This window comes from Streptomyces sp. NPDC051909 (assembly GCF_040681095.1).
Taxonomy (GTDB): Bacteria; Actinomycetota; Actinomycetes; order Streptomycetales; family Streptomycetaceae; genus Streptomyces.
In genome coordinates, this window is record NZ_JBFAYA010000025.1 from 1 (window position 1) to 54,927 (window position 54,927).

The 54,927-nt window shown below is 74.1% G+C and carries 55 protein-coding genes (1 of these 55 only partly in view); 21 read left to right on the forward strand and 34 right to left on the reverse strand.

Translation table 11 applies throughout. From position 1 onward, the window contains the following. Window positions 1-91 precede the first annotated feature (91 nt). The 4 genes from AB0M18_RS29825 to AB0M18_RS29840 all read right to left on the reverse strand — a co-directional run bounded on the left by AB0M18_RS29825 (window position 92) and on the right by AB0M18_RS29840 (window position 2,795). Entirely contained in the window at window positions 92-514 is a 423-nt protein-coding gene (locus AB0M18_RS29825) for a (2Fe-2S) ferredoxin domain-containing protein (protein ID WP_365763430.1), read from the reverse strand. Then, a complete protein-coding gene (locus tag AB0M18_RS29830; protein WP_365763431.1) occupies window positions 511-1,032 on the reverse strand; it encodes an isochorismatase family protein in 522 nt (173 codons plus the stop codon). The genes AB0M18_RS29825 and AB0M18_RS29830 overlap by 4 nt, the downstream gene beginning before the upstream one ends. 137 nt (window positions 1,033-1,169) lie before the next feature. Further along, window positions 1,170-1,739, reverse strand: coding sequence for a GNAT family N-acetyltransferase (locus AB0M18_RS29835; protein WP_365763433.1), 570 nt, complete (start codon window positions 1,737-1,739; stop codon window positions 1,170-1,172). 9 nt (window positions 1,740-1,748) lie between these two features. After that, window positions 1,749-2,795 (reverse strand): bile acid:sodium symporter family protein, encoded by a 1,047-nt coding sequence (locus AB0M18_RS29840; protein WP_365763435.1) that lies wholly within the window; start codon window positions 2,793-2,795, stop codon window positions 1,749-1,751. Window positions 2,796-2,898: 103 nt separating this feature from the next. Between AB0M18_RS29840 and AB0M18_RS29845 the strand changes: the two genes are divergently transcribed. The 3 genes from AB0M18_RS29845 (at window position 2,899) to AB0M18_RS29855 (ending at window position 6,958) form a co-directional block, all read left to right on the forward strand. Further along, on the forward strand, window positions 2,899-3,858 hold the full coding sequence (locus AB0M18_RS29845) for a LysR substrate-binding domain-containing protein (protein ID WP_365763437.1): 960 nt from the start codon (window positions 2,899-2,901) through the stop codon (window positions 3,856-3,858). 281 nt (window positions 3,859-4,139) lie between these two features. Next, window positions 4,140-5,963, forward strand: coding sequence for an AMP-binding protein (locus AB0M18_RS29850; protein WP_365763439.1), 1,824 nt, complete (start codon window positions 4,140-4,142; stop codon window positions 5,961-5,963). Window positions 5,964-6,163: 200 nt separating this feature from the next. Beyond that, entirely contained in the window at window positions 6,164-6,958 is a 795-nt protein-coding gene (locus AB0M18_RS29855; RefSeq protein ID WP_365763581.1) for an aldo/keto reductase, read from the forward strand. A gap of 84 nt (window positions 6,959-7,042) precedes the next feature. Here AB0M18_RS29855 and AB0M18_RS29860 read toward each other — a convergent pair whose 3' ends face one another. Further along, a complete protein-coding gene (locus AB0M18_RS29860; RefSeq protein WP_365763441.1) occupies window positions 7,043-7,972 on the reverse strand; it encodes a methyltransferase in 930 nt (309 codons plus the stop codon). Between the two features lie 80 nt (window positions 7,973-8,052). Continuing rightward, window positions 8,053-9,003 carry a WYL domain-containing protein gene (locus tag AB0M18_RS29865; protein WP_365763443.1) on the reverse strand — a complete coding sequence of 317 codons (951 nt, stop codon included), beginning with the start codon at window positions 9,001-9,003 and terminating at the stop codon, window positions 8,053-8,055. 39 nt (window positions 9,004-9,042) lie between these two features. Between AB0M18_RS29865 and AB0M18_RS29870 the strand changes: the two genes are divergently transcribed. Together AB0M18_RS29870 and AB0M18_RS29875 are read left to right on the forward strand one after the other, a co-directional pair. Further along, window positions 9,043-9,534, forward strand: coding sequence for a hypothetical protein (locus AB0M18_RS29870; protein ID WP_365763445.1), 492 nt, complete (start codon window positions 9,043-9,045; stop codon window positions 9,532-9,534). Further along, entirely contained in the window at window positions 9,531-9,998 is a 468-nt protein-coding gene (locus AB0M18_RS29875) for a hypothetical protein (protein ID WP_365763447.1), read from the forward strand. Before AB0M18_RS29870 ends, AB0M18_RS29875 begins: the two co-directional genes overlap by 4 nt. Here AB0M18_RS29875 and AB0M18_RS29880 read toward each other — a convergent pair. Both AB0M18_RS29880 and AB0M18_RS29885 read right to left on the reverse strand, forming a co-directional pair. Then, complete coding sequence (locus tag AB0M18_RS29880) at window positions 9,976-10,719, reverse strand: class I SAM-dependent methyltransferase (RefSeq protein WP_365763583.1); 744 nt, start codon at window positions 10,717-10,719, stop codon at window positions 9,976-9,978. The two genes, AB0M18_RS29875 and AB0M18_RS29880, sit on opposite strands and share 23 nt — an antisense overlap. A gap of 35 nt (window positions 10,720-10,754) precedes the next feature. Then, window positions 10,755-11,057: a 4a-hydroxytetrahydrobiopterin dehydratase gene (locus AB0M18_RS29885; RefSeq protein WP_365763449.1), complete on the reverse strand. Its 303-nt coding sequence runs from the start codon at window positions 11,055-11,057 to the stop codon at window positions 10,755-10,757. A gap of 90 nt (window positions 11,058-11,147) precedes the next feature. On the opposite strand from AB0M18_RS29885, the gene AB0M18_RS29890 reads away from it, so the two are divergent. Beyond that, window positions 11,148-11,957 carry a helix-turn-helix transcriptional regulator gene (locus AB0M18_RS29890; protein ID WP_365763451.1) on the forward strand — a complete coding sequence of 270 codons (810 nt, stop codon included), beginning with the start codon at window positions 11,148-11,150 and terminating at the stop codon, window positions 11,955-11,957. A 7-nt stretch (window positions 11,958-11,964) separates the two neighbouring features. On the opposite strand, the gene AB0M18_RS29895 is transcribed toward AB0M18_RS29890, so the two are convergent. Continuing rightward, a complete protein-coding gene (locus AB0M18_RS29895) occupies window positions 11,965-12,387 on the reverse strand; it encodes a hypothetical protein (RefSeq protein ID WP_365763453.1) in 423 nt (140 codons plus the stop codon). A gap of 247 nt (window positions 12,388-12,634) precedes the next feature. Here AB0M18_RS29895 and AB0M18_RS29900 point away from each other — a divergent pair, with 247 nt between their 5' ends. Then, window positions 12,635-13,828 (forward strand): low temperature requirement protein A, encoded by a 1,194-nt coding sequence (locus tag AB0M18_RS29900; RefSeq protein ID WP_365763455.1) that lies wholly within the window; start codon window positions 12,635-12,637, stop codon window positions 13,826-13,828. 40 nt (window positions 13,829-13,868) lie between these two features. Here AB0M18_RS29900 and AB0M18_RS29905 read toward each other — a convergent pair whose 3' ends face one another. From AB0M18_RS29905 to AB0M18_RS29915, 3 genes are all read right to left on the reverse strand, one after another. Further along, window positions 13,869-15,296, reverse strand: a complete 1,428-nt coding sequence (locus tag AB0M18_RS29905; protein WP_365763457.1) for an amino acid permease — start codon at window positions 15,294-15,296, stop codon at window positions 13,869-13,871. 65 nt (window positions 15,297-15,361) lie between these two features. Further along, window positions 15,362-17,452, reverse strand: coding sequence for a phage holin family protein (locus AB0M18_RS29910; protein WP_365763585.1), 2,091 nt, complete (start codon window positions 17,450-17,452; stop codon window positions 15,362-15,364). Between the two features lie 197 nt (window positions 17,453-17,649). Then, complete coding sequence (locus AB0M18_RS29915; RefSeq protein ID WP_365763459.1) at window positions 17,650-18,054, reverse strand: hypothetical protein; 405 nt, start codon at window positions 18,052-18,054, stop codon at window positions 17,650-17,652. 165 nt (window positions 18,055-18,219) lie between these two features. Here AB0M18_RS29915 and AB0M18_RS29920 point away from each other — a divergent pair, with 165 nt between their 5' ends. Together AB0M18_RS29920 and AB0M18_RS29925 are read left to right on the forward strand one after the other, a co-directional pair. Next, window positions 18,220-18,993, forward strand: a complete 774-nt coding sequence (locus AB0M18_RS29920; RefSeq protein ID WP_365763461.1) for an MBL fold metallo-hydrolase — start codon at window positions 18,220-18,222, stop codon at window positions 18,991-18,993. Between the two features lie 11 nt (window positions 18,994-19,004). Next, the gene (locus AB0M18_RS29925) at window positions 19,005-19,691 is read left to right on the forward strand and encodes a DedA family protein (protein ID WP_365763587.1); all 687 of its coding nucleotides are present in this window, start codon (window positions 19,005-19,007) and stop codon (window positions 19,689-19,691) included. Here AB0M18_RS29925 and AB0M18_RS29930 read toward each other — a convergent pair. The 3 genes from AB0M18_RS29930 to AB0M18_RS29940 all read right to left on the reverse strand — a co-directional run bounded on the left by AB0M18_RS29930 (window position 19,671) and on the right by AB0M18_RS29940 (window position 23,393). Then, window positions 19,671-20,708 carry an MBL fold metallo-hydrolase gene (locus AB0M18_RS29930; protein ID WP_365763463.1) on the reverse strand — a complete coding sequence of 346 codons (1,038 nt, stop codon included), beginning with the start codon at window positions 20,706-20,708 and terminating at the stop codon, window positions 19,671-19,673. The two genes, AB0M18_RS29925 and AB0M18_RS29930, sit on opposite strands and share 21 nt — an antisense overlap. A gap of 114 nt (window positions 20,709-20,822) precedes the next feature. Beyond that, window positions 20,823-22,055, reverse strand: a complete 1,233-nt coding sequence (locus AB0M18_RS29935) for an aminotransferase class I/II-fold pyridoxal phosphate-dependent enzyme (RefSeq protein ID WP_365763465.1) — start codon at window positions 22,053-22,055, stop codon at window positions 20,823-20,825. Between the two features lie 138 nt (window positions 22,056-22,193). Beyond that, window positions 22,194-23,393, reverse strand: coding sequence for a sulfite oxidase (locus AB0M18_RS29940; RefSeq protein ID WP_365763467.1), 1,200 nt, complete (start codon window positions 23,391-23,393; stop codon window positions 22,194-22,196). Between the two features lie 320 nt (window positions 23,394-23,713). Between AB0M18_RS29940 and AB0M18_RS29945 the strand changes: the two genes are divergently transcribed. After that, window positions 23,714-24,304 carry a GNAT family N-acetyltransferase gene (locus AB0M18_RS29945; RefSeq protein ID WP_365763469.1) on the forward strand — a complete coding sequence of 197 codons (591 nt, stop codon included), beginning with the start codon at window positions 23,714-23,716 and terminating at the stop codon, window positions 24,302-24,304. Window positions 24,305-24,353: 49 nt separating this feature from the next. Then, window positions 24,354-25,178, forward strand: coding sequence for a methyltransferase domain-containing protein (locus tag AB0M18_RS29950; protein WP_365763471.1), 825 nt, complete (start codon window positions 24,354-24,356; stop codon window positions 25,176-25,178). 59 nt (window positions 25,179-25,237) lie between these two features. Here AB0M18_RS29950 and AB0M18_RS29955 read toward each other — a convergent pair whose 3' ends face one another. Beyond that, window positions 25,238-27,235, reverse strand: coding sequence for a DUF5107 domain-containing protein (locus AB0M18_RS29955; RefSeq protein WP_365763473.1), 1,998 nt, complete (start codon window positions 27,233-27,235; stop codon window positions 25,238-25,240). A 149-nt stretch (window positions 27,236-27,384) separates the two neighbouring features. Between AB0M18_RS29955 and AB0M18_RS29960 the strand changes: the two genes are divergently transcribed. Next, window positions 27,385-27,717, forward strand: coding sequence for a DUF6204 family protein (locus AB0M18_RS29960; protein ID WP_365763475.1), 333 nt, complete (start codon window positions 27,385-27,387; stop codon window positions 27,715-27,717). Here AB0M18_RS29960 and AB0M18_RS29965 read toward each other — a convergent pair. The 3 genes from AB0M18_RS29965 to AB0M18_RS29975 form a co-directional block, all read right to left on the reverse strand. Then, entirely contained in the window at window positions 27,705-28,277 is a 573-nt protein-coding gene (locus AB0M18_RS29965) for a GNAT family N-acetyltransferase (protein WP_365763477.1), read from the reverse strand. The genes AB0M18_RS29960 and AB0M18_RS29965 overlap by 13 nt on opposite strands. A gap of 429 nt (window positions 28,278-28,706) precedes the next feature. Further along, the gene (locus tag AB0M18_RS29970) at window positions 28,707-29,066 is read right to left on the reverse strand and encodes a hypothetical protein (protein ID WP_365763479.1); all 360 of its coding nucleotides are present in this window, start codon (window positions 29,064-29,066) and stop codon (window positions 28,707-28,709) included. Continuing rightward, window positions 29,063-29,305, reverse strand: coding sequence for a lipopolysaccharide assembly protein LapA domain-containing protein (locus AB0M18_RS29975; RefSeq protein WP_365763481.1), 243 nt, complete (start codon window positions 29,303-29,305; stop codon window positions 29,063-29,065). The genes AB0M18_RS29970 and AB0M18_RS29975 overlap by 4 nt, the downstream gene beginning before the upstream one ends. 164 nt (window positions 29,306-29,469) lie before the next feature. On the opposite strand from AB0M18_RS29975, the gene AB0M18_RS29980 reads away from it, so the two are divergent. The 3 genes from AB0M18_RS29980 (at window position 29,470) to AB0M18_RS29990 (ending at window position 32,216) form a co-directional block, all read left to right on the forward strand. After that, window positions 29,470-30,222, forward strand: coding sequence for a GntR family transcriptional regulator (locus AB0M18_RS29980; protein ID WP_365763483.1), 753 nt, complete (start codon window positions 29,470-29,472; stop codon window positions 30,220-30,222). Window positions 30,223-30,400: 178 nt separating this feature from the next. Further along, window positions 30,401-31,492 (forward strand): adenosine deaminase, encoded by a 1,092-nt coding sequence (locus AB0M18_RS29985; RefSeq protein WP_365763485.1) that lies wholly within the window; start codon window positions 30,401-30,403, stop codon window positions 31,490-31,492. 70 nt (window positions 31,493-31,562) lie between these two features. Next, window positions 31,563-32,216 carry a GntR family transcriptional regulator gene (locus AB0M18_RS29990; protein WP_365763487.1) on the forward strand — a complete coding sequence of 218 codons (654 nt, stop codon included), beginning with the start codon at window positions 31,563-31,565 and terminating at the stop codon, window positions 32,214-32,216. A gap of 66 nt (window positions 32,217-32,282) precedes the next feature. Here AB0M18_RS29990 and AB0M18_RS29995 read toward each other — a convergent pair whose 3' ends face one another. The 4 genes from AB0M18_RS29995 to AB0M18_RS30010 form a co-directional block, all read right to left on the reverse strand. Further along, on the reverse strand, window positions 32,283-33,212 hold the full coding sequence (locus tag AB0M18_RS29995; protein WP_365763489.1) for an LD-carboxypeptidase: 930 nt from the start codon (window positions 33,210-33,212) through the stop codon (window positions 32,283-32,285). Further along, window positions 33,209-35,203, reverse strand: a complete 1,995-nt coding sequence (locus AB0M18_RS30000) for a prolyl oligopeptidase family serine peptidase (RefSeq protein ID WP_365763491.1) — start codon at window positions 35,201-35,203, stop codon at window positions 33,209-33,211. The genes AB0M18_RS29995 and AB0M18_RS30000 overlap by 4 nt, the downstream gene beginning before the upstream one ends. Before the next feature lie 71 nt (window positions 35,204-35,274). Further along, the gene (locus AB0M18_RS30005; RefSeq protein ID WP_365763493.1) at window positions 35,275-36,609 is read right to left on the reverse strand and encodes a M20/M25/M40 family metallo-hydrolase; all 1,335 of its coding nucleotides are present in this window, start codon (window positions 36,607-36,609) and stop codon (window positions 35,275-35,277) included. Further along, window positions 36,602-37,435: a M55 family metallopeptidase gene (locus AB0M18_RS30010; RefSeq protein WP_365763495.1), complete on the reverse strand. Its 834-nt coding sequence runs from the start codon at window positions 37,433-37,435 to the stop codon at window positions 36,602-36,604. The genes AB0M18_RS30005 and AB0M18_RS30010 overlap by 8 nt, the downstream gene beginning before the upstream one ends. Window positions 37,436-37,764: 329 nt before the next feature. Between AB0M18_RS30010 and AB0M18_RS30015 the strand changes: the two genes are divergently transcribed. After that, on the forward strand, window positions 37,765-38,811 hold the full coding sequence (locus AB0M18_RS30015; RefSeq protein WP_365763589.1) for a hypothetical protein: 1,047 nt from the start codon (window positions 37,765-37,767) through the stop codon (window positions 38,809-38,811). A 329-nt stretch (window positions 38,812-39,140) separates the two neighbouring features. Here the strand turns inward: AB0M18_RS30015 and AB0M18_RS30020 are convergent, their stop codons facing one another. Together AB0M18_RS30020 and AB0M18_RS30025 are read right to left on the reverse strand one after the other, a co-directional pair. After that, the gene (locus AB0M18_RS30020) at window positions 39,141-41,651 is read right to left on the reverse strand and encodes an MFS transporter (RefSeq protein ID WP_365763497.1); all 2,511 of its coding nucleotides are present in this window, start codon (window positions 41,649-41,651) and stop codon (window positions 39,141-39,143) included. A gap of 312 nt (window positions 41,652-41,963) precedes the next feature. After that, complete coding sequence (locus AB0M18_RS30025; RefSeq protein WP_365763499.1) at window positions 41,964-42,407, reverse strand: SRPBCC family protein; 444 nt, start codon at window positions 42,405-42,407, stop codon at window positions 41,964-41,966. Between the two features lie 149 nt (window positions 42,408-42,556). On the opposite strand from AB0M18_RS30025, the gene AB0M18_RS30030 reads away from it, so the two are divergent. From AB0M18_RS30030 to AB0M18_RS30040, 3 genes are all read left to right on the forward strand, one after another. Then, window positions 42,557-43,624 (forward strand): Rv2578c family radical SAM protein, encoded by a 1,068-nt coding sequence (locus tag AB0M18_RS30030; RefSeq protein ID WP_365763501.1) that lies wholly within the window; start codon window positions 42,557-42,559, stop codon window positions 43,622-43,624. A 95-nt stretch (window positions 43,625-43,719) separates the two neighbouring features. Continuing rightward, window positions 43,720-45,321 carry an alpha/beta hydrolase gene (locus AB0M18_RS30035; RefSeq protein WP_365763503.1) on the forward strand — a complete coding sequence of 534 codons (1,602 nt, stop codon included), beginning with the start codon at window positions 43,720-43,722 and terminating at the stop codon, window positions 45,319-45,321. A gap of 110 nt (window positions 45,322-45,431) precedes the next feature. After that, window positions 45,432-45,866: a RidA family protein gene (locus AB0M18_RS30040; protein WP_365763505.1), complete on the forward strand. Its 435-nt coding sequence runs from the start codon at window positions 45,432-45,434 to the stop codon at window positions 45,864-45,866. Between the two features lie 10 nt (window positions 45,867-45,876). On the opposite strand, the gene AB0M18_RS30045 is transcribed toward AB0M18_RS30040, so the two are convergent. From AB0M18_RS30045 to AB0M18_RS30070, 6 genes are all read right to left on the reverse strand, one after another. Next, window positions 45,877-46,578, reverse strand: coding sequence for a DUF6230 family protein (locus AB0M18_RS30045; protein WP_365763507.1), 702 nt, complete (start codon window positions 46,576-46,578; stop codon window positions 45,877-45,879). Further along, entirely contained in the window at window positions 46,575-47,171 is a 597-nt protein-coding gene (locus tag AB0M18_RS30050) for a hypothetical protein (RefSeq protein ID WP_365763509.1), read from the reverse strand. The genes AB0M18_RS30045 and AB0M18_RS30050 overlap by 4 nt, the downstream gene beginning before the upstream one ends. After that, window positions 47,171-47,605, reverse strand: a complete 435-nt coding sequence (locus tag AB0M18_RS30055) for a DUF6114 domain-containing protein (protein WP_365763511.1) — start codon at window positions 47,603-47,605, stop codon at window positions 47,171-47,173. Before AB0M18_RS30055 ends, AB0M18_RS30050 begins: the two co-directional genes overlap by 1 nt. Next, complete coding sequence (locus AB0M18_RS30060; protein WP_365763513.1) at window positions 47,599-48,372, reverse strand: DUF6230 family protein; 774 nt, start codon at window positions 48,370-48,372, stop codon at window positions 47,599-47,601. The genes AB0M18_RS30055 and AB0M18_RS30060 overlap by 7 nt, the downstream gene beginning before the upstream one ends. Then, a complete protein-coding gene (locus AB0M18_RS30065; RefSeq protein ID WP_365763515.1) occupies window positions 48,369-48,920 on the reverse strand; it encodes a DUF6114 domain-containing protein in 552 nt (183 codons plus the stop codon). The genes AB0M18_RS30060 and AB0M18_RS30065 overlap by 4 nt, the downstream gene beginning before the upstream one ends. Window positions 48,921-49,020: 100 nt before the next feature. Beyond that, on the reverse strand, window positions 49,021-49,728 hold the full coding sequence (locus tag AB0M18_RS30070) for a DUF6230 family protein (protein ID WP_365763517.1): 708 nt from the start codon (window positions 49,726-49,728) through the stop codon (window positions 49,021-49,023). A gap of 189 nt (window positions 49,729-49,917) precedes the next feature. Here AB0M18_RS30070 and AB0M18_RS30075 point away from each other — a divergent pair, with 189 nt between their 5' ends. Further along, window positions 49,918-50,535, forward strand: a complete 618-nt coding sequence (locus AB0M18_RS30075; RefSeq protein WP_365763519.1) for a TetR family transcriptional regulator — start codon at window positions 49,918-49,920, stop codon at window positions 50,533-50,535. Window positions 50,536-50,542: 7 nt separating this feature from the next. Here AB0M18_RS30075 and lepB read toward each other — a convergent pair whose 3' ends face one another. The 3 genes from lepB to AB0M18_RS30090 form a co-directional block, all read right to left on the reverse strand. After that, window positions 50,543-51,148, reverse strand: coding sequence for a signal peptidase I (lepB, locus tag AB0M18_RS30080; protein ID WP_365763521.1), 606 nt, complete (start codon window positions 51,146-51,148; stop codon window positions 50,543-50,545). A 166-nt stretch (window positions 51,149-51,314) separates the two neighbouring features. Next, entirely contained in the window at window positions 51,315-52,394 is a 1,080-nt protein-coding gene (locus AB0M18_RS30085; protein ID WP_365763523.1) for an AraC family transcriptional regulator, read from the reverse strand. 105 nt (window positions 52,395-52,499) lie between these two features. Continuing rightward, on the reverse strand, window positions 52,500-53,099 hold the full coding sequence (locus AB0M18_RS30090; protein ID WP_365763525.1) for an adenylosuccinate lyase: 600 nt from the start codon (window positions 53,097-53,099) through the stop codon (window positions 52,500-52,502). 298 nt (window positions 53,100-53,397) lie between these two features. On the opposite strand from AB0M18_RS30090, the gene AB0M18_RS30095 reads away from it, so the two are divergent. Further along, window positions 53,398-54,927: the 5' portion of a 3-hydroxybutyryl-CoA dehydrogenase gene (locus AB0M18_RS30095; protein ID WP_365763527.1), read on the forward strand. 252 nt of this gene lie beyond the right edge of the window; the window shows 1,530 of its 1,782 coding nt (coding positions 1-1,530); it begins with the start codon at window positions 53,398-53,400; the stop codon falls past the right edge of the window.

Below are 54,927 nucleotides of genomic sequence, written 5' to 3' on the forward strand. Positions count from 1 at the left end.
GTACGAGGATGATCCTCCGCCTTGCGCCTGCACGCACCGGACGCCGCGCGCCCCGCCCTGCGGGCGGACGACGCTATTTGTCAGACACGGCCTAGGGCGGGACAGGCCCTGGGGGTGTCTTGCCCGGTCCCTGGTTCTTCGGCGGGTCGATCATCTGGAGTTCCAGGGTGGGCGGCGGCGGTACGAGGCCGGGGCCGCCGGCCTCCGTCCAGGCGAGGACCTCGTCGAGGCAGTCCTGGTCGGCGCTCCAGCCGAGCCACGCCGCCCGGCCGCCGCGCCGCCGCCCTTCGGTGGACGGCTGCACGACGAGCACATCGGCCTGGGCGCACGGGCCGAGGCAGTCGCTGGTACGGACGACCAGACGGCCGCCGGAGGCCACGGCGGCCTCCCGGAGCCGGGCGAGCTGGCCGTCGTGGTCCTGGCCGGGGTTCTTGCGGGCGTCGCCGCAGCAGCAGCCGCGGCACACGACGAGGGAGCAGGGGCGGGCCCCGTACCGTATCGGCACCCGGGTCACCGGGCCCCGTCCAGGGTGACGGCGTCGGCCGGGGCGACGGTGCCGAGGCGCGGGAAGTCGAGCTGGACGGAGGCGCGGTGCTCGTCGGCGGTGAGGGCGGTCATGGCGTCCTCGGCGAAGACGAGGTCGTAGCCGAGGTCACCGGCGGCGCGGGCGGTGGACTCGACGCCGAGGTTGGTGGCGATGCCGCCGAACACGAGGGTGGTGACGCCGTGCTTCTGGAGCAGCTCGTGCAGTCCGGTGGCGTGGAAACCGCCGATGGTGCGCTTGACGACGATCTCGTCTCCGGGGCGCACGAGTTCGGCGACGAGGTCGCTGCCGGGCGGCTGGGTGTCCACGCCGGGGCGTTCGACGCGGACGTGGACGACGGGCGCGTCGGCGGCCCGGAAGGTCTCGGCGAGCCGGCCGGCCGTGACGAGCACGTCGCTGCCCGGGCGGGGGGCGAGGGGAAGCGCGACGATGCGTTCCATCAGGTCGACGAGGACGAGCGCGGTGCGGCCGGGATCGAGTGCGGGCATGGGAGCACCGTATCGGGCCCGATGATCATCCCGGGGCGGGCGGGGGCGTGATCCCGCCAACGGGGGCGCCCACGCCTCCGCGCCCCTGCGTCCCTGCGCCCCGGCGCCCCGGCGCCCCGGCGCCCTGTCGGGAGTGCTCACGCCCCGTACGCGCGGACGTGCACATGCCCGTCCCGGGGATACGCGGGAGGCGCCGCCGGCAGGACCGAGTCCAGCTCGTAGCCGGCCTTCCGCGCGACGCTGCACGACGCCGTGTTGTCCTCCTGGTGCAGGAGCTTCAGGAGGGTGAGTCCGTCACCGGCGAACGTGGCGAAGGCCCAGTCCGTCAGGGCCCGCAGGGCCCGGGGCGCCACGCCGCGGCCGCGCGCGTGCGCGGCGGTCCAGTAGCCGACCTCGGCGGACGAGGCGCCGGGCGCGACGCCGTTGAGGACCGCGTGCCCCACCATCCGCGCCGCCCCGCCCGGCTCCTCGGGCTCCAGGACGGCGAACGCGAAACGCGTGCCCGCCGCCCAGCCCCGCTGCTGCTCGCGCACCCAGTCCGCCGCCCCGGCCGCGTCGTCCACGGCCATGCTCGTCCAGCGGCGCAGGTCGGCGTCCCGCGCCGGCTCGACCAGGCCGGGGGCGTCGGACGACTGCCAGGGGCGCAGGACGAGTGCGGGGGCCGTGGGTGTGGCCTCCGTCGTGATGAGTGTGATGATCTTGTCCATCCGTGGAGCCTACGGGGCCGGCACCGCGACCCGCCCGTCGTTCGCCTTCGCCGGCTCCACCGCCTCCGGGTCGCGGGCCCGGCGGCGGGCGATGACCGCGCAGACCATCAGCTGCATCTGGTGGAAGAGCATCAGCGGCAGCACGGCGAGCGAGGCCTGCGCGCCGAACAGGACGCTGGCCATGGGCAGTCCGGCGGCCAGGCTCTTCTTGGAGCCGGCGAACTGGATGGCGATCCGGTCCCCCCGGCCGAAGCCGAGCCGCTTCGCGCCGTACCAGGTCAGCCCCAGCATCATGGCCAGCAGCACCGCCTCGACGACGAGCAGCAGCCCGAGCCGGGCGGGGGTCACCAGGTGCCAGACGCCGCGGGTCATGCCCTCGCTGAAGGCGGTGTAGACGACGAGCAGGATCGAGCCCCGGTCGACGTAGCCCAGCGTCCTCTTGTGCCGGACCAGGAATCCGCCCACCCAGCGGCGCAGGAACTGTCCCGCGAGGAACGGTACGAGCAGCTGGAGCACGATCTCGACGACCGAGTCCGCCGAGAAGCCGCCCGCGCTGTGACCGAGCAGCAGCGCCGCGAGCAGCGGGGTGATCAGGATGCCGGCCAGCGAGGAGAAGGAGCCCGCGCAGATCGCGGCGGGCACGTTGCCGCGTGCGATCGAGGTGAAGGCGATCGAGGACTGGATGGTCGACGGCACGAGGCAGAGGAAGAGGAGGCCGCTGTAGAGGTCGGGGGTGAGGACCGTCGGGACCAGGCCCCGGGCCGCCAGGCCGAGCAGCGGGAAGACCACGAAGGTGCAGGCCAGAACGGTGCCGTGGAGCCGCCAGTGCTTCAGGCCGTCCAGCGCCTCGCGGGTCGAGAGCCGCGCCCCGTAGAGGAAGAAGAGCAGCGCGACCGCCCCGGTCGCCGCCCCGTCCGCGACCGTCGCCGCCGCACCGGAGGCGGGCAGCAGCGCGGCGAGCCCGACCGTCGCGAGCAGCGCCAGGATGTACGGGTCGATCGGCAGCCAGGTCGGCAGGAGGGGTCGGCGGGGCGTACGGGGTGTGCGGGGGCTCATGGGTCCATCCTGGTGGACGGGCCGGCGATCGGGAACGCCGCACAGCGCACTGACTGTCATCGCGAATCGTGATAAGCGCCGCTCGCGGCGCTATCGTCGGGGTGTGTACGAGCCGACCCAGCTGCGCACCTTCCTCGCGGTCGCCCAGACGCTGAGTTTCACCCAGGCCGCCCGGCGTCTCGGGCTGCGCCAGTCGACGGTCAGCCAGCATGTGCGGCGCCTGGAGGAGGCGACCGGCCGGCCCCTCTTCGTCCGCGACACGCACGGTGTGGAGCTGACCGAGGACGGCGAGGCGATGCTCGGCTTCGCCCGCGCGATCCTCGCGGCGCACGAGCGGGCGGCGGCCTTCTTCACCGGGACGCGGCTGCGGGGGCGGCTGCGGTTCGGCGCGTCGGAGGACTTCGTGACGACCCGGCTGCCGGAGATCCTGGAGACCTTCCGGCGCGAGCACCCCGAGGTCGACCTGGAGCTGACGGTCGAGCTGTCCGGCACGCTCCAGGCGCGTCTTGAGGCGGGGCGGCTCGACCTGATCCTGGCCAAGCGGCGCGGCGGCCGGGCGGATCAGGGCGGCGGCCCGGTCGAGCCGGACGGTGGCCGGGGCGAGCCGGACGGCGGCCGGGCGGAACAGGGCGGCGGCCGGGCGGAACAGGGCGGCGAGGAGCTGGTCTGGCAGGACGTGCTGGTGTGGATCGGCGCGCCGCGGCTGCGGCTCGACCCGGAGCGTCCGGTGCCGCTGATCGTCTTCCCGCCGCCCGGGATCACCCGGGCACGCGCTCTGGAGGCGCTGCAGGCGCAGGGCCGGCCGTGGCGGATCGCCTGCACCAGCAGCAGTCTGAGCGCGAACGTGGCGGCGGCGCGGGCGGGGCTCGGGGTGATGGCGCACACCCGCGGTCTGCTGCCGGCGGGGCTTGTCGAGCTCCCGGCGCGGGCCGGGCTGCCGGAGCTCGGTCCGGTGGACTTCGTGCTGCGCAAGGGCCGGCGACGGGGGCCGACCCAGGAGGCGGCGGACGCGCTGGCCGCGGCGATCCTGGCGGGCGGGGACCGGCTGCACCGGCCGCGGTGACGTCGCCGGGAACAGGCGGGGCCGGGTACGGGACCTGCGCCCGGCCGTCGGGTGTCGCAGTGATCGCTCCGTACAGATTCGGTGGAGATTCGGGCCCCCGGGGCTCGCCCGCGATCGGGCAACCGGGTCCGGGGAACTCTTCCTTGCCCGCTCACCGGTCGCTGACCTGTGCGAATGCGTTATGTCGCGGCTTGGTGAAGGCCCTCCCGCCCGGCTGCGGGGTGGGGTAGTTTCACCCGCGCCGTACGGAGTGCCACATCGAGCGGGTGAGGAGCAGGTCAGTGCGCGAGTTCACCGTTCCGCCCGTCGAGGCGGCGCCTCAGGTCGGCGGTCTGGCGGACGCCGTGTTCGACCACGCCGACAACGATCCGCACCGGGTGGCCCTCGGCCGCAAGGACGCCGACGGACAGTGGCAGGACGTGACGGCCGCGGCCTTCCGGGACGAGGTCCTGGCGCTCGCGAAGGGGCTGATCGCGCAGGGGGTGCGGTTCGGCGACCGGGTCGCCATCATGGCGCGCACCCGCTACGAGTGGACGCTGTTCGACTTCGCGCTGTGGACCCTCGGCGCCCAGTCGGTGCCGATCTATCCGACCTCCTCCGCCGACCAGGTGCTGTGGATGCTGCACGACGCCGAGGTCACGGCCTGCGTGGTGGAGCACGAGGACCACGCGATGACGATCGGATCGGTGGTCGACCGGCTGCCGCGGCTCCAGCGCCTGTGGCAGCTGGACGCGGGCGCGGTCGAGGAGCTGACGGCGGCGGGCGCGGAGATCGACGAGGACGTCGTGCAGCGGCACCGCAGGGCGGTGACGCCGGACTCGGTGGCGACGGTGATCTACACCTCGGGCACCACGGGCCGTCCCAAGGGCTGTGTGATCACGCATGCCAACTTCATGTTCGAGACGGAGATGCTGACCGGGCGCTGGGAGTCGGTGTTCCACTCCAAACCGGGCGACGAGGCGTCCACGCTGCTGTTCCTGCCGCTGGCGCATGTCTTCGGGCGGATGGTGGAGGTCGCCGCGATCCGCAGCGGGGTGAAGCTGGGCCACCAGCCGGTGCTCGCCGCCGCCGAGCTGCTGCCCGACCTGCAGGCCTTCCGGCCGAGCTTCGTGCTCGCGGTGCCGTACGTCTTCGAGAAGGTCTTCCACGCCGCCCGGCGGCGCGCCGAGCAGGAGCGGAAGCGCGGCCCCTTCGACAAGGCGGTGGACGTGGCCGTGAAGTACGCGGAGGCGCTGGAGCACAAGGCCTTCGGCATCGGCCCCGGGCCGTCGGCGGCGCTGCGGATGCAGCACCAGTTCTTCGAGAAGACGGTGTACGGGAAGGTGCGGGACGCGCTCGGCGGCCGGGTGCGGCACGCGATGTCGGGCGGCTCGGGGATGGACCGGCGGCTCGGGCTCTTCTTCGAGGGCGCGGGTGTGACGATCTTCGAGGGGTACGGGCTGACGGAGTCCTCGGCGGCGGCGACGGCGAACCCGCCGGAGCGCACCCGGTACGGCACGGTGGGGCAGCCGGTGCCGGGCACCACGGTGCACATCGCGGAGGACGGCGAGGTGTGGCTGCACGGCGGGCATGTCTTCTCCGGTTATCTGAACGATCCGCAGGCCACGGACGCCGTCCTGAACGACGGCTGGCTGGCCACCGGCGATCTGGGCATGCTCGACGAGGACGGCTATCTGACGATCACCGGGCGGAAGAAGGAGATCCTGGTGACCTCGGGCGGCAAGAGCGTGTCGCCGGCCGGTCTCGAGGAGCGGGTGCGGGCGCATCCGCTGGTCTCCCAGTGCATCGTGGTCGGCAACGACCGGCCGTATGTCGCGGCGTTGGTCACCCTGGACCAGGAGGCCGTGGAGCACTGGCTGGCGATGCAGAACCGGCCCCCGCTGCCGCCCGCGGAACTGGTGCACGACGCGGCCCTGGAGACGGAGATCCGGCGGGCGGTGGTCGCGGCGAACACCAAGGTCTCGCAGGCGGAGTCCATCCGCACCTTCCGGATCCTGGCGCATCCGTTCAGCGAGGAGCACGGGCTGCTGACCCCGTCGCTGAAGCTGAAGCGGAAGGCGATCGAGCAGGCGTACGCGGCCGAGGTGGAGGCGCTGTACCGCTGACCGCGCGGTCAGCGGGCGCGCGGTCAGCGGGCGGGTGCTCTGCGGGCGGGTGCTCTGCGGGCGGGTGGGCGGAATGCGATCACCGTCGTGATCGTTGAGGCTGTGAGGACTACCCCGAAGCCCCCCGACGACGTAAGGATCCATCCCTCGTGAGCACGGACAACAAGGTCCCCTTCCTCACCCTGAACAACGGCGTGCCCATGCCGCAGCTCGGCTTCGGTGTCTGGCAGGTGCCGGACGACGAGGCCGAGACGGCCGTCGCCACCGCCCTGGAGGCGGGTTACCGCTCGATCGACACCGCCGCGATCTACGCGAACGAGGCCGGCACCGGCAAGGCGCTCGCCGCCTCGGGGCTCCCGCGCGAGGAGCTGTTCGTCACGACGAAGCTGTGGAACAGCGAGCAGGGCTACGACTCGACGCTGCGCGCCTTCGACGCCTCGCTGGAGAAGCTGGGCCTCGACTTCGTCGACCTGTACCTGATCCACTGGCCGGTGCCGGCGAAGGACGCGTACGTCGACACCTACCGGGCCTTCGAGAAGATCCTGGCCGACGGCCGGGCGCGCGCCATCGGCGTGTCGAACTTCCTGCCCGAGCACCTGGAGCGGCTGATCGGCGAGACCTCGGTCGTGCCCGCCGTCAACCAGATCGAGCTGCACCCGCAGCTCCAGCAGACGGCGTCCCGCGAGGCGCACGCGAAGCACGGCATCGCGACCGAGGCCTGGTCGCCGCTCGGCTCGGGCAGGGGCCTGCTGGCGGTCCCGGCGATCGTGGCGATCGGGCAGAAGCACGGCCGCACCCCGGCCCAGGTGGTGCTGCGCTGGCACCTCCAGGTCGGCAACGTGGTGATCCCGAAGTCGGTCACCCCGTCCCGTATCCGCGAGAACATCGATGTGTTCGACTTCGAGCTGGACGCCGAGGACCTGGCCGCCATCGCCGTCCTCGACGAGGGCCGCCGTCTCGGCCCGAACCCGGGCGAGTTCAACGTCGGCGCCTGATCGCGGACGGGTGTACGGGGCCGGGGGCCCGGCGGATCTCCTTCCGCCGGGCCCCCGCCCTGTCCCTGTCCCTGTCCGGGTCGGTCAGGGCTTGCGGGCCGTGTGGACGGTACGGGCGAGCAGCAGGAACACGTCCGGGCGCCGGTGCAGCGACAGCGGCTCCGCCGGGTCGAGCAGCCGCTCGACGGCGGCGCGGTCCTCCTCGGGCAGCCGGTCGCCGAAGCCGTCGCGCAGGCGCTCGTAGTGCGCGACGACCTGGCCGCGCACCGCGTCCGACAGCGGTGCGGGGACGTCGGCGAGGAAGCTGCGGGTGCCGCTCGGGTCGAGCCCGGCGCCGGTGAGCAGTGCGGCCCAGTCGTCGATCTCCTCCTTGCTGTCGGGCAGCGAGGCCCGCATCTCGCCGAACCACTCGGCGTGCGCCGCGTCGAGGCGCGCCTCAAGGCCGGGCCGGCCGACGCCCTGGTTCCACGGCAGATGACGCTCCGGAAGGCCGCCCTCCGCGAGGGCGAGCACACCGCCCGGGTTGAGCAGCCCGGCGAAGGAGGCGATCGCGGCCCGCTGGTCGCCGATGTGGTGGAGGGAGTTGCTGGCGAAGATCAGGTCGGCGGTGCCCAGGGAGCCGAAGTCGCCGGGGAGTTCGGCCCGCAGCGTGCCGACCCGGTCGCCGAGACCGCGGGCCTCGGCCCGCTCCCGGGCGAGCGCGAGGAGTTCCGGGGTGGCGTCGACGGCGACCACCTCGGCCTCCGGGAAGGCCTCCGCGAGCAGCGCGGTGACGACGCCCGGCCCGCTGCCGACGTCGAGCACCCGGCGGACCGGACCGGCCGGGAGGAGGGAGGCGAGCCAGGCCGCGGCCGCCGCGTAGAGGGGGCTCTGGGTCTCCGCCTGCACGGTGAGCAGCGGGGCGAGCTCGGCCCAGTCGAGGTGGGTGTGGTCGTGTCCGTGGCCGTGGCCGGAACCGTGGGAGCCGTGGTCGTGGGAGCCGTGGTCGTGCCCGGCGTGGTGGTCAGCGCTCATGGGGACAGCGTGCGCGCCCGCTGCCGCACACGCGAGAGAACTTGCCGGTTCGGCAAAGCCCGTTTTCCGGACCGCGCCGGTCAGGCGTAGCGCGCGGCGAGGGTGCGCACGGTGGCGGCGATCCGGGCGCGGAGGTCCTCGGGGGCGAGGACCTCCACCTCCGCGCCGAGCGCGAGCAGGGTGTCGTGCGCGTGGTCGGGGCCCTCGACGGGGAGGGTGGCCCGGGTCCAGCCGTCGGGTTCGGGGGTGCCGTTCTCGGCGAGGGCGCGGGCGGCGGCGCCGGTGAGCCGGGCGGCGCCGCGCGGGGAGATCCGTACGACGGCCTCGCCGTGGTGGAGCCGGGCGTGGAAGTCGGCCTGGGCGGCGCGCCAGTGGGCGGCGAGTTCGAAGTCCTCGGGGATCTCGGCGTCCTCGTCGGTGACGGTGAGGTCGAGGATCTGGTCGACCCGGTAGGTGCGGGGTCCCGGCCCGGCGACCAGGTACCAGCGCCCGGCCTTGAGCACCAGGCCGTACGGGGCGAGCCGCCGGTCGACGTCGGTGGGTTCCTTCCAGCGCCGGTAGCGCACGGCGAGCACCCGCCCGTCCCGTACGGCGTCGGCGACCTGTGGCAGGAACGGCGTGCCGGTGTCCTCCGCGTACCAGCCGGGGGCGTCGATGTGGAAGCGGCCGCGCAGGCGGTCGACGTGCTCGCGCAGCGGCGCGGGGAGGGCGGCGCGCAGTTTGAGCTGGGCGTCGGCGAAGTGTCCGCCGAGCCCGAGTTCATCGGCGGCGGCCGGGAGCCCGGCGAGGACGAGGGCCTCGGCCTCCCGCGCGTACAGGCCGGTGAGCCGGGAGCGGTGGCCGGCGAGCAGCCGGTAGCCGCCGCGGTGCCCGGCGTCCCCGTAGAGCGGGACGCCGGCGGTGTGCAGGGCCTCGACGTCGCGGTAGACGGTGCGGACGGAGACCTCCAGCTCCTCCGCGAGCTGGGCGGCGGTCATCCGGCCGCGGGTCTGGAGCAGCAGCAGGATCGTCAGGAGTCGGCTGGACTTCACTGACAGAAGATGTCAGTGAACCGCTCCTACAGTCCAGCCATGGCTTTCACGGAGAAGAACCTGTTCGTCCTGCCGCCGGTCGTGGTCGCCGGCCGGCAGCTGAAGCGCTACCACGTCACCGCCGACCCGGCGGGCATCGAGCCGGAGGTGGAGAAGGCGGCGTACGCGCTGCTGCCCGAGCTCCTTCCGGAGCCGGACGGCGCCACCCCGGCGGCCGGTTTCGTGGTGCTGCACCGGGGCGGCGACACCGGCGCGTATCTGAACGTCTACAGCTGGGTGTGGGACAACGTGCTGCACTTCGCGGGCGCGGCGGCCGGGCAGCCGGCCCTCGACTGCCCGGACCTGGACCCGACCCGTTTCGTACGGATCGATCCGGCCACCCGCAACTGGATCGGCTGTGTATGGGAGTTGGCGCCGCTCGGGCACGAACGGGAGGCCTGGGTACGGCACATGCTCGCGCCCGACGCCCCGGACCTGTCCGGCTATCTGGCGGACGCGCTGACCACGGGCACCACGGGGGTGTGCGCGTGAGCGGCGGGGACTTCGACTTCCTGGACGGCCGGTGGACCGTGCGCAATCGCCGGCTGGCCGACTTCCTCGATCCGGACAGCGGATGGGAGGAGTTCGACGGGCACACCACCGGGCGTCTCTTCTGGGGTGGCCGGGCGCACGCCGACGAGATCGTGTTCCCGTCGAAGGGCTTCAGCGGTCTGACGCTGCGGTTGTACGAGCCGGAGACCGACGAGTGGACGCTGAACTGGTCCAACAGCCGGACCGGCCGGCTCGAACCGCCGGTGCGGGGCCGGTTCGGCGCGGACGGCACGGGCCTGTTCCTCGGGGACGACCACTACGAGGGGCGGCCGGTGCGGGTGCGGTTCCGCTGGACCGGGATCGGTCCGGACACCGCCCGCTGGGAGCAGTCCTTCGCGCCCGCCGGATCGGAGGAGTGGGTGGTGAACTGGGTGATGGCGTTCAGCCGCGAGGAGCCGTCCTGACGTAGTGGGCGAGCCGGTAGGCAGGGTCGGGGCGCGGCCGGTCCTGGTCGGGCAGGGCGGCGAGCGCCACGCACAGGGCGTCGGTGTCGGCGGGCGTGCCGCGGTACCAGGAGGCGTAGTAGCCGCGGCGCAGCTTCGCCGCCGTCCCGCGCGGGGTGGCGCCCTGGCCGTGGCCGGTGAACTCGGTGCCGGACGCCGGTTCGAGGCCGTGGGCGGCGGCGTACGCGGTGATCCGCGCGGCGCGGTCGGAGCCGGCGTCCGGCGCCCGGTGGGGGCGGAGCAGCGCGTCGATGTCGCTGCCGACGTCGTGGCAGGCGTCCTTGTCGACGGTGGTGAGGAGCACCCCGCCGGGGCGGAGCACCCGGGCGGCCTCGGCGACGATCTCCTCGGCGAAGGGCACGAGGTGAAGCAGCCAGACCGCGCTGACGGCGTCGACCGCCCCGTCCGGCAGGGGCAGCCGGCGGGCGTCGGCGCGCACCGCCCGCCCGGGGAGCCGGGTGGCGGCGGCGCGCAGCATCGCGTGGGCGGCGTCGGCGCCGTACACGGTGAGGCCGGGGCGGGCGACCCGTTCGGTGACGAGACCGGTGCCGCAGGCGATGTCGAGGAGGGTGCGGGTGCCGGGCGGCAGCAGCCGGAGGACGGCCTCGGCCGCCGCCTCGGCCCTCGGCACGCCGCCGCGGGTCTCGTCGTAGCGCGCGGCCTCGGCCTCGTAGTCGAGAATCGTCTCCCCCATGCGGGGATGGTACGGCGAGGGCGTCAGCGCGCCCCGTGGCCGGGGGCCAACGCCTCGACACGTTCGGCGAGTTCGAAGTCCTTCTCGGTGATCCCGCCGGCGGAGTGGGTGTTCACGGACACGGAGACCGTGTTGTAACCGAGCGTCAGATCACTGTGGTGGTTCAGCTCCTGCTGGATCTGCGCGACATGGACGACGAGCGCGGTGGCGGCGAAGTGGTCGGCGAGCTCGTAGCCGCGGGTGATGCGGTCGCCGTCGAGGGTCCAGCCGGGGAGCTCCCGCAGGCGGTCCTCGATCTCCTTCTGCGACAGGGGCTCAGTGGGCACGTGGTGCTCCCTCCGGTAGGTGTGCGGGGTGGTGACGGAGCGGTCCCGGGGAGAAGGTACCCGGGTCCCCCTCTGGGATACCGTCTGCCCATGACGACTGTCGCGACCGACACGGGTGTGGGGCCCCTGCTGCGCGGATGGCGCGAGCAGCGGCGGCTGAGCCAGCTGGAGCTGGCGCTGCGGGCGGAGTCGTCCGCGCGGCACATCTCCTTCGTCGAGACGGGCCGCTCGCGGCCGTCCGAGGAGATGATCCTGCGGCTCGCGGAGCACCTGGACGTGCCGGTGCGCGACCGCAACGCCCTGTTGCTCGCGGCGGGTTACGCGCCCCGCTACGCCGAGTCGGCGCTCGACGCGCCCGAGCTGGAGACGCTGCGCGAGGGGATCGAGCGGCTGCTGCGGGGGTACGAGCCGTTCCCGGCGCTCGTGGTCGACGGCTCGTACACGGTGGTGGCGGCCAACCGGGGCGTCCAGCTCCTGCTCGCGGGCCTTCCGGAGCATCTGCTGACGCCGCCGCTGAACGCGATGCGGATCACGCTGCACCCGGAGGGTCTGGCGCCGCGGATCCGCAATCTGCGCGAGTGGCGGGGGCATCTGCTCGCGCAGATGGAGCGGCAGATCGGGCTCGCCCGCTCGGAGCCGCTGCGCGCGCTGTACGAGGAGGTGGCGGCCTATCCGCTGCCGGAGGGGACGGCGGACCCGGACGACCGGGAGGACCCGGAGCCGTACCCGTACTTCGCGCTGCCGCTGCGGATCGAGCACGACGGGCACGTGCTGTCCTTCGTGTCGTCGATCTCGACCTTCAACACGCCGATGGACGTGACGGTCGCCGAGCTGGCCATCGAGACGATGCTGCCGGCCGACCCGGCGACCGCCGCCTATCTCCAGTCGCAGACCGGATAGCCCCCTCTTACGGCGTGGCCTCGGAGGCGCGCAGCGCGGACCACTGCAGGCCGGCGAAACCGGCGACGGTGCCGGCCTGGAGCAGGGTCCACACGGTGCCGGCGGTGGTGGGCTCCAGCCAGGCCACGAGCGCGACCACGCTCAGCACGGTCCACAGCAGGTTGATGTCGACAACGGCCTTCACCGCGCCGGCGGCGGGCCGCGCCCGGCTCGCCGCCCAGGCCACCCCGGCGGCGTACGCGCCGAGGAGGAGCCCGAGCTCGAAGAGCAACCCCCGGTCCACTCCGAGGAGTTCACCGAGCGGTCCGGGGGCGACGGCGTAGGCGAGCCCGTTGGCGCCGGTGACGACGGCGTCGAGGGCGAGGAACCGGCGCACCATGGAGCGCGGCCGGGTGGTGCGGGAGAGACCGGCGAGCAGGGCCTGGGACATGGGAGATCACCTTCCTGGCAGGGCGGTTCACGGCGTGCGGGTCCGGTGCCCGGACGGAGTGCGCCGCCCGGGAACCGGTGCCTTGAGCTTGCCGGGGCGGGCCGATGGCGTCGATTACGTCAGAGGTAAGGGGAGGTGAGGCGATCCGGTAGGCGGCCCGGGCCGGTAGGGTGCGCGCCGGGACGGCCGGCGGGGGCGCGGCCGGGTGACGAGGGGGGGCGGCATGGCGGCCGGATATCGGTCACGGATGGTGGCGACAGAGGGCGATCACAAGGTGACGCCCGCCGAGTTGTTCTTCGATCTGGTCTTCGTCTACGCGATCACGCAGGTCACGGCGCTGATGGCGGCCGCGCCGTCGCCGACCCGGGTGGTCGCGGCGATGGTGGTGCTCGCGCTGCTGTGGTGGTGCTGGTGCTGCTTCGCCTGGCTGGGCAATGTCGTACGGGCCGACGCGGGCGCGCTGTTCGGGGTCCTCGTCACCGTGATGGCGGTGGTGTTCGTGGTGTCGCTCGCGGTGCCGGAGCTGTTCGCCGACCCCGCCGACGGGCTGCCGTTGCCGCTGGTCTTCGTCATCTCGTACGGACTGGTGCGGGTGCTGCACCTGGTCTCGTACCGGATCTCCAGCCCCGGCGACACGGCCCTGCACCGCACGCTGCGCCGCACGGCGCTGCTCTCGGTCGCGCCGCCGCTGGTCCTGCTGCTCGCGGGCTGCGCGTACGAGGGGACACCGCGGCTGCTGCTCTGGCTGGGCGCGGTCCTGGTGGACTACGGCGGCATCTACGTCACCGGCGCGTCCGGCTGGCGGGTCAACTCCCCCGGCCACTTCGCCGAACGGCACGGTCTCATCGTGATCATCGCGCTCGGCGAGTCGATCGTGGCGATGGGCGTCGGCGTGGCCGACTTCCCGCTGACCGCGGCGGTGATCGGCGCGTGCGCGGCGGGGCTGCTGCTCTCGGCCGGGCTGTGGGCGCTGTACTTCCGGCGTTTCGGCGAGCCGGCCGAGCACCGGCTCGGCGCGCTCGACGGCGACGAGCGCACCCGCTTCGCCCGCGACGTCTACACCTTCCTGCACCTGCCGCTGGTCGCGGGCGTGGTGCTGTGCGCGCTCGGCATGAAGAAGGTGCTTACCCAGGTCGCCGACACCGGCCACTACGGACTGGCCGAGCCGCTGCACGGCACGGTGGCCTGGTCGCTGACCGGCGGTGTCGGGGTGTTCCTCCTCGGCGCGGCGGCCATCACGCTGCGCTCCTCCGGCCGCCGGCCGACCGCCCTGCTCGTCGGCGGCGCGGCCGGGCTCGCGGCCGGCCCGCTGGTGCAGCGGGTACCGGCCCTCGTGGCCCTCGCCCTGCTCGCGGCGGCGGTACTCGCACTGGTCCTCGCGCACGGGCGCGGGGCGCGGACGGAGGGACGCTCCGGACACGAGCTCGGGGCCTCACGGTGATCCGTACCGCCCCGCCCGGCCGACGCCCCCGGCCCGCGTCTCACTCCGCGGGGGTGTCCGCCCCGGGGGCCGTGGTCTCGCCGGCCGCGGCGCCCGCGCGGCTCTTGCGGGCCGACATCGCCGCGTACACCAGGACGCCGGCGAAGAGGAACAGCACGCCCTGGTAGACGGCCGCGTAGCCGGAGCCCGCGACCAACCAGATCGAGAAGCCGAAGGCGGCGAGGGCGAGGACGCCGTCCCGGACGAGGCGGGCCTTGGAGACCTTCTCCGGCCGGCCGGAGAGGAGGAAGTGGATCTGGGCGGCGGTGGAGAGCAGGTAGGGCACGGTGGCGGTGAAGGTGGTGACGAGCACCAGGATCTCGAAGACGCCCTCGGTGCCGGCCGTGTAGTTGTAGACGGTCAGGAGCGAGGCGAGGGCGACGGTGACGACGACGCCGACGGTCGGGACGCCGCGCCGCTTGACCGTGAAGGCCTTCGGGAACAGGCCGTCGCGGGCGGCGGCGTAGGGCGCCTGGGCGCTGAGCAGGGTCCAGCCGTTGAGCGCGCCGAGGATGCTGATCATGGCCATCACGGCGACGGCGGCGCCGCCCCAGGAGCCGCCGAACATGATGTTCGTGGCGTCGGAGAAGGGCGCCGTGGAGTCGACCAGCCTGTCGTGGGCGACCGTGCCGAAGACGGCGAGGGTGCCGAGCAGATAGACGGCGGCTGCGCCGAGGGTGCCGAGGACGGTGGCGCGGCCGACGTTGCGGCGCGGGTCGCGGACCTCGCCGGCGCTGACGGCGGCGGACTCGACGCCCAGGTAGCTGAAGAGCAGGATCGCGGCGGAGGCGGAGACCGCGCCGAGCGCGCTGCCGCCGCTCGCCTGGAAGGGCCCGAGGTTGTCCGGGTCGAAGAAGAACAGCCCGCCGACGGCGACGAGGATCAGCGGTACGAACTTCAGCACGGTCGCGACGATCTGCACGGCGCCGACATAGCGGGTGCCGGCCAGGTTGGCGAGGCCGGGCAGCCACTGGAAGGCGAGGGCCGCGGCGATGGTGGCGAGCGTGGACTCGTGGACCGGGACGATCACGTCGAGGTAGCCGACGGCGGCCACGGCGAGGGCCGCGTTCGACACCCAGGCGGTGATCCAGTACGACCAGGCGGCCAGGAAGCCTGCGAAGTCGCCGAAGGCGGCGCGGGCGTAGACGTACGGGCCGCCGGTCTGCGGGAGGCGTCGGGCCAGCTTGCCGAAGACCAGCGCGAGGGCGATCGCGCCGAGGGTGAGGACGCCGAAGGCGAGCAGGCTGATGGTGCCGAAGGGGGCGACGGAGGCGGGGAGCAGGAAGATGCCGCCGCCGATGATGTTGCCCATGACCAGGGCGGTCGCGACGGGGAGCCCGAAGCGCCGGGCGTGCTTGCTGCCCTTGCCGTCCTGCTGCGGGTCGTGCGTGGGGGCCGGGGCGTCGGGTGCGATGGTGGCCGTGCTCATGGGGGTGGTGCGCCTCTCGTCGTACAAACGCCACCATGGTCCGGATGGCGGGACGACGTTCCAAATCACCCGTTTTTGTCCCGTGCGGCGGGCCCCTCGACCGGAAGAACCACTTCCGCATCGGCGCCCGACGAGGAAATCTCCAGCGGCACCTGCGGGCCCTCGCCCTCCCGCAGCCAGGCGCGCAGCACCTCGTGCACCCGCTCGGCGCCGACCAGGTCGGCGGGCGGCGGGGTCAGCTCGCGCGGCCACAGCAGGAACGGACGGGACTGGTCACCGCCGAGGCCGCCGTGCGAGCCGATCTGCTCCTCGAAGGCGTGCACGGTGCCGGCGGCGGGGTCGTACATCGAGTTGACCATGATGTCGGCGACGTGCGGGAAGCCGTCGGTGCGGCGCACCGCGGCGGCCGCGCCCGGCCCGAACACCGCCAGCGGGCCCTCGTCCGCCAGCGAACCGACCGGCACCTCGGCCCCGTCCCGGGCGAGCACCACCGAGCCGTGCGCCTCGCTCGCGACCAGCAGGAAGCCGATCCCGGGGTGGTGGGCGAGGGTGCGCAGCAGGGCCGGGTGGAGGCGGTCGATCTCCTCGCGGGTCATCCGGTGCGGCACGCCGGGGAAGGACACCAGGCCGAGGTTGCCGGAGGCGAGCACGACCGGTTCGGGGGCGCGGGCCGCCGCCACGGCCGCCGCCTCCGCGCCGTCCTTCCCCGCCTCCCCCGCCTCGTCCACCGGCCGGTGCAGGGCGCTGCGCAGCGCGTCGCGGGCCGCGTCGCGGGCCTCCGACCCACTGCGCGTACGCCGCACCCGGCGCGACACGGGCAGCCCGCACCCGGCCCGTACGAGCTCCTTCAGCGTCAGCCCGTAGGCGGACTCGAAGGTCTCCCCCGTGCTCTGCCCGTGGTCGGAGAGCAGCACGATCCGGTACGGGCGGGGCGCGTGCTCGGCGACCTTGGCGATCAGCGCGACCGCCCGGTCGAGCCGTGCGAGCACCTGGTCGGTGTCGCGGCCCCGCGGCCCCGAGTGGTGGGCCACCTCGTCGTAGGCGACCAGGTCGGCGTAGACGGCGGTGCGCCCGGCGAGCATGTCGCCCATGACGGCGGCGACCACGACGTCCCGCTCGACGACGGTGGCGAAGGCCCGGACGAAGGGGTAGAGGCCGCCGCGCGAGACCCGGGGGGTCTCGCGGCGCAGCCGGGCGCGGAGCGACTGGGCGATCTCCCGGACGACCTCGTTGACGAGGGAGCCGGCGGTGCGGACGGCGTTGGCGGGGTCGGAGAAGTACGCGAAGTAGCCGGCCCGGGAGCGGTTGCGGCGGCCGCGGCGGGCGGCCATCGAGAGCACCAGGGCGAGCTGGTCGGCGCCGCCGCTGAACAGGTTGCCGCGCGAGGCGCCGTCGAGGGCGAGCAGTCCGCCGTCGCCGGTGCGCTCGACGGCGCGGCGCTGGAGCTCCACCGCGCTCGCGGGCCGGTTGGAGACCATCAGCCGGCCGGTGTCCTTCTCGTACCAGCGGAAGGCGGGCACGTCCTCGTTGGAGCCGTGCAGGATGCCGAGCTGGCTGGCGCCGGTCTGGCTGGACCAGTCGGTGCGCCAGGAGGTGAGGGTGTGGGTGGTGGCCAGCCACTCGGCCACCGTCGGCATCCGGCCGGCGGCGACCGCGTCGGACAGCACCTGGTGGCCGACGCCGTCGAGTTGGAGGAAGACCGTGCCGGGCACCGGCTCGGCGCCCGCGCGGACGGCCCGGGGTCGTTTGCGGTCGGCGAGCCGGTAGAGGCGGCGCCGGTAGGCCTCGTCGTCCCGGACGGCGAGCGCGGTGGAGGTGGCGGAGGCGACGGCCGACATCACGGCGGCCACGACCACGGCGGTCTCGGGCGCGGCGGCGGCCCGCCCGTCCGTGCTGAGCCGGAGCGCGAGGAGCAGCAGCGAGCCGTTCAGGAAGAACACCAACAGGCCGAGCACCAGGGCCGGTACGAGCAGCAGCGCGCGCACGATCAGCGGCCAGACGAGGGCGCTGAGCAGGCCGAAGGCGCCCGCGCACCAGGCGGCGGTGAAGGCGACGGTGGTGAGGCTCTCGCCGTCGGCGGACTGCAGCTGGAAGTCGGGGAGGAGGGCGGCGAGCAGGAGCAGGGTGAGCGTGGAGACCGCCCACACCGTGATCACCCGCAGGAGGGCGCGGCTCGCGCTCCGCCAGCGGATCCGGTGCGGGCCCGCGGCCCGTCCTCGCCGTTCGCCCACGCCTCGTCACCTTTCGCCCGTTTCCTGCCCCCAGCGTGGCACAACGGCGGCGGGGCGGGGCGGGGCCGCCGGCGTGCGACCGGCGTGCGACGACGGCTTCCGCCCGGCTCCCCGGGCACTGGTCAGGAGCCGTCGTACCCGGCGGTGGGCATGGAGAGCCTGCGGTGCACCCCGGCCTTCTTCGGAGCGTCGTACGCCGGCTCGGCGAGGCCCGCGGTCTCCAGGCGCACCCCGCGCCGCCCGCACTCGGCGCGGAAGCCGGGGACGTCGGTCAACGCCCGGGCCAGGACGCGTTCGTTCGGGGCGACGAAGACGTCCACGGCCCCTTCGTCGACATCGGCCCACAGGGCGTCGTGGTCGGGCCGGATGCCGTAGAAGAGCAGCTCTCTCGTCACCACGTAGCCGTGCTCCCGGGCCCACCGGCAGCACATGGCGTGCTGGCTGCGGGTGTCGACCAGGAAGGGGTCGTCGTCGAGCTCTTCGAGCGGGGTGAGGCTGGCGATCGCCGCCACCCGAACGTCGTCCATGGGGCGACCCTACTGCGTCGGAGGGCACCACAGGAGGGGCGCGGTATACCAAGAAGGGGCATTCCGGTGGCGTCCCGCCCCGCCCGCGCCCCCGGACATCTACCCTCGATACGGACGGCCGGGCCCGGACACGGGCCGGCGGCGACGGGAGAGGGCGGCGGACCGGTGGAAGTCACCTGGTGGGGCCACGCGACCTGCACGGTCGAGGACTCCGGCGTGCGTCTGCTCACCGACCCGCTCTTCGCGCGCCGGCTCGCCCATCTGCGGCGCCGGCGCGGCGCGCTGCCGCCGCCCGAGGCGGCCCGCGCCGAGGTCGTCCTCGTCTCGCACCTGCACGCCGACCATCTGCATCCGCCCTCGCTGGCCCGGCTCGCCCCCGGCACCCGGCTCGTCGTCCCGGCCGGTGCCCCCGAGGCCGTTCCCGCGCTGCGCCGGCTCGCCCGGCAGGGCCTGCGGATCACCGAGCTCGCGGCCGGCGAGGAGCTGTCCGTGGAGGGCGTGACGGTACGGGCGGTGCCTGCGCGGCACGACGGGCGCCGCCTGCCGTACGGGCCGCACCGCTCCCCCGCGCTCGGTTACGTGGTGGAGGGCGAGGCCCGCACCTACTTCGCGGGCGACACCGGCCTCTTCGACGAGATGGCGGAGGCGGTCGGGCCGGTCGACGTGGCCCTGCTCCCGGTCGGCGGCTGGGGCCCATACCTTGGCCACGGCCATCTGGACGCGCGCCGCGCCGCCGAGGCGCTCGCCGCGCTGTCCCCGGCGGCCGCGGTGCCGGTCCACTACGGCACGTACTGGCCGATCGGCCTGGACGCGGTCCGCCCGCACGAGTTCCACGCCCCCGGCGACGACTTCGTCCGCCATGCCGCGCGGCTCGCCCCGAAGGTGACGGTCCACCTCCTCGGCCACGGCGAGCGGGTCCGGCCCGAGGTCGCCCGGTGATCGACCGGGTCATGGCGGTGGTGCGCGAGCTGCCGCCGGAGTCGACTCAGCAGGCGGTCGGCTATCCCTCCCTCTTCCTCCTGGTGGCGTTCGGCGCGCTGGTGCCGGTGGTACCGACGGGGGCCATCGTGAGTTCGGCGGCGGTGGTGGCCTTCCACCAGACGGCGCCGCTCTCCCTCCTCTACGTCTTCCTGGTCGCGGCCTCCGCGGCCTTTCTCGGCGACCTGGCGCTCTACTGGCTCGGGCAGCGCGGCATCAGGTCCCGCAACGGCTCGCGCTGGCTCGCGGCGCTGCGCTCCCGGGTCACCCCGGACCGTCTCGCGCACGCCCAGGAACGCCTGGAGAGCCACCAGGTGCCGGTCCTGGTGCTGTCCCGGCTCGTACCGGCCGGGCGGATCCCGGTGATGCTGGCCTGCCTGCTCGCCGGGATGCCGCTGCGCCGGTTCGCCCGGGGCGATCTGCCGGCGTGTCTGGCGTGGGCGGCGACGTACCAGCTGATCGGGATCCTGGGCGGCTCGCTGTTCCCCGAGCCCTGGCAGGGCGTGCTGGCGGCGGTGGGTCTGACGGTGCTGATCAGCGCGGTGCCGGCGCTGTGGCGCCGGCTGCGCGGGCCGCGCCGGGACACGCCGGAGCACTCAGGGGGCGAGCAGTCGGGGAGCGAACAGTCGGGCGGCCGGTCAGGGGGCGAGCACGCCTGAGGCGCCGACCGGCAGGTCCCACAGGTCCTCGCGGGGCAGTCCGGCCTTGGTCCAGGCGTCGCGGACGCGGGTGAGGGGTTCGAGCACGGGCTCGGAGGAGAGCACGAAGGTGGCCCAGTGCATGGGGGCCATCCGGCGCGCGCCGAGGTCCTGGAAGGCGCGGACCGCCTCCTCGGGGTCGGTGTGGACGTCGCTGAGCCACCAGCGCGGGTCGTAGGCGCCGATCGGCAGCAGGGCGAGGTCGATGTCCGGGTGGCGGCGGCCGATCTCGGCGAACCAGTGTCCGTAGCCGGTGTCGCCGGCGAAGTAGATCTTCCGGCCGGCCCGGTCGGTGAGCACCCAGCCGCCCCACAGGGAGCGGCAGGTGTCGAGCAGGGTGCGCTTGGACCAGTGGTGGGCGGGGACGAAGTCGAAGCGCAGGCCGTCGAGTTCGGCCGCCTCCCACCAGTCGAGCTCGGTGACCCGGGTGAAGCGGCGGCGGGTGAACCAGCGGCCGAGTCCGGCGGGCACGAAGAGCGGGGTGCGGCGGGGCAGCCGCTTGAGGGTGGGCGCGTCGAGGTGGTCGAAGTGGTTGTGGCTGATGACGACGGCGTCGACCGGCGGCAGGTCCTCCCAGCGGACGCCCACGGGGGTGAGACGGGCCGGGGTGCCGAGGATGCGGCGGGACCAGACGGGATCGGTGAGGACGGTGAGTCCGCCGGCCCGGACCACCCAGCTGGCGTGCCCCGCCCAGGTGACGGCGAGGGTGTCGGGCCCGGCCTCGGGCAGCGGTCCGGGGGCGAACGGCAGCAGCGGGATGTCGCGGAGCCCGTCGGGCCCGGGGCGCACGGCACCCTCGCGGGCGAGGCGTGCCATGGCGCGGACGCCGGGCAGCGGGGCGGTGAGCCGGTCGGCGAAGCTGCGCGGCCAGTCGTGCCGGACCCGCCCGAGGGGCTGGGGCGCGGGCACCGGGTGCGGGGCGTGGGGGGTGCGGGCGGACTGCGGGGCCCGGGGCGGGCGTGCCGTCTGTTCCGTCATCTCTGCGGCCTCCGTGTGTTCCGTCAACCGTCTCGTTCTCGACCGGCTCGTTCGTCGGGTCAGCCGGCTTGGTCGTCAGGTCGATCCGTCAGGTCGATCCGTCAGGCCGGTCTGTCAGGCCAGTTCGTCGAGGGCGGCTCCGAAGGAGCCCAACGCGCGGGCCACGTGCGGCAGTTCCTCGGGGCGGGCGGCGGTGAGGGTCTGAGTCCGTTCCTCCTCGGTGGTGCCGAGGAAGGCGGCGGTGTCGAACCGGACGCGCAGCGCGCCGAGTTCGTCGCCGAAGCGGTGACCGCCCGGGACGGGGGTGCCGAGCCGGGCGGTGAGGTGGTTCTCGAGTTCGAGGGAGTCGGTGACCCCGCGGGCGGCGAGTCCGGCGCGCAGCGGTCCGAGGTCGGCGTAGAGGTGGCGGCCGGCCTGCGGGGGCCGGGCGAGGGCGCCGGCGGCGAGCACGGCGTGGTGGGCGGCGGCCGCGACCCGGCCGTGCACATGGGCGGTGAGCCGGGCCCGTACGGTGACGTCCTCGGGTTCGTCGAGGGCGTGCGCGGCGGCGGGGGCGAACGGGCCGGGGACCAGGGCGCCGAGCGCGGTGAGGATGTCGAGGGTCCGGGCCCGGTGGTCGCCGTAACGGTCGGAACGCGAGACGGCGGCGGGCGGGAAGCGGGCGGCGGCGCAGGGCCAGGCGGCGGGCGCGAGGGCGCCGGCCAGGTCGGTGAGCACGGTGACGTCGTCGGGGCACATCTCGGCGGGGCTGAGCAGCACGGTGTCCTGCGGGCGGTGCAGGGTGTCGCGCCAGGTCTCGTCGCTGATGATGTGCAGCCCCTCGGCGACGGCGGCCTCGCAGGCCTCGCGGAGGATCTCGGGCGGGGCGACGGTGGCGGTGGGGTCGTCGGCGACGGAGAGCAGCAGCAGCCGGGGGTGGCCGCCCTCGGCGCGGACCCGGCGGACGGTCTCCAGGAGGGCGTACGGGTCGGGGACGCCGCCGCACTCGGCGGGCGTGGGCACGTGGTAGGCGGGGCGGCCGAGGAGCCGGGCCTGCGGGGTCCACCAGGCGGGGCAGGGGCGGGGCAGCAGCAGGTCGCCGCCGTGCGCGGCGATCAGGGCGAGCAGCAGGGGCGGGGCGCCGGGGGCGGCGGCGACGTCCTCGGCATGGGTGCGCAGTCCGCGGCGCCACCAGTAGCCGGCGGCGGCCTCGCGGAGCACGGGTCCGCCGCCGGGCGGTTCGGGTCCGGTGCGGTCGACGGCGGCGGCGAGCAGGGCCGCGAGGCCGGGCAGCACCGGGAGGCCGGGCTCCGGTGCGGGCGGCCCGTAGCGCACGGGACCGCGGCTTTCCGGGGCCGTCTGCCGCATCTCCCGAACCTCCTCGTGCCCACGGCTGCGCCGGGGCGCCCGCGAGCGGCGCGCCCCAGTGCCCTTTATACGGAGGTTTGCCGGGTTCCGCCGCTCGCACCGCGCCCGCAACGGGCCCGCGACGGGCCCGCGCCGCGCTCATTCCACGGTGAGGGGGTGCCGGACGACGGCGTTGAAGAGATAGCCCTGGGTGTTGTGGACGGCCCGCTCGGGCTGGACGTTCCCGGCGGCGTCGGTGACCCGGGAGAGCAGGGTCGCGGGGCCCGCGGCGGTGGGCCGCCAGGAGGCGGTCCACCGCACCCACTGGCCGGAGCGCGGGCGATCGACGATCCGGGCCGGGCGCCAGGTGCCGCCGCCGTCGGTGGACACCTCCACCGCACGCACGGGCGCGAGCGCGGACCAGGCACGGCCGGTGAGGTGGTGGGTGCGGCCCGCGGCGAGGGAGGCGCCGAAGGGGAGCTCGTAGGCGCTCTTGAGGGTCTGCGGCCCGAGGGGCGCGCTGCCGCCGGCCGGGTGAGCCTCGCCGAAGAACCGGTAGAAGTCGGTGGACCAGGGCGAGGAGAGCGGCCCGCGGGACACCTCGATGTCGCCGAGCCACTTGACGGAGGCGACACCGACCCAGTCGGGCACGACGAGCCGGGCCGGGAACCCGTGGTCGTACGGGAGCGGCTCGCCGTTCATCTTGTACGCGACGATCACGTCGTCCAGCGCCTTGGCGACGGGCAGCGGTCGGCGCACCCGCCCGAGGTCGGCCCCGCCGGTGACGTACGGATCGTCGAGGCCGCGTGGTTGCACGGCGACGGCGTCCGAGGCGATCCCGGCCAGCCGCAGCACGTCCGAGAGCCGGGCGCCGCGCCAGTGGGCGGCGCCGACCGCGCCGAGGGTCCAGGGCGTGCCGCTGACGGGCTCGCCCTGCTGGGTGGCGTAGAGGCTGCGCCCGTTTCCGGCGCACTCGATCAGGGCCGTCCGGGTGACGGGCGGCAGGTCGCGCAGCTGTCCGTATCCGATCTCCACGGACGTCCGCCGCCCGTGCAGACCGTCGCCCCAGACGGTGAGCCGCCAGTCGGCGGCGTCGAGGACGGGGGTGGAGGTGTGGTTGCGGACGAAGAAGCGGTCGGCGGGCGTGACCCGCCCGGTGTCGCGGAAGGTCTCGAAACGCGACTCGGCGTTGGTCCCGCGGACGGTGAAATACGCGGGCGGGAGCGGCTTGACGATGCCGGGGGCCCGGTCGGGCGACGGGCCGGCGGCGGGGTCGGCGGCGCCCGCCGGGGGCGCGCCGAGGGCGGAGAGGACGGGGGCGGCGGCGAGCGCCTTCAGGAGGCTGCGGCGGGCGGGCACGGGCTCTTCTCCTCGACGCGTCGGGGACGGACGGGCACACCTTGGCACCGGACGGGGCCGGCGCGGGGGCCCGCGGCGGTTCCTTCACGGACCTGCAATGACGGGCCTGCGGCAGCGGGTCCGGAATTACGGGTCTGCCATGAGGGACCAGTCGTGACGGGCTGTCGTGACGGACCTGTCGTCACGGGCCTGTCGTGACGGGCCTGTCATGACGGGCTGGTGTGACGGGCCTGTCATGACGGGCTGGCGTGACGGGCCTGCACTTCCAGGATCCGCCAGGTGGGCGCCGTGCGCGTTGCCGACCCCGCGACACTGGGCGGATGAGCGCCTACGACCCGAAGCACTTCGCCGCCGTCCCGCTGTGCGGCGCCCGTCTGGACCTGGAGCCGCTGCGGCTCGACCATGCCGCCGAGACGGCCCCGGCCCTGGCCGATCCCGCCCTGCACGCCTTCATCGGCGGCGCCCCGCTCGGCGGGACCGAGCTGCGCGCCCGCTACGCGCGGCTGCTCGCGGGCCCGCCGGACCCGGCGACGACGATGTGGTGCAACTGGGTGCTGCGGCTGCGGGAGACGGGGGAAGCGATCGGCACCGTGCAGGCCACGGTGGTGGCCGGGGGCGCCGAGCTCGCGTGGGTGCTCGGCACGCCCTGGCAGGGCCGGGGGCTCGCCCGGGAGGCGGCGGTGGTGCTTGCGGACTGGCTGCGGGAGCGCGGCGCGCCCGCCCTGGTGGCGCATGTGCATCCCGAGCACCGCGCGTCGGAGGGGGTGGCCGCGGCGGCGGGCCTGGCGCCGACGCAGGTGGTCGAGGACGGGGAGCGGCGCTGGGAATGGCACGCCCCAACCAGCCGGCGAGAGGGCGCTGTTCAGACCCTGCGTCCACATCATGAGAATGGGATCTCAGGATACGAATGATCGGCGTACGGTGAGCGCACAGCAACCGCCCGTCCGAAGGAGCCCGGTCATGCCGTCGTCCACGCCTCCGCACGAGACCGCCACCTACACCCACGGCCACCACGAGTCCGTGCTGCGGTCGCACAGTTGGCGCACCGTCGAGAACTCCGCCGCCTATCTGATCCCCGAACTGGCCGCCGGTCTGGACGTCCTGGACGTGGGGTGCGGGCCGGGCACCATCAGCGCCGATCTGGCGGAGCGGGTCGCGCCGGGACGGGTGACCGCCGTGGACGCGGCCGAGGACGTACTGGTGAAGGCGCGCGCCGCCGCGGCCGAACGGGGCGTGGGCAACGTGGAGTTCGCGGTCGCCGACGTCCACGCCCTGGACTTCCCCGACGACTCCTTCGACATCGTCCACGCCCACCAGGTGCTGCAACACGTCGGCGACCCGGTGCAGGCGCTGCGCGAGATGCGGCGGGTGTGCCGGCCGGGCGGGGTGGTGGCCGCCCGGGACAGCGACTACGGGGCCTTCACCTGGTTCCCGCGCCCGCCCGGCCTGGACGCCTGGCAGGACCTGTACCAGCGGGTGGCCCGCGCGAACGGCGGCGAGCCCGACGCCGGCCGCCGACTGCTGTCCTGGGCCCACCGGGCCGGCTTCACCGACGTCACGGCCTCCGCCGGGGTGTGGTGTTTCGCGTCCCCGGAGGAGCGCGCCTGGTGGAGCGGCCTGTGGGCCGACCGCACCACCGAGTCGGTGTACGCGCGCCTGGCGGTGGACGGCGGCCACGCCACGCCCGAGGAGCTGACCGCCGTCGCCGAGGCGTGGCGCGCCTGGGGCAAGGACGAGGACGCCTGGTTCCTGGTGCCGCACGGCCAGATCCTGTGCCGGGTCTGACCCTGTGGCGGGACTGACCCTGTGCCGGGACTGATCCGCCCGGCACCACGCCCCCTTCGTCAGCTCGGGCGCATGCGGAACTCGTAGGCGTCCGGCAGGGGTTCGTCGGTGAGCCGGGACCACAGCTCGCCCAGCTCCTCCGCACCCTCCCTCAGGTCGGCGACCTCGAAGCCTTCGTCGAAGACCGCGCGGGCCGCGTCCGGGCGGCCCTCCGCGAGCAGCAGCCGGGCCTCCAGGTAGCGGAAGGCGCCGCGGGCCCGCACCCCCTCGGGGAGCCGGGAGAGCACGGCGCGGGCCTCGGCGGGCCGGTTCGCGCCGAGCAGGACGGTGACCGTCTCGCGCCCGAGGGCGGCGGTGACCACGGGGTCGCCGCCGTACTGCGCCTCGAAGGCCTCGGCGTACCGGTCCGCCGCCCGCTCCCGGTGCCCCTCCTCCCGGTCGGCCACGGCCAGACAGTAGAGCAGCGGCCAGCGCTCGGCGGCGTTCTTCAGGCCGCGCTCCCAGCTCCGTACCGCCTGGGCGAGATCGCCGGCCGCCCACTGGGCGACGCCGAGGTGGTATTCGGTGACCGGCTCGGCGGGGGCGGTCTCCAGCATGTCCCGCCAGGCGGCGGAGACGGGCGTCGGCCCCGGCGCGGCGCCCGGCTCGGCATCCGGGCCGGGCACGGGCAGGGCGCCGGTGCGCAACAGCTCGACCCACGGGCGCTGCTCGTCCCCGAGCAGCGCCGGGTCGAACGGGGTCCCGGGCAGCACATGGCCCGCGCGCAGCACTTCGAGCGCGCCCCAGCCCGAGCCGAGCGCGAGCAGCGGCCCCGGCTCGGTGTCGGCGACGGTCCGCCACCGCTCGTACGCCGCGTCGACCTCGGCGCGCGGCAGCGCCTCGGCGAGCGCGGTCTCGACGCCCGCGCGGGCCGCCGCCCAGTCCGCGCCGTGCACCACGGCCGGGTCGGCGCCCAGCGGCCCGTACACCTCCAGCCAGGAGACCTCCTCGCCCGCCTCCAGGACGGGGTGCTCCAGCTGGGTGCGGGCCAGGCCGGCCTGGATCTCGGCGTAGCCGGGGGTGCCCGGCTCGGTCAGCCACTCCTGCCAGCGGCGCCCGCCGCGCCCGGTGCCCCACACGAAGAGCTTGCGGCCGAGCAGCCCGTCCGTGGAGGTCTGCACCAGGCCCTCGCCGTGCTCGTCGAGCGCGGCGACCCAGCGCCGCTGCCCGTCCGGCAGCGCGTAGAACCAGTCGCCCGCGTGGGCGCTCTCCAGCGGGTACGTGCGGTCGGTGCCGTCCTCGGAGCGCGGCACCGGCACCCGGCGCAGGGCGCGCGTGTAGCCGAAGTGCCAGGCGGTGTCGGCGGGGGCGAGGATCCGGCGGTCCTCGGGGACGGCCGTGTTGGACCACCAGTAGCAGGGCACGGCCCGCTCGTGCGGGTTGCGGACGCGGATGCCGACGCGCAGGTGCGCGGAGTCCTCGGGCAGCCACAGGTCGACCTGGAACGGCAGGTCGCGCAGCCGCTCCCACTCCCACAGACGCAGCATCTCGCCGCCGTCGGGCGCCGGGACGACCGCGGCGTGCAGCGGGGCGCAGGACAGGGTGGTGTGGCCGCGGGCGCCGATGTTCCACTCGATGCCGCCGGAGAACCAGGCGCCGTTGAGCGCGAAGGCGGCGGGCTGCAACACCGGGTTGCGGTAGAGGAGTTCGCGACCGGCAGGCTTGTGCAGGAGGGAGTGGATCCGGCCGCCGAGTCCGGGGAGCACGGTGACCTTGAGGTGGTCGTTCTCGATCTCGATCGTGTCGACGGCGGTGGGCGTGCGCTCGCGCCCGTAGCCGTCGCGCATCCGCGTGGGCAGCAGGGTGCGCAGCGGGGCGTGCCCGAGTTGGCGGGCCATGTCCCGGGGCAGCCCGGCCCGGTCCCGCTCGTCGACCAGGGGGGCGGCGGCTCCGTCTGTGCCTCCGACTCCGACTCCGCCGCCGCCGAGGAGGTGGAGCGCGGGAAGCGGGTTGTCCGGGCCCAACGGCGCTGCGGGCAGGGTGAGTACGGCACGTCGTACGGTCGTCATGCCGACCATGGAACACGCCGGAACACCCGTCGGCCAGAGGGTCTGCGACCGCCCGTGGCGGCCTGTGGCCGCGTGACCAGGGAAATCCCGTTGCGCGGCGCGGGCACCTCCGTAGGGTTGATCCGTTGTCGAGAAGTGCGCGAGGAAATGAGCGTCGAGTGAGCGAGCAGCACACCTATCGGGTGATCGTCCGGGGCACGTTCGAGGACCTGTCGGAGGAGAGCCGCACCCGGCTCCTCGCGGAGGCCGAGGAACACGGGCTCTCGGCGATGCAGTTCACCGAGGAGGGTTCGCTCGCCTACGACCGGACCCTGAAGCACTTCTCGTACCGCCTGGTCGTGGTCTCCGACGCGGCGGACGGCGAGGAGATGGCGGGCGCGATCGCGGAGGACCGCGTGGAGCGGGCGCTGCGAGCGCTCGGGCACGGCTTCTCGGGCCTGAAGTCCAAGGTCACCGACATGGACACGATGAAGATCAACTACAAGCGCTGACCCCGGGGCGCGCCCGCGCCGGGCGGTCCGGCCGTGATCGCCCAGCGCTCGTGGTCCCGCCAGGCGCCGTCGATGAACAGCATCGCGGGCGAGAAGCCCTCCAACCGGAAGCCGGCCCGCCGGACGAGGGCGCGGGAAGCGGTGTTGCCCGGCTGGATGTTGGCCTCCAGGCGGTGCAGGCCGAGCGGCCCGAAGGCGTGTCCGAGGACCAGGCCGAGCGCCTCGGTGAGCAGCCCGCGCCCGGCGGCGTGCGCGAAGGCGCCGTATCCGAGCGCGCCGGAGAGGAACGCGCCGCGGACGATGTTGTTGATGTTGACGAACCCGGCGATCCCCCCGCCCTCCCGCTCGCACACGAGAAAGCCCTCCCGTGCCGGGTCCTCGATCAGCGGCCTGCTGTAGGCCGCGTACGCGTCGGAGCTCTGCGGCGGATACAGCCAGGGCGCATGCAGCTCCCGGCTCTCCCGGGCCCGCGCGGTGAACTCCTCGGCGTCCTCCGCCGTGAAGGGCCGCAGGCCGACGCGGGGCCCGATGACGAGATACCGCCCAAGATCACCAGACATGGGCCCAGGCTACCGGCGGGAGTGGGTCAGGGCCGTCCTGAGGCCGTGGGGGGGGCACGCGGGCGGGCGCGTGGCACGAAGGTCGGACGCAGGGAACCGAGCGGCCTGCGCCGGACCGCGTCGGCGATGTCGGCGACGTCGGCAACACGACGGACGACCGCCGGCCTTGGCCGCCCGCTCGGCCTGGGCCCGCGGCCCAGGCCGAGCGGGTGACGCGCGGCGCCGCCGACTGCGGCAGCGGCGCGGTGGGCGGCCGACGGCCCGAGCCGGCCGCGCGGGCGAGCGGGCAAGCGGGCCGAGCGGGTGACTCGCGCTGCCGCCGACTGCGGCGCCGCACGGAGGGCGGCCGACGGCTTCGGCAGTGCGGGCGCCGGGCCGGGCGGCCGACGGCCCGAGCCGTTCGCTCAGGGGCGCCCCCGGCGCCCCCCGTCAGCGACGTGCGGCCGTCACGCGGGGCGGGCAGGCCTCGCCCTTCTTCACCACGCCCAGCACGACCCGGCCGCGCGGGGCGCGGGGGGCGCCGGGGGCGGGGTGCTGGGTGCAGACCCACCAGTTCGGCGGCCAGAGCACGCGACGGTCGCCGCCGCCCACGTCGATGACGTCGAGGCGGGTGCGCGGCGCGAGCGCCGTGAAGACCCGCCAGAGGCTCCGGCCCAGCAGGTTCGGCGTGGGCTGACGCACGGAGCGCTCGGCGCGCTCCTCCGCCTCCGCGACCGGTTCGGCCGAGCTGACGGCCACGGCCGCGAGCGCGAGGACCGCGCCCGCGCCGACCAGGGTAGACCGTCTCATTTCCGCCTCCGGGCCGCCGCGTAGTAGCCGCAGATCGCACCGAGCAGCGCCGTCGCCAGCAAAGCGAGGTACAGCGGCATGGTCACCTCGGGGATCAGCAGTCTGATCCGTACATCACGGGTGTTCTCGAAGATGAACACGAGCAACAGGATCGCCACGACCCCGATCGCGATCCGGCCGGGGGTGAAGACTCCGCCCGCCCGGGACCTGCCCGTGCTCGTTGTCTCCTTGGGACTCATCGCCGGCCTCTCCTCCGTCGTGCGTCCCCCCAGGATGGGCCGATTCTTCCGTTTCGGCGCCACGAAGGACGGCCGTCCGAGTGACTTGTCAGACAAGAGTGGGCGGTTACGGTAGACATCGCAGACCTCGCAGACCTGAACCGCGCGCGAAGGAGGACCGATCCGTGGCAGTCGGCGGACCGCAGCGACGACCCGTGGTCGCGCTCTACGAACGGATCGCGGACGCCATCCACGACGGCACCTACCCGCCGGGATCCACGCTGCCCTCGGAGCCCAAGCTGGCCTGCGAGCTCGGCGTGAGCCGTCCGGCGCTGCGCGAGGCGCTGCTGCTGCTCCAGGAGGACGGGCTGCTCACGGTACGCCGCGGGGTCGGGCGCACGGTCAACGCGCATCCGCCACGGCGCGGATTCGAGCAGTTCAGGGCCCTGGAGGAGCTCCTCGGCGGGGCCGCGCCGCTACGGGTGCGGGGGCTGCTACGCACCGTCGAGGAACCGACCGACTTCACCACCCAGCACCTGCTGGCCCCGGCCGGCGCCGAGCTGCGCTTCTGGGAGTCGGTGCTGGTCGGCGAGGCCGGCCCGGCGGTCCTGAGCCACGAGTGGGCGGCCGCCGACGAGGTCCTGGAGCGCGCCCACCCCACCTTCGCCGGGGCCTTGCGGGCGCCGGTCTCCGGAGCCGGGCGCACCTCCATGCTGGCCGTGCTGGCCGGGGCTTCGCGGGGCGTGCCGCTGGCGGCGCACAGCGCGGTCACGGCGACCCTGCTCGGGCGGCGCCGGGGCGAGCAGCTGGGCCGGTCGGCCGACACCCCGGCGGTCCTCGTCACGCAGGTCGTACGGGTCGAGGACACCCCGGTCCTGGCCGCCAAGCACATGCTGCCGACGGGCGCGCCCGCGCTGCCGGTACTCCAGTCGAACTGAGCCGGGGCGGGGCTTCAGGCCCCGAGCCTGCGGGGCGCCCCGCACACCGTGCCCGTACAGCGCCCGCCTCACCCCCCTACCGTCGCCGGCGCGGGCGCCGCCTCCGCACCGTCGCCTCCTGCCGCCTGTCGCCGGCGTCACACCACGCCGTCCCCCGGTTGGCGTACACTTCCCCGCCATGCACTTGTCTGACAACCTTGCCGCCGACTCCGCCACCACCCCCGTGGCCGAGTGGATCCGCCGCGCCCCCAAGGCCGTCCTGCACGACCACCTCGACGGCGGGCTGCGCCCGGCGACGATCGTCGAGCTGGCGCGGTCCTGCGGCTACACCGGACTGCCCACCGAGGACCCGGCCGAGCTGGCGGTCTGGTTCCGGGACGCCGCCGACTCCGGTTCCCTGGAGCGGTACCTGGAGACCTTCGCCCACACCTGCGCGGTGATGCAGACCCGCGAGGCCCTGGAGCGGATCGCGGCGGAGTGCGCCGAGGACCTGGCCGCCGACGGGGTCGTCTACGCCGAGATCCGGTACGCCCCCGAGCAGCACCTGGCGGGCGGGCTCACCCTCGACGAGGTCGTCGAGGCCGTGAACGACGGCTTCCGCGCGGGCGAGCGCCGGTCCGGCGACCGGATCACGGTCCGCACCCTGCTCACCGGCATGCGCCACACCGACCGCTCCCTGGAGATCGCCCGGCTGACGGTGGCGCACCGGGACAACGGCGTGGCCGGCTTCGACATCGCCGGCGGCGAGATCGGCAACCCGCCGGCCCGTCACCTGCCCGCCTTCCAGCACCTGAAGCGGGAGAACTGCCACTTCACCATCCACGCGGGCGAGGCCGTCGGCGCGGAGTCGATCCACGAGGCCGTACAGGTGTGCGGCACCGAGCGGATCGGGCACGGTGTGCGGATCACCGACGACATCGCCGAGGACGGCACGCTCGGCCGGCTCGCCTCGTACGTCCGGGACAACCGGATCGCCCTGGAGGTCTGCCCGACCTCCAACCTCCAGACGGGCGCGGCGAAGGACTACGCCTCGCACCCGATCGACGAGCTGCGCCGGCTCGGGTTCCGGATCACCCTGAACACCGACAACCGGCTGGTCTCCGGCACCACCATGAGCGAGGAGTTCCAGCACATGGCGGACGCCTTCGGCTACGGCCCGGAGGTCTTCGAGGAGTTCACGGTCGCCGCCCTGGAGGCCGCGTTCCTGCCGCTGCCCGAGCGGCAGCGGCTGATCGAGGAGATCGTCCGCCCGGGGTACGCGGCGCTGTAGGGCTCTCTGGGGGGAGGTCGGCGGCCTGTGCCGCCCTCCCCCGACCGGAGCCCGGTGGAAGAATGACGGCATGACAGCTGCCGAGGAGTTCAAGCCCGAGTCGGATCGGATCACGCGCACCCTGCGCGACCAGATCATCGACGGGACCCGGGCGCCCGGCAGCAGGCTGGTGGAGCGCGAGATCGCCGCCGAGCTGGACGTGAGCCGGCTGCCGGTGCGCGACGCGCTCCGGGACCTGGTCGCCGAGGGTCTGGTGACGCCCCGGCCCCGCACCTGGGCCGTGGTGCGCGAGTTCAGCGCGTCCGACATCTCCGACCTCATCGAGGTCCGGTCGGCCCTGGAGCTCCTGGCCTTCCGGCTCGCGGCCCAGCGCCGTACCCGCGCGGGCCTCGCCAAGCTGCGCGCGGACCTCGACGCCGAGCAGTCCGCGGCGGCACGCGGGGACGGCACGACGGCCCGGCGGGCGGCGGCGGACTTCCACGAGACCGTCACCGAACTCGCGGACAACGCGCTGCTCACCGAGCTGGAGGGGACGCTGCGCAGCCGGATGCGCTGGCTGCTCGGCCAGCACGACGCGTTCTCGGCCGTGGCCGAGGAGCACGAGGAGCTGTACCGGGGGATCGAGGCGAGGGACGTGGCACGGGTCGAGGAGCTGGCCCTGCGCCATCTGGAGAGCAGCCGGAGCAAGGCGGCCGAGCACCGTCGGCGGACGGCGCCGGAGTAGCCGCCCGGAGCGCCCTCGTCCCCGTCCGGGACGGGGGCGCTCCGCCGTTCTCGGACGGCGGCCCGCTCAGCTCAGGGCGGGTACGTCGAGGGTGAGCGTGCCCGCGTCGGCGTCGAGCACGCCGGGTATGCCGAGCGGGACGGTGAGGGCGGTGGGGCCGTGGCCGAAGCCCAGTTCCTCCACGACCGGTACGCCGAGCCCGCCGAGCCGGTCGGCGAGGACGGCGCGCACGTCCTCGTACGGCCCGCACTCCTCCCACGAGCCGAGGCCGATCCCGGCCACCCCGTCCAGCCATCCGGAGCGCAGCAGTTGGGTGAGGATCCGGTCGAGGCGGTACGGCTCCTCCCCCACGTCCTCCAGGAGCAGCAGCCCGCCGCGGGCAGAGTCCCGGGCGCGCGGTGTGCCGAGGTCGGCGGCGAGCAGGCTGGCGCAACCGCCGAGGGTGACGCCGTGGGCGCGGCCCGGCACCAGGGCGCCGGCGTTCTCCAGGCCGAGGACGCGCACCGACTCGGGCTCGAAGAGGGTGGCCCGCAGGGATTCCCGGGTGCGGGCGTCCTTCAGGAAGACCTCGGTGGCGACCATCGGGCCGTGCAGGGTGGCGAGGCCGAGCCGGGCGGCGAAGGCCTCGTGGAGCGCGGTGATGTCGCTGTAGCCGACGAGCACCTTGGGGCCGGCGGCCCGTATCGCGTCCCAGTCGAGCAGGTCCACCATCCGCTGCGCCCCGTAGCCCCCGCGGGCGCAGAGAACCGCGGAGACCTCCGGGTCGCACCAGGCCTCGGTGAGAGCGCGGGCCCGGTCGGCGTCGGTGCCGGCGAGATGGCCGAGGGTGGGGTGATGGTCGAGGACGTGCGGGGCGACGACCGGGTCGAGGCCCCAGCCCCGCAGGATGTCGAGCCCGGCCCGCAGCCGCTCCTCCGGTACCGGGCCGCTGGGGGCGACCACGGCGACCCGGGCGCCCGGGCGGAGCTTCGGCGGGCGGACGAGTGCGGGGGTCACGACCGCAGCTCCAGCTCGGCCAGGTCGTCCCGCGCGATGCCGAAGGCGCGGGCGTACAGGGCGAGTTCGGCCTCCAGGGCGCGGATCATCGTCTCGGCCAGGCGGAAGCCGTGGCTCTCGCCGGCGAAGGCGAGGTAACCGTGCGGGACGCCCCGGCCGGCCATCCGGGCGAGGAAGCGCTCGGCCTGCGCGGGCGGACAGACCGGGTCGTCGAGGCCCTGGAGCAGCAGGAAGGGCGCGGAGATCTTCTCGGCGTGCTCCAGCGGGGAGCGGTCCCGGTAGCGGGCGGGCACCTCGTCGGGCCGCCCGATGAGGGAGTGCATGTACTGGGATTCGAAGTCGTGGGTCTCGCCGGTGGTGAAGGCGGTGGCGTCGAGGACGGGGTAGATGATGGTGCCGCAGGCGTAGACGTCGGTGTGGGCGAGGGATGCGGCGGTGGTCCAGCCGCCGGCGCTGCCGCCGCGGATCGCGAGGCGGTCCGGGTCGGCGGTGCCCTCCTCGGCGAGGGCGCGGGCCACGGCGGCGCAGTCCTCGACGTCGACCACGCCCCACTGCTCGCGCAGGCGTTCGCGGTACTCCCGGCCGTAGCCGGTGGAGCCGCCGTAGTTGACCACGGCGACGCCGATGCCCCGGGAGGTGAAGTAGGCGATCTGCAGGTCGAGGACGAGCGGGGCGTGGCCGGTGGGGCCGCCGTGCGCGGAGACGACGTAGGGCGGCAGCTCGTCGGCGGGGGCGGTGCGGTCGGGGTTGTGCGGCGGGTAGACGTGGGCGTGGATCTCGCGGTCGTCGGGCCCGGTGAAGGTGCGGATCTGGGGCTCGGGATAGTAGACGGGGTCGACCGGGTCCTGGTGCGGGGAGCCGATGACGCGGGTGCGGCCGGTGCAGGTGTCGAGCTCGACGACCTCGTAGGCGCTGCGGGGGCCGGCGGCGACACCGACGACGCGGGTGCCGTGCACGGCGAGCGTGCCGGCCCACGCGGTCCAGGGTCCACTGACGTCGACGAGTTCGCCGCTCTCCGAGTCGAGTATGCCGAGGGTGGTGGCGCCGCGGCCGTGGACGACGGCGACGAGGCCGCTGTCCAGCGGCTGGAACCAGCTGAGGCCGACCTGCCACAGCGGGCCGGCGAACTCCTCGGGGCGCGGGCAGAGCGGGATCGGGGCGATGCCGGTGCCGGGCGCCGGGGTGCGGTAGAGGTTCCACCAGCCGGTGCGGTCGCTGACGTGGAGAAGCTGTCCGTCGGCGGTCCAGCCGACCTGGGGTACGGACTCCTCGGGGCCGCCGGCGACGGTGCGCGGGGTCCCGAGGGTGCCGTCGGCGGTGATCTCGGCGAGCTGGACCTCGGTGCCGTCCCAGGGCATCCGGGGGTGGTCCCAGGCGATCCAGGCGGCCAGCCGGCCGTCCGGGGAGAGGCGGGGTCCGGTGACGAACCGGTGGGTGTCGTCGGTGAGTTCACGGATGCGGCCCCGGTCCTCGGCGGCGGAACCGTCGAGCGGCACGGCGGCGATCACCCGGCGCACGTCGGTGGGCGCGGGTCCGGTGAACTCCTCCAGGACGCACCAGACCTCACCGCGCTCGGGCAGCAGCACCGGGTCGGCCCAGCGCAGTCCCCCGCCGACCTCGGAGACCGGGGTGAGCGGCCGGGGCGCCGCGCCACCCGGCGCGTCCGGCTCGCACACGTAGAGCCGCTGGTCGGGGTGGTGGGAGAAGACGACGAGCGGTGTGCCGTCCGCCCCCACGGTGCCGGCCCAGGACTGTCCGCCGTACTCGAGGACCCGGCTGCGCACGTTCCAGGGGGCGGGCAGCACCGACTCCTCGGTGCCGTCCGGGCGGCGGCGCACCAGGGCGCGCCGCCCGCCCTCGGTGGGCCGCGGCGCGGTCCACCACACTTCGTCACCGACGAATCCGACGGAGTCGGGCCGTCCGTCGTGTGCCGCGGCGAGCGCGGCGCCGATGGGTGACGGCCAGCTGCCGTAGGTGGCCGTGGGTGCCATCAGGATCCCCCCCTGGTTCAGGTCGTGCGTGCGGACTTGCGGGTGTGGGACGGATAGGCGGCCGGCCGGTGTCAGGCCGAGCGCAGGTAGTGGTCGAGGACGCGGACGCCGAAGTGCAGGGCGTCGACCGGGACGCGTTCGTCGACGCCGTGGAACAGCGCCCCGTAGTCGAGGTCCGGGGGCAGCTTCAGCGGCGAGAAGCCGTATCCGGTGATGCCGAGGCGGGAGAACTGCTTGGCGTCGGTGCCGCCGGTCATGGAGAAGGGCACGGTGTGCCCCTCGGGGTCGAAGCGCTCGACCGCGGCGCGCAGCTTGGCGAAGGTCGGCGAGTCGACCGGGGCCTCCAGGGGCACCTCGCGGTGGTGGAACTCCCACGCCACGTCGGGCCCGGTGAGCCGGTCCATGGTCTCGACGAACTCGTCCTCGCCGCCGGGCAGCATCCGCCCGTCGACGTAGGCCACGGCCTGGCCGGGAATCACGTTCACCTTGTAACCGGCGTCGAGCATCGTCGGGTTGCTGCTGTTGCGCAGGGTGGGCGCGACGAGGGCTGCGGCGGGGCCGAGCTTCTCCAGGAGCGTCTCGACGTCGAAGCCGGGGGCGTCCACATCGGCCTCGACGCCGTACAGCGCGGCGAGTTCGACGAGCGCGGCCCGCACGGTCTTCGTGATCCGCACCGGCCACTCGTGGGCGCCGATGCGGGCGACGGCGCCGGCGAGCCGGGTGACCGCGTTGTCCTTGTTGATCTTCGAGCCGTGGCCGGCCCGGCCGTACGCGGTGAGCTTGACCCAGGCGGTGCCGCGCTCGCCCGCCGCGATCGGGTAGAGCCGGGTCTGCGGGTCCGGATGGAAGCTGAACGCGCCGGACTCGCTGATGCCCTCGGTGCAGCCCTCGAAGAGCGGGGCGTGCCGCTCGGCGAGGAACGCCGAGCCGTCCTCGGCGCTCGCCTCCTCGTCGGCGGTGTAGGCGATGACGATGTCCCGGCGCGGCCGCAGCCCCTGCCGGGCCCAGGAGCGCGCGACGGAGAGCACCATCGCGTCCATGTTCTTCATGTCGACCGCGCCACGGCCCCACACGACGCCGTCGCGGACCTCGCCGGAGAAGGGGTGCACGGTCCAGTCGGCGGCCTCGGCGGGCACGACGTCCAGGTGGCCGTGGACGAGCAGCGCGTCGGCCGTCGGGTCGGTGCCCGGGATCCGGGCCACGACGTTGGTACGGCCCGGGGTGCGCTCCAGGAGCGTGGTCTCCAGTCCTGCGTCGGCGAGTCGCTCCGCCACGTACTCGGCGGCGGGCCGCTCACGGCAGTCGCCACCGCCCCGGTTGGTGGTGTCGATCCTGATCAGCTCGGACGTGAAGGTGACGACCTCGTCGAGTGCCGTCGCGTCCGGACCGGGTTGCTGCTCAGCCATACTGCTCCTCCACGGCGGCCGACACGATCGTCGTGACCGCCTTGAACGTGCGGATTGCCTCGTACATCGTCTCGCTGGTGTAGGCGGTGCGGCGCTCGCCACTCCGCTCCGCGCCCGGCACCACCGTGGCGGCGGCGGCCAGGTGCTCCGCGTCGAATTCCAGCTCCACCGTGAACGGCCCGCCGCTGACCGGCTCGTGCCGGACCGCGAGCGCGGCGGCCGCCTTTGCTGCGGCGCGGATCTCGGCGGCGGTGCGGGCCGGGGTGCGGCACACCGCCGCGTACCGCGACACGTGGTCCTTGACCGCGACCTTGTGCGCCTCCGGCGCGTAGCCGAGAGCGTCCTCGCAGGTCAGGTCGTCGCCGGTGACGAGCACGACGGGGACGCCGAACTCGGCCACCACATGCGCGTTGAGCAGGCCCTCGCTCGCGCGCACCCCGTTGAGCCAGACACCGGTGATGGAGTTGGCGAGATAGGTGTGCGCGAGGACGCCCTCGGCGCCGGCTCCCGTGTGGTAGCCGACGAAGGCGATGCCGTCCACGTCGCCGTGCTGCACGCCCTCGACCATGGAGAGCGACTTGTGGCGGCCGGTGAGCATCTCGGCCCGCTCGTCGAGCCGCTCCAGGAGCAGATTGCGCATGGACCAGTGCGCCTCGTTGATCAGGACCTCGTCGGCGCCGCCGTCGAAGAAACCGAGCACCGCCGCGTTCACGTCGGACGTGAACATGGACCGGCACCGCTCCCACTGCGGGGTGCCGGGCAGCACGTCCGCGGGCCAGGTCACGCCGGTGGCGCCTTCCATGTCCGCGCTGATCAGGATCTTCATGCCTGGCACCGTACGCGTCGGGCGGCGGACCCCACCACCCCTGTGGATAAGTGTCGAAGGCGTGGACCGGTGACGGCGGTTCGGGTGGCGAGGCGTGCCGGTGATTCGGGCGAATCGTTTCATCTCGTGCGTATAGGCTGTCGGGCGCAGATTTTCCCTCCCGATCCGCAGGAGACCTCTCGGTGACCACGTCGCTCGCCCCGTCCGAAGCCCCCTCCGAAACGTCCGTCGAGTCGCCTGTCGAGTCGCCCGTGGAGTCGCCTGTCGACGTGCCCGCCCAGGCGCCCGGTGAGGCGACGGCCGGGGCGACGGCCGATGTGACCGTCGACCTGTCCGTCGACACCGGCGAGTGGGTCGAGCCCGTCGCGGCGGCCGTCGCCGAGGCCGTGGTCCGCGACGCCCGTGACTTCGGGGTGTACGCGCGGACCGGCGGCTGGGCCTTCGCGCTCAAGGTGGCCCGCAGCGTGCGGCCCGGCGGCCAGGCGGCCGAGGGCACGGACAAGGTGTCCGCGAAGGCCTTCGCGGAGCTCGCCGGCTGCTCGCCCGAGCGCGTGATGCGCTACTACAAGGCCTGGGACATGGCCGCGGACGACGGCCTGGTGCCGCAGTTCGAGGCGCTGGCGCCCGGCGAGGACGTCGAGCTGCCCGAGGCCGACGTCTGGCTGTCGTACTACTCCTCCCGCAACAGCGCGACCTCGGTGCGCGGCCACGCGATCAGCGCGGCGGCGGAGGCGGAGGGCATCAAGCCGACGAAGGCCCTGGAGGTCGCGGAGAACCCCACGGCCCTGCGCGCCGCGATCCTCGCCGACCCCGGCACCGCGGAGGCGGCGCGCGGCGCGCTGCTCGACCGCATGAAGGAGGACCCGGCGCTGCAGACGGAGATGGCCCGTGCCATCGCCCGCACCGGCGACCTGAAGAAGGCGGTGGCCCAGGAGGCGAAGGCCGCCGACCGCATCGAGTACGTCCGCCAGATCGCCGAGGGCGGCCAGATCAAGACCCCGGCCGGCCAGACCGTGGCCGCCCCGCCGGAGCTCCGCGCCGAGGCCGAGCGCCACCTCTCCCTCATCGACGAGCTCGACGACTCGGAGGAGGCCGGCGAATGGGCCGGCGAGGCGTACGAGACCGTGAAGACCATGGTCGCCAAGGCCGTCGAGGACAACCCGGAACTGCGCGTCCAGGAGCGCCGCACCAAGTTCTACAACAGCCTCCAGAAGGCCACGAAGGTCTTCGAGGAGCTGACCCTCGACGAGGTCCTGGAGGAGGACGTCGTCGAGGACGACATGCTCCAGCGCCTGGAAGCCCTCCAGGAGGCGATCGGCGCGTGCATCAGCGCCCTGCGCAAGGCGACGGCGGGGCCGGAGGCGGCCGAAGGCTGACCAGAACGGAGGCCCGTGCGCCGCGCACGGCGCGGGCGCGCCATTGCCCGGGCCGGGGCCGGGCCGGGACTCGCCGGAAGGCCCGGACCTGGCGAGCCGAGCGGCTCCGCGCGCCGGCGCGGCGCGGGCCGGGGGCCGAGGTCGGTACCGGAGCCGGGCGGGCCGGATGCCCGGCCCGGGCCAGCCGGGCGGCTCCGCGCACGCCGGCGGCGACGCGGTCCGGGGACGACGCGGTCCGGGGACGACGCGGTCCGGGGACGACGCGGTCCGGGGCGAATGCGGCTCAGGCACCGGTCCGCCCGGCGCGCCGCCCCGGGCCCTCCTCCCGCTCAGTCGTCGTGACCCAGCTGCAGGTCGCGTTCCGTGCGGCCGCCGCGGGCGACCTGGAGGACCGTGGCGACCGGGGGGTAGCCGGCGGCGATCACGGTGTACTCGCCGGACGAGAGGTCGACGAAGCGGAAGGTGCCGTCGGGGCCGGTGGTGAGGGTGTCGACGACGTTGTCGGCGGCGTCGAGGAGGGTGACGCGGGCGTCCTCGACGGGTCGGCCGGCACCGGCGCGGACCGTGCCGCGGAGGACGGCGCCACCCGCGAGTTCGATGTCCTGGCGGGTCTCGCGGGAGGACTGGACGCTGACCGGCAGGGCGGCCGGGCGGAAGGCGGGGGCGCTGGCGGCGAGGGTGTACTCGCCCGCGACCAGCTCGCCGATGACGTAGCCGCCCTCGCGGCCGCTGCGGGTGGAGGCGACGACCTCGCCGCGTACGTCGGTGAGGGTGACGGCCGCGTCCCCGACCGGCGTGCCGTCGGCGGTGACCACCGTGCCGGCGAGGCGGCCCGCGCCGCCGAGCACCACGTCGAGTTCGACCGGGCGCTCCCCCACGGTCACGGAGACCGCCTGCGGCTGGTGTCCGCCGGCGGCGGCGATCAGGACGTACGCGCCGGCGCCGGGCACGCTCAGCGCGTACCGGCCGTCGTCACCGCTCGCGCCCCGGCCGATCTGGGTCCCCGCGACGTCGATCAGGGTGAGGGCCGCGCGCGGCACGCTGCTCCCGTCGGGGTGCTGCACCTGGCCGCAGACCGGCACCCCGGCCGCGTACGCCGCCCGGGCCTGCGGAATCGGGGCGGTGGCGGGGGCCTCGGTGGTGGGGGTGTGGTGGGACACCAGCGGTTTCTCCTTGAGGAAGAAGGCGAGGACGAGGCCGAGCGCGAGGACCGGCACGAGGTAGAGGAAGATCCGGGGCATCGCGTCGGCGTACGCCTGGACGAAGGCGTCCCGCAGGGCGGGCGGCAGCGCGTGGACGGTCTGCGGGGTGACCGAGTCGGCCGGCGGCAGCGCGGCGGCGGCGCCGCCCCGGGGCAGCCGCTCGGCGAGCGCGTCGTCGAGGCGGGCGGCGAAGAGCGTGCCGAAGACGGCGGCGCCGACGCTGCCGCCGATCTGCCGGAAGTAGTTGTGGGCGCTGGTCGCGGTGCCGAGGTCGGCCGGCCGCACCGAGTTCTGCACGGCGAGCACCAGGACCGGCATGATCAGGCCGATGCCGACCCCGAGGACCGCCTGCCACAGGCTGTGCTGGAGACGTGGGGTGTCGGTGTCCATCCGGGACAGCAGCCACATGCCGAGCGTGGCGACGGCGGCCCCCGCCACCGGATGGGCCTTGTAGCGGCCGGTGTGGCTGATGAGCTGCCCGGAGACGACGGACGCGACGACGATGCCGCCCATCAGCGGGAGCATCAGCAGGCCGGACTCGGTGGCGCTGGCGCCCTCGACCATCTGCAGGAAGGTGGGCAGATAGCTCGCGGCGCCGAAGAGGGCGATGCCGACGACCGCGCCGACCAGGCTGGTGACGGTGAAGACGGAGTCGCGGAACAGCCGCAGCGGGATGAGGGGTTCGGGCGCGAAGCGCTCGACGACGAGGAAGAGGACGGCGGCCGCCGCGGCGCCGGCGCCCAGCCCGAGGATGACGCGCGAGCCCCAGGCGTACTCGGTGCCGCCCCAACTGGTCAGCAGCACCAGGCAGGTGGAGGCGGCGGCGAGCAGCAGCGCGCCGAGCACGTCGAAGCGGGCCCGGGCGGTGGGCTTGGGGAGCTTGAGGACGAGCGCGACGACGACCAGGGTGACCAGGCCGAAGGGCACGTTGAAGTAGAAGCACCAGCGCCAGGAGACGTGGTCGGTGAAGAAGCCGCCGAGCAGCGGTCCGGCGACCGACGCGAGGCCGAAGGCGGCGCCGATGAGGCCCATGTAGCGGCCGCGTTCCCGGGAGGGCACGATGTCGGCGATGATCGCCTGGACGCCGATCATCAGGCCGCCGGCGCCGACGCCCTGGAGGGCGCGGAAGGCGATGAGCTGGTCCATGGTGCGTGACCAGCCGGCCAGCCCCGAGCCGATGACGAAGACGACGATCGCGAAGAGGAAGACGCCCTTGCGGCCGAGGAGATCACCGAGCTTGCCGTAGATCGGCAGGCCGATGGTGGCGGTGAGCAGATACGCGGTGATCGCCCAGGACATCCGGTCCAGGCCCTGGAGTTCGCCGACGATCTTCGGCAGGGCGGTGGCGACGATCATCTGCTCCAGCGCGGCGAGGAGCAGTGCGAGCATGAGGCCGACGAAGACCAGCCGGATCCGGCGGGGGGCGAGCGCCTGCCCGGATCCGATCCCGGGTTCGGTCCCGGGTTCGGTCCCGGGTTCGGTCCCGGGTTCGGTCCCGGGTTCGGTCCCGGGTTCGGTCCCGACGTCGGAACCGGGAGCGTCCTCGGGGCCGAGGGCGGCCGGGTCCGCGGCCGGGCCCCTGGCCGCCTCGCCCCCGAGGGGCGGCACCGCGCCCACCGCCGTTTCGGCGCGTTTCACGCTCGTGATGGCACCCACCTCACTGCTCCCCTCGTCACGCCCTCTGCGAGCGTCATTCTTCGCATTGCGCGCGAAGCGGGAGCAAGTCGGGCGGTACGGGGGAAGGGTGGGGCCAGGGTGACTGAACGTCCCTGCGGGGCGGCGCACTTGGGGCGCTCATCAGGGCGTTTGCCGGGTGGTGCGCGACCCCCGGGTGCCCTGGCACTCTTGCGGGGGTCGCGGGGAAACCACTCGAATCGGTGATGACTCGGAGCGTTACTTCATGGTTCCGGTTTCCCGAGGCTACTTCTCACCCCGGGCTCGCGCCCAGCACTACTTCTCGACCTCGGTCGCCAGGTTGGCGAGCACCGCGTCGTAGATCCGGCCGAGACCCTTGGGCGCGAAGGTGCGCTCGAAGAAGCCGCCGATGCCGCCGGCGCCGTTCCAGACGGTGGTGACCACGGCCTTGGACCTGCCTTCCCCGGCCGGGGTGACGGTCCAGGTGGTGACCATGGAGGAGTTGCGGTCCTTCTCGACCAGCTGCCCGTCGGTGGGCTCGGTGACCTCCAGGAGGCAGTCGCGGACACGCTTGCTGGTGGCCTGGAGCTTCCAGTGGACGAGGGTGCCCTCGCCGTCGCCGCCCTCGCGCACCTCGTACTCGCTGAAGTGCTCGGGGAGCAGCTTCCCGCGCGTGCCGGTGTAGTCGGCGAGCGCGTCGAACACCTTCTCCGCGTCGGCGGCGACGATCCGCTCCGTCGTGGCCTCGACCTGCGCCATGGCACTTCCTCCAGCTGTTCTCGTGGTGCTCACGGGGATGTGGGCCAAGCCAACCACCTGGGCGCCGGGGCCCAAAATCCGGGTTGCGGCGATCAAGGGAACATGTGTTCTATTCTGACACTCACCCCCGCCACCCCGAGGAGGCGTCCATGCGCTGGGACCATCTGGCCGACACCCCCGGAACCGCCGGTACCCCCGGATCCCGGTCCGCTCCCGCCGACCTCACGCTGTTCGGCCGGGACGCGGTCACCACCCGCACTTTCGACACGCCCGAGTTCCAGGGGATCACCTTCCACGAGGTGCGGGCCCGGTCGATCGTCAACAGGGTCCCCGGCGCCTCCCGCATGCCCTTCGAGTGGACGGTCAACCCGTACCGCGGCTGCACGCACGCGTGCGTGTACTGCTTCGCCCGCAAGACCCACAGCTATCTTGACCTGGACACCGGCATCGGCTTCGACTCCCAGATCGTGGTGAAGGTGAACGCGCCGGAGCTGTTGCGCGCCCATCTCGCCTCGCCGCGCTGGCAGGGCGCGCACATCGCCATGGGCACCAATGTCGACTGCTATCAGCGCGCGGAGGGCCGCTACCGGCTGATGCCGGGGATCCTGGCGGCGCTGCGGGACCACGCCAACCCGTTCTCCATCCTCACCAAGGGCACGCTGATCCTGCGCGACCTGGAGCTGCTGCGGCAGGCCGCCGAGGTGACCGAGGTCGGCGTCTCGGTCTCCGTCGGCTTCACCGACCGGGAGCTGTGGCGCACCGTCGAGCCCGGCACCCCGGCCCCCGAACGCCGTCTGGACGTCGTCCGCACCCTCGCCGGCCACGGGATCGGCTGCGGGGTGCTGATGGCCCCGGTCATCCCCTTCCTCGGCGACCGGCCGGAGCAGCTGCGCGCCACCGTCCGTGCGGTCGCCGAGGCCGGCGCGACCTCGGTCACCCCGCTCGTGCTGCATCTGCGGCCCGGCGCCCGCGAGTGGTTCCTCACCTGGCTGGGCCGCCACCACCCCGAACTGGTCGCCCGTTACGAGCGCATGTACGCGGGCGGCTCCTACGCGCCCACCTGGTACCAGCGCCGGATCACCCGTCAGGTTCACGAGCTGGCCGCCGAGTTCGGCATAGGCCCCGGCGGTCGCGCGGCCACCCGCCCGGAACACCGGACCGCGTCCGGATCCGCCCCCACCCCCGTTCCCGTCCCCCAGCAGCTCACCCTCCTGTAGAGAGAGAGGCCCCTGACGGCGTGTCACGTCCGCCGAACGGGTCAACTCTGCGCCGAAACGGTCCTTTCGCGCCCGCCACGGGGCACGGAGGCCGTATGAGACCCCGCGCAGGAAAACTGATCGCCGCTGGGGCGCTGGTCGCCGGGACGGTCACCGTCCTGCCCGCACCCGCGTCCGCCACCGCCGCGAGCGAGCCCGGACCGACCACCCGCCCCGTCGCGCCGCTCACCTGGACCGACTGTCCGACCAGGGCGTATCCGAAGCTCCAGTGCGCCACCCTCAGGGTGCCGCTCAACCACGACGACCCGGCCGGCCGGAGCATCTCGCTCGCGCTCACCCGGGTCGCGCACACCGCGAAGACCTTCCAGGGCCCGCTGCTCGTCAACCCCGGCGGACCGGGTGGAAGCGGGCGAGGGATGGCCGGTTACGTGGCGGCCTCGCTGCCCCCGAAGGTGGCCGCGCAGTACGACGTCATCGGGTTCGACCCGCGAGGCGTCGGCAAGAGCGAACCCGCCCTGAACTGCCGTCCCGGCCACTTCGATCCGGTGCGCCCGGACTCCGTGCCGCACGGCGCCGAGGGCGAACGGGCCGGCGTGGACCGGGCCCAGGCGTTCGCGAAGGCCTGCGGCGACAAGCACGCCGACGTGCTGCCGTACATCGACACCGTCTCCACCGCCCGCGACATGGACTCCATCCGCGCCGCGCTGGGCGCGCCGAAGGTCAACTACCTCGGCTACTCCTACGGCACCTACCTCGGCGCCGTGTACGCGCGGCTCTACCCCGAGCGGGTCCGGCGGATGGCCCTGGACTCCGTGGTCAACCCGCACGGGGTCTGGTACGAGGACAACCTCTCCCAGGACTACGCCTTCGACACCCGGCACAAGGACTTCGCGGCCTGGGTGGCGCGCAACGACGCGACCTACCGGCTCGGCACCGACCCGGCGGCGGTCGAGGCTGCCTGGTACCGGATGCGCGACGACCTGGCGACCACGCCCGCGGGCGGCAAGGTCGGGCCGGGCGAGCTGGAGGACACGTATCTGCCGGGCGGCTACTACAACGGCTACTGGCCGCGACTCGCGACCGCCTTCGCCGCGTACGTCAACGACCACGACAGCGCGCCGCTGGTGAAGGCGTACGAGGACTACGGGGCGGCGGACGCGGCCGCCGAGAACGGCTACTCGGTCTACGCGAGCGTGCAGTGCCGGGACGCGGCCTGGCCGCGTGACTGGAGCGTGTGGCGCAAGGACAACTGGGAGACCCACGCCAAGGCGCCGTTCTCCACCTGGAACAACGCCTGGTACAACGCGCCGTGCGCCTTCTGGCCGGTCGAGCCGCTGTCCCCGCCGGACGTGCACAACGACCAGGTGCCGCCGACGCTGATCCTCCAGGCCACCGACGACGCCGCCACGCCGTACGAGGGCGGGGTCGCGCTGCACCGGATGGTGCGGGGCTCCAGCCTGGTCGTCGAGGAGGGCGGCGGCAACCACGGGGTGACGCTGGCCGGCAACGACTGCATGGACGAGCACCTCGCCACGTACCTCTCGACCGGAAAGGTGCCGCGCGGCGCGGACGGCGCGGAGGCGGACGCGGTCTGCGAGACGCTCCCGGAGCCGGAGCCCGCCAAGCTCGCCGAGACCCGCGGCGCGGCCCCGGCGGCGGGCATCACCCTGCACGGGCTGCTCGGTCACGTGCACTGACACGCAGCGCCTCCGGCCGGCCGGTCGTACCGACAGGCCGGCCGGAGAGTTATCCACAGATCGACCGGGGGCGGTCCCGGGTGTCGGTCGTGTGGTTCAGGATGTGAGTCATGAGTACGCAACTGACCCATGTGGCCGCCCCTGAGGGGCTGGCGCCCAGTCCGCAGTTCAGTCATGTCGTGTGGGGCACCGGCCGGTTCGTGGCCGTGTCCGGCCAGCTCGCCCTGGATGCCGCCGGCGAGGTCGTCGGCGTCGGTGACGCCGCGGCGCAGGCCCGGCAGGTCTTCGCCAACATCGGCCGCTGCCTGGCCGCGGCCGGGGCGGGATTCGAGGACGTGGTGAAGCTGACCTACTTCGTCACGGACATGGCGCACATGCCCGCGATCCGCGCGGCCCGCGACGCGGCGTTCGACGGGCTGCCGCTGCCGGCGAGCTCGGCGGTCCAGGTGAGCGCGCTGGTGCGGCCCGGACTCCTCGTGGAGATCGAGGCGTTCGCGCTGACACCGGAGGACCGGTCCATACCGGAGGACCCGCACACCACCTAGCGTTCAGGCCCTAAGGGGTGCCGGGCGTGCCGGTGGGCGCGGCGGGCTTGGGGCAGGCGACGGTGCCCGGCTTCACCGACACGCTCAGTTTCGGGGTGGTGAGCAGGCCGGGGATCTGCATGTCCTGGGCGGTGCCGGTGATGGCGTCGAACTTGGCGTAGCGGGCCTGGATGCCGAAGCGGTGCTGGGGGCTGTCGAGGGGGTTGGGGACGTACGCGCCGGTGTCGTCCTTGACGGTCTTCACGTCGGGGCCGTTGACGTTGAGGTCGACGATGCCGTCCATGTCCAGTTCGCCGGTGGCGTCGCGCAGGTCGAGCACGGTGTTCTGGGTGCGGATCTCCCAGGTGCCGGGGTCGGTGTCGCCGAGGGTGAGCAGCAGCGTGTAGGTGAGGCCGGCGATCTGCTGGCGTTGGCTCAGGCACAGGCCGTTGACGACCCCGTCGGCGAAGCCCATGCGCAGCACACGCAGCGGGCCGGTGGTGCCGTCGGGGTGGACCACGGTCTGGTCGACGACGGCGGCGCCGTACTGGGTGCCGTAGAGGCTGCTGGTGGTGAAGTCGACCGGGCGGTCCTGGATGCGCAGGTCGACGGCGAGCGCGCCGCTCGTCATGGCGCCCGCGAGGGAGCCGGCCGCGAGCAGGGCGGGCAGGGCGAGGGCGAGCGACCGCCGCCAGTGGGTGCGCCCCTCCTCGGGGGCGGGTGTGGCGGTCATGGGCTGGTCACCGTGATCGTGCCGGGGAGGTGGACAGGGTTGTCGGTGGAGCTGAGCGCGGCGTGGTCGTCCGTCGTGCGGATCGCGTAGATGGTGCCGCGGAAACTGGTGGCGCCCGAGGTGAGGGGGATGATCTGGCCGAAGAAGTTGAGCAGTTCCTGCACATGGCAGGCGATGAGGAGCACGCAGATGTTGTCGATCGTGCCCCACATGACCGTGGTCTCCGCCTTGCCCGCGCTGTCGTAGCCGCCGAGCCGGCCCTCGTTCGGCACGTCGATGGTGAGGGTGTGGCCGTCGGCGCGCTGGGTGACGTTCATGTGCTTGCTGATCCTGAGCTTGGTGAAGGTGTACTTGTTCGTCGTGACCTCGGTGCCGTCGGAGAGCCGGATGGTGACGCCCACCTGCACGGTCAGGGAGACGGCGACCAGGCTGTCGATCCGTACGTCCAGGGGGTACGGGGACGGGAGGAAGGGCACGCCCAGCGGGACGACCTCCGCGGCGGCGCGCGGGGCGGCGTTGCCGGTCCGGTCCGGGACGACGGCCGTGGCGACGGCGACGAGCAGCACGGCGGCGACGGCGAGCGCGCGGCGCATCAGCCCTCCTCCGCGAGGCGGCGGGCGCGGCGTCCCGGGCGCTTGGGACCCCAGCCGACCAGCATCGAGCCGCCGAGGACGCCGAGCGCCGTCCCGGCCAGGAAGCCGCCCAGGTTGGACACGACCAGCGAGACCACCGCGAGGACGGCGCCGATGAGACCGAAGGTGTAGCGCTGGCGGGGCGCGGCGATCGGGATGAGCCCGCAGAGGATCATGCCGCCGCCGGTGAGGTAGCCGGCCACTCCCCCGAAGCCGGTGTTCACGATCAACTGCACGGAGCTGAGGGAGAACTTGAGCACCGTCCAGCCGCCCGCGACCAGCCAGAGTCCGCCCCAGAACGGCCGGGTGCGCCGGAACGCCCGGAACCAGCGCCGGGCCGCGCCCGCCGCCTCCCGTACCGCCCCGGCCCGCTCCCGGGGCCGCGCGCTCAGCATGACGTCGCCGTTCCGCCGACGATGCGGATGTCCAGCTGCGGCAGTACCAGCGCGCCGGCGATCTCGGCGTCGTACGCGGTGGCGTTGAGGCCGTGCAGATTGACCGAGCTGCCGCCGGGACCGCCGGCCGAGCCGAGGCCGAAGCCGCCGGGGACGGCGCCGGTGAGCGGTTTGCCGTCGACGAGGACCTGGTCGGCAGACTGGCCGATGACCGCGTTCTGCAGGGTGGTCGGGCCGTACGACTGGAGTTCGGTGGCCTGGATGTAGAGGTTCGAGGCGTCGATGTCGGTGGTGAAGGTGGCGGGCGGGGTGGCGGTCACCTGCTGGCCGGCCGTCAGGAGCAGGGAGTACGGCAGGCCGGCGATCGACTGGTGGACGATGCCGCACAGTCCGGCGAGCCCGGCCTGGGCGAAGCCGACCCGGGCCATGCCGGTGGTGGCGGTGGAGGTGCCGTCGGGCCGCCCGACCGGCGGGGTGTTGACGATGGCGCCGAAGCCGGTGCCGGAGACGCCGTTGGAGGTGAGGGTGAAGGGCTGGCCGGTGACGCTGAAGTTGGCGGCCAGGGCGCCTTGCGCCATCGCGGCGCCGAGGGCGCCGACGGCGAGCGCGGCCGGGACGAGGGCGAGGGCGCCGCGTCCCCACCGGGTGCCGCGGCGGGTGCCGTCGGCGGCCTCGGCGAGTATCTCGGCGTTCCAGCGGGCTCCGGCGCGGGCCAGTGAGCGGGCGGCGTGCCGGGGGCCGGGGAGTGGGCCGGACAGGGCGCTCATGCGACGGCGCTCCCTTCCTGGACGGGGGCGGGGGTGGCGGCGGTGGCGGTGGCGGTGGCGGTGGCGCGACGACGGCGGAGCCGGCGCGCGGCGGGCTTCTCGGGCATCCAGGAGACGGCCATGGCGCCGCCGAGGACGGCGAGGAACATCCCGACGAACAGGCCGCCGAGGTTGGACAGCGGGAAGGAGGCGACCCCGGCGATCACGGCGATGACGCCCGCGGTGTGGCGTTGGCCGGGCAGCAGCAGGATCAGCAGCGCCATCGCCATGAGGAGCACCCCGCCGGCCATGCCCGCGATCCCGCCGACGCCGATCTGGAGGATCTTGCCGAGCGGCGCGAGCGGCAGGAAGAAGATCACGAAGCCGCCGAGTCCGGTCCACAGGGCCGCCCAGAAGGGGCGGGTGCGGCGCCAGCGCCGGAACGCGAGCCGGGCGCGCGGCAGCGGGCCGCCCGCACGTGGTCCGGAGCCGGTGGCGGATGCGAGTGCGGGCGCGGGTGCGGACGCGGGTGGGGGTGGGGCGCTTTCGGGCTCCGGGGCGTGCGTCATGCGGACCTCGCAACGGTGAGAGGGGCCGGGAGTGTGGGTGGTCCGGGGCGCCGCGTCCCGTGCGGCGCCCCGTACCCGTGGGGGGTGCGGAGTTGCGGAATCAGCAGGACGTCTCGCCGTGGGCGATGCCGATGGCGAGGTCGGGCAGGGTGATCGCGCCGGCGATGGTCGCGCCGTTGGCGTCGGCCTTCAGGCTCTCGATCGTGGTGCGGCCGCCGGTCGCGTCGAGGCCGAACTGGCCCGGCGTGCCGTCGTTGATGCCGGTGCCCTTGATGCCGGCGCCGTCGGCGGCGGCGCCGATCACGTTGGGCGTGGTGTCGGAGGCGTTGAGCGTGGCCTTGGACGCCTTGAGGGCCTGGGCGTCCAGGATGAGCTTGCGCGCCTGGAGACCCTCGCCCGCGGCGAGCTGGTCCGGGGTGAGCGGGGTGGCGGCGGCCGGCGAGGAGATGTTGAGCGACCAGGTGCCGAGGCTGCCGATCACCGGGAGGTTGACCGACTGGGTGGCGTGCACGCACAGCCCGTCGAGGCCGGCCTGCGCGATGCCGACCTCGGCGGCGCCCTTGGCCCCGCCGGCGTCGACGGTGTGCATGACGGCGCCGATGCCGGAGGGCGCCGCGACCGTCTTGGAGCTGAGGGTGAAGGGGACGCTGGTCAGCGAGAGGTTCGCGGCGAGAGCGCCCTGCACCATCGCGGTCGCCATTCCGGCGACGGCCGCGGCGGCCGGCACCACCAGGAACACGGATCTGCGCCAGCGGGTGACGCCTCTGGCCTCCCGGGGTTCGCGGGTCTCACTGATCTGTTCGGACATGTGCCTTCTCCAACCGTCGTCCCGTGCGGTGCACGGGTGGGGATGCGGGGATGCGGGTCACGGCCGCCGAATCCGACCGATCGGCCGTGACACTGAGTGGCCACTTGTTCGAGAATTGGACACTATTTAAGGATGTGTCAACAGTCTGGACAGAGCGGCCGAAAAATTCGGCTCCACTAGGCTGGGCCGATGGCCAGGTTCAGGGAGACGGTGCGCACGCTGCTGCGCGAGCGCCTGTTGGACGCCGCGTACGAACTCGTCGCGGACCGCGGGTTCGAGAAGCTGCGCATGGCGCACATCGCGAGCGCCGTGGGCGTGAGCCGGCAGACGCTGTACTCGGAGTTCCCGTCCAAGGAGGCGGTCGGCGAGGCCCTGTTCCAGCGCGAGCTGGAGCGCTGCCTGGTCGGCATCCAGGCGGCCCTCGACGCACACCGCGACGACCTGCGGGCGGCCGTGACCGCCGCCGCGGACTTCACCCTCACCCTGGCCGCGCGCAATCCGCTGGTGCGGGCGATGCTCACGAGCACCCGGGACGACGGGCTGCTCCCCTATCTGACGACCCGCTCCCAGGCCGCGTTCGCCACCGCGACGGCGATGGCCGACGCGTACGTGTCCGAGGCCTGGCCCGCCGTGGACCCGGTCGCACGCGATCTCGCGGTCGACACCGCCGTACGTCTGACCGCCAGCCACATCGTGCAGGCGGCGGGCTCGCCGCAGGAGTCGGCCGGCCGGATCGCCGATGTCTTCCTGCGGATCGCGCTGAGCACAGGCGAGGAGGGCACGGGCGGGGAGGGCAGCACCGCCTGAGGCACCTTCAGGGCCCCGGCCCCGCGGCCTCCAGGACCGGCGTCGCACCGAGCTCCGGCGAGGTCGGAAGGAGTCCGCCGCGCAGGCCCACCCGCCCCTCGACCCGGGCGATCTCGCCCCAGCCGTAGGAGCGCGAGTCGTCGGAGAGATCGGGGTTGTCACCCAGGTAGAAGAAGGACCCGGCGGGCACCGTCCGCAGCTCGGGCCGGGCCGAGCGGGTGCCGTCGGCGGTGCAGCAGTTCCCGGTCCGCAGGGCCTGGTCCGTCCACTGAGGCGCCGTCACACGGTGGACGGGGCCCCGGCCCTGTTCCTGAAGGAGCACCTGGAAGGGGTCCTCGGCGGTGGACACGATGGCGATACGGTCGCCGGGCACGCCGACGACCCGTTTGACCAGGAGCGCGCCCTGCCGGGGCGAGCGCAGCAGGACGACGTCGAAGCGGTGCACCTCGCCCGCCGAGCCGGGCACCGTCAGCAGCCGGTCCCCGTCTTGCAGGGTCGGCGCCATGCTCGACCCCTCGACCCTCACACTGAGCGCCGTCACCGCGACACCCGCGAGAAGGCAGAGCAGCACGAGCCCGCCGAGGGCGGCGAGGACCGCCCGGCGCACGCTCATCTTCGGGGTCCCGGCGGCCGCGCGGCGCCGGGCAGGGAGTTCTGTTCCATGCCCCGGACGGTAGGCCCGGCGCCCGGGGCCCGCCGTGACCGTACCGCTCACGCTCCGCCCGTACGGACGCCCGCGCGCGAGCACCCCGGCGGCGGGGCCCCGCAGGACACCGTCCTCAGGGCACGTGCCGCAGGTACGCCCCCGGAGGCGCGCCGGTCCAGCGGCGGAAGGCCCGGTGGAAGGCGCTGGGTTCGGAGAAGCCGAGCCGGCGCGAGAGGTCCTCGATGGAGAGCGCGCCATGGGCGAGCTCCGCGATGGCATGGTCGCGGCGCACCTGGTCGCGGATGCGTTGGTACGAGGTGCCCTCGGCGGCCAGTCTTCGGCGCAGGGTCTGCGGGCTGATCGCCAGCAGGCGGGCGACCTCCTCGGGCGGCGGCACGGGCCCGGCCGGGAGCGCGACGGCGATCAGCCGGCGGACCCGGGTGGTCACGGTGACGGCAGTGCCGTCGTCCCGGCAGACCAGGACGTCGAGGGTGATCCGGCGCAGCAGCGCGCGCAGGGCGGCGGCGTCGCGGCGGACCGGGGCGTCGAGATCGGCGCGGTCGAAGACGACGGCGGTGCGCGGGGCGCCGAAGACACAGGGGACACGGAAGAGCAGGGCGTACTCGTGCGCGTGCCGGGGTGCGGGGTAGCCGAACTCGACGCGGCGCAGGCCCAGTCGGCGGCCGATGAGCCAGCCGGCGAAGCGCTGGGTGACGACGACGGTGGTCTCGGCGCCGAAGCGCAGGGGGTCGTCGTAGCCGGAGACGTCGAAGTCGATGCGGGCCTCGTCGGCAGGTCCATCGCCCGACTCGCCCTCGGGCGCGGCGGGTTCGACGAGCCGGAAGCGGGGGCCGGCCGGGAAGAGGCGGTAGAAGGACGCGCCGCGGTGCAGGGCCTCGCGCAGGTCGCGGCTGCCGTGCACGACCAGGTCGGCCATGGTGGCGAAGGTACCGAAGCGGCTCGGCGCCTCGCCGAAGCCGATGAGTTCGTCGTCGAGGCGTCGCCAGAGCGTGCCGAGCAGCCGGCCGAACCGGTGGGCGGGCACCCGGACGGGGAGTTCGGCGGGCAGTCCGGCCCGGGCGAGCAGGGGCGCGGGCGCGATGCCGTGCCGTTCGGCGCCGAGCAGGGCGGCCCGCACATGATGGGCGCTGACCGACAGCGCGGGTACCGACCGTGTCGGTGCCGACAGGGCGGGTGGAGTCGCAGGGGGCATGTTCCGCCTCCGCTTTGACAGAAACAGGGACGAGTGACCGGTGCCGGACACTGTAATAAAAAGTGTCAACAACGGACCCCGCCCATCTCCGTGACGGGACGCACATCACAGCCGCAGCAACGCCTCCCGGGCCGCGGCCCCGAGCCTCGGGTGCGGCAGCGCGGCGGTCAGGACCTCCCGGGCGTCCGGGCCGCCGAGGTCACCGAGGACCCCGAGCCCCTCGACGCAGGCGAGGGCGACGCGCCAGTGCGGATCACCGGGGGCGAGGCGGCGGCGGAGGACGGTGACGAGGGCGGGCGCGCTCTCCGGGGCGCGCAGCGCGGCGAGCAGCCGGACCGGCAGCAGGGCGTAGGCGACGCGGAGTTCGTTGGTGGCGAGCGCGGCGGCGGCGCGGGCGGTGCGCGGGTCGCCGAGGCGGGTGAGGGCATGGGCGGCGGAGACACAGCGCTCGGGGTCGCGGTGGTTGAGGAGCAGGACCAGCGCCTCGAAGGCGCGGGGGTCGCCGGCCAGGCCGAGCCGGAACGCCGCGATCTCGCGGGCCCAGAGCGGCTGCCCGGGCGCGGTGAGGGCCGCGTGCAGTTCCTCCGCGCCGAGCGGTCCGGCGAGTTGTTCGAATGCCGCGGGAACCTCCCCTCCGTCATTCTCGATCTCTTCTCGCAAACGATCGATCATCGAGCAGAATTCGGGGTCCGCAGCGAAATTCATATTCCGCAGCCTATCCGCGACCCAGATCACACTTTCCTCAACTTCTCAGGACTGGCGCGCTCGTTACCGGGCAGTTAATCTCAGGTGAGCGGGCCACCCCCCGCGCTTCGCACGACGGCCTGGTGACGCAGCCGTTGTGTTCGTTCGTTCGGTTCGGCAGTTTTCGACGTGGCTCCGGGACAGGGTCCGTCCGCTCTTTCTCGCGCCCTCCGGTCTTTCTCACGACCTCTGGGCCCACCGCGCCTTCCGCTTTTCGCGCGCTGCCTTCAGTCGTCACTCTTCTCCCAGGAGTCCCCTGATGGACACCCCTCTCTCCACCATCGCCGTCGTCGGTCTCGGCACCATGGGCACGGGCATCGCCGATGTCCTCGCCCGGGCCGGCCGCGAGGTCATCGGCATCGACATCGACGAGACCGCGGCCGCCCAGGCCGTCGCCGCCCTGGAGGCCTCCACCGCCCGCGCGGTGGCCCGCGAGCGCATCACCGAGCAGGAGCGGCAGGACGTCCTCGCCCGCTTCCGTACCTTCTCCGACCTGCAGGCGGCCGCCGAGGCCGATCTCGTCATCGAGGTCGTGCCGGAGTCGTACGAGACCAAGCAGGAGGTCTTCCGCGCCCTGGACGGCATCGTCCGTCCCGAGGCGATCCTGGCCACCGGCACCAACGCCCTCTCGGTCACCCGCCTCGCCGCCGACTCCGCGCACCCGGAGCGCGTGCTCGGCCTGCACTTCTTCACCCCGGTCCAGGCGATGAAGCTGGTCGAGGTGGTCTCCTCGGTGCTCACCGACCCGCGGCACGTGGACGCGGTCACGCGCCTCGCCCAGGAGCTCGGCAAGGAGCCGGTCGCGGTCGGCGACCGCCCCGGTTTCATCGCCGACGGGCTGCTCTTCGGCTACCTGAACCAGGCCGCCGCGATGTACGAGGCCAAGTACGCCTCCCGCGAGGACATCGACGCCGCGATGCGCCTCGGCTGCGGTCTGCCGATGGGCCCGCTGGCGCTGCTCGACCTGATCGGCATCGACACCGCCCGTACCGTCCTGGAGGCGATGTACTCCTCCTCGCGGGACCGGCTGCACGCCCCGGCCCCGATCCTCAAGCAGCTCAGCGAGGCGGGTCTGACCGGCCGCAAGTCCGGCCGCGGCTTCTACAGCTACGCGGCCCCGGGCTCGGCCGAGGTCGTCGCCGACGCGCTCACCCCGCAGGACTCCGCGTCCGCCGGCGCCGGCCGCGAGGTCCGCTCGGTCGGCGTCGCCGGCTCGGGCACCATGGCCTCGGGCATCGCCGAGGTCTTCGCCAAGGCCGGCTACCAGGTCGTCCTGGCCGCCCGCTCGCAGGAGAAGGCGGACACCGCCAAGGCCCGGATCGCCAAGTCGCTCGGCCGCTCCGTGGACAAGGGCCGGATGACCGGCGAGGCACGCGACGAGACGCTGGCCCGGATCGTCCCGGCCGGCTCGCTCGACGCCTTCGCCGAGGTCGACCTGGCCGTCGAGGCGGTCGCCGAGGACCTGGAGATCAAGCAGGACCTGTTCGCCCGCCTGGACAAGATCTGCAAGCCGGGCGCGGTGCTCGCCACCACGACCTCCTCGCTGCCGGTCGTCGCCTGCGCGAAGGCGACGAGCCGCCCGCAGGACGTCATCGGCATGCACTTCTTCAACCCGGCGCCCGCCATGAAGCTGGTGGAGATCGTCCGTACGGTGCTGACCGCCGACGACGTCCACGCCACCGTCCGCGAGGTCACGGCGAAGATCAGGAAGCACGGCGTGGACTGCGGCGACCGGGCCGGCTTCATCGTCAACGCGCTGCTCTTCCCGTACCTCAACAACGCGATCAAG

Coding starts and splice junctions, on each gene's coding strand:
- AB0M18_RS29830 (WP_365763431.1), bottom strand. CDS start 1,032: ATGCCCGCACTCGATCCCGGCCGCACCGCGCTCGTCCTCGTCGACCTG.
- AB0M18_RS29835 (WP_365763433.1), bottom strand. CDS start 1,739: ATGGACAAGATCATCACACTCATCACGACGGAGGCCACACCCACGGCC.
- AB0M18_RS29840 (WP_365763435.1), bottom strand. CDS start 2,795: ATGAGCCCCCGCACACCCCGTACGCCCCGCCGACCCCTCCTGCCGACC.
- AB0M18_RS29855 (WP_365763581.1), top strand. CDS start 6,164: ATGCCGCAGCTCGGCTTCGGTGTCTGGCAGGTGCCGGACGACGAGGCC.
- AB0M18_RS29860 (WP_365763441.1), bottom strand. CDS start 7,972: ATGAGCGCTGACCACCACGCCGGGCACGACCACGGCTCCCACGACCAC.
- AB0M18_RS29870 (WP_365763445.1), top strand. CDS start 9,043: ATGGCTTTCACGGAGAAGAACCTGTTCGTCCTGCCGCCGGTCGTGGTC.
- AB0M18_RS29890 (WP_365763451.1), top strand. CDS start 11,148: ATGACGACTGTCGCGACCGACACGGGTGTGGGGCCCCTGCTGCGCGGA.
- AB0M18_RS29895 (WP_365763453.1), bottom strand. CDS start 12,387: ATGTCCCAGGCCCTGCTCGCCGGTCTCTCCCGCACCACCCGGCCGCGC.
- AB0M18_RS29900 (WP_365763455.1), top strand. CDS start 12,635: ATGGTGGCGACAGAGGGCGATCACAAGGTGACGCCCGCCGAGTTGTTC.
- AB0M18_RS29905 (WP_365763457.1), bottom strand. CDS start 15,296: ATGAGCACGGCCACCATCGCACCCGACGCCCCGGCCCCCACGCACGAC.
- AB0M18_RS29915 (WP_365763459.1), bottom strand. CDS start 18,054: ATGGACGACGTTCGGGTGGCGGCGATCGCCAGCCTCACCCCGCTCGAA.
- AB0M18_RS29925 (WP_365763587.1), top strand. CDS start 19,005: ATGGCGGTGGTGCGCGAGCTGCCGCCGGAGTCGACTCAGCAGGCGGTC.
- AB0M18_RS29930 (WP_365763463.1), bottom strand. CDS start 20,708: ATGACGGAACAGACGGCACGCCCGCCCCGGGCCCCGCAGTCCGCCCGC.
- AB0M18_RS29935 (WP_365763465.1), bottom strand. CDS start 22,055: ATGCGGCAGACGGCCCCGGAAAGCCGCGGTCCCGTGCGCTACGGGCCG.
- AB0M18_RS29945 (WP_365763469.1), top strand. CDS start 23,714: ATGAGCGCCTACGACCCGAAGCACTTCGCCGCCGTCCCGCTGTGCGGC.
- AB0M18_RS29950 (WP_365763471.1), top strand. CDS start 24,354: ATGCCGTCGTCCACGCCTCCGCACGAGACCGCCACCTACACCCACGGC.
- AB0M18_RS29955 (WP_365763473.1), bottom strand. CDS start 27,235: ATGGTCGGCATGACGACCGTACGACGTGCCGTACTCACCCTGCCCGCA.
- AB0M18_RS29965 (WP_365763477.1), bottom strand. CDS start 28,277: ATGTCTGGTGATCTTGGGCGGTATCTCGTCATCGGGCCCCGCGTCGGC.
- AB0M18_RS29970 (WP_365763479.1), bottom strand. CDS start 29,066: ATGAGACGGTCTACCCTGGTCGGCGCGGGCGCGGTCCTCGCGCTCGCG.
- AB0M18_RS29975 (WP_365763481.1), bottom strand. CDS start 29,305: ATGAGTCCCAAGGAGACAACGAGCACGGGCAGGTCCCGGGCGGGCGGA.
- AB0M18_RS29985 (WP_365763485.1), top strand. CDS start 30,401: ATGCACTTGTCTGACAACCTTGCCGCCGACTCCGCCACCACCCCCGTG.
- AB0M18_RS29990 (WP_365763487.1), top strand. CDS start 31,563: ATGACAGCTGCCGAGGAGTTCAAGCCCGAGTCGGATCGGATCACGCGC.
- AB0M18_RS30000 (WP_365763491.1), bottom strand. CDS start 35,203: ATGGCACCCACGGCCACCTACGGCAGCTGGCCGTCACCCATCGGCGCC.
- AB0M18_RS30005 (WP_365763493.1), bottom strand. CDS start 36,609: ATGGCTGAGCAGCAACCCGGTCCGGACGCGACGGCACTCGACGAGGTC.
- AB0M18_RS30010 (WP_365763495.1), bottom strand. CDS start 37,435: ATGAAGATCCTGATCAGCGCGGACATGGAAGGCGCCACCGGCGTGACC.
- AB0M18_RS30025 (WP_365763499.1), bottom strand. CDS start 42,407: ATGGCGCAGGTCGAGGCCACGACGGAGCGGATCGTCGCCGCCGACGCG.
- AB0M18_RS30030 (WP_365763501.1), top strand. CDS start 42,557: ATGCGCTGGGACCATCTGGCCGACACCCCCGGAACCGCCGGTACCCCC.
- AB0M18_RS30035 (WP_365763503.1), top strand. CDS start 43,720: ATGAGACCCCGCGCAGGAAAACTGATCGCCGCTGGGGCGCTGGTCGCC.
- AB0M18_RS30040 (WP_365763505.1), top strand. CDS start 45,432: ATGAGTACGCAACTGACCCATGTGGCCGCCCCTGAGGGGCTGGCGCCC.
- AB0M18_RS30045 (WP_365763507.1), bottom strand. CDS start 46,578: ATGACCGCCACACCCGCCCCCGAGGAGGGGCGCACCCACTGGCGGCGG.
- AB0M18_RS30050 (WP_365763509.1), bottom strand. CDS start 47,171: ATGCGCCGCGCGCTCGCCGTCGCCGCCGTGCTGCTCGTCGCCGTCGCC.
- AB0M18_RS30055 (WP_365763511.1), bottom strand. CDS start 47,605: ATGCTGAGCGCGCGGCCCCGGGAGCGGGCCGGGGCGGTACGGGAGGCG.
- AB0M18_RS30060 (WP_365763513.1), bottom strand. CDS start 48,372: ATGAGCGCCCTGTCCGGCCCACTCCCCGGCCCCCGGCACGCCGCCCGC.
- AB0M18_RS30065 (WP_365763515.1), bottom strand. CDS start 48,920: ATGACGCACGCCCCGGAGCCCGAAAGCGCCCCACCCCCACCCGCGTCC.
- AB0M18_RS30070 (WP_365763517.1), bottom strand. CDS start 49,728: ATGTCCGAACAGATCAGTGAGACCCGCGAACCCCGGGAGGCCAGAGGC.
- AB0M18_RS30075 (WP_365763519.1), top strand. CDS start 49,918: ATGGCCAGGTTCAGGGAGACGGTGCGCACGCTGCTGCGCGAGCGCCTG.
- lepB (WP_365763521.1), bottom strand. CDS start 51,148: ATGAGCGTGCGCCGGGCGGTCCTCGCCGCCCTCGGCGGGCTCGTGCTG.
- AB0M18_RS30085 (WP_365763523.1), bottom strand. CDS start 52,394: ATGCCCCCTGCGACTCCACCCGCCCTGTCGGCACCGACACGGTCGGTA.
- AB0M18_RS30090 (WP_365763525.1), bottom strand. CDS start 53,099: ATGAATTTCGCTGCGGACCCCGAATTCTGCTCGATGATCGATCGTTTG.